Genomic DNA, 57,671 nt, shown 5'->3' with positions numbered 1-57,671 from the left:
GTGCAGGACGACTTGGCGGACCTCGTCGGACAGGGTCTCGAAAGGCGCGTCGACGTCGAAGTCGTAGTGGCTGGCGAGCCCGGCGAGCATCTGGAAGTAGAACTGGTTGCGGCGGTCCCAGCCACGGATCGCGCCGGCCGCGAGCGAGAGTTCGGGGTGGGCGACGACGCGGGCGGGGTCGAAGAATTCGACCTGGCCGAGGCCGTCGCACTTCGGGCAGGCGCCCGAGGGGTTGTTGAACGAGAAGAGGCGCGGTTCGAGTTCGGCGAGCGAATAGCTGCAGATCGGGCAGGCGAAGCGGGCCGAGAAGAGGTGTTCGTGGCCGCTGTCCATCTCGACGGCGATCGCGCGGCCGTCGGCATGGGTGAGTGCGGTCTCGAAGGATTCGGCCAGTCGCCCGCGCTGGTCAGCGCGCACCTTGAGGCGGTCGATCACGACTTCGACGCTGTGGCGGCGGCCCTTTTCGAGGGGAGGCAGGGCGTCGAGCTCGCCGACCTGGCCGTCGACGCGCACGCGCACGAAGCCCTGGGCACGCAGTTCGGCGAAGAGTTCGTGCTGTTCCCCCTTCCTGTACGAGACCACCGGCGCGAGGATCATCAGCCGCGTGTCTTCGGGCAGGGCGAGGATGTGATCGACCATCTGCGAGACGGTCTGCGCTTCGAGCGCCTGCTCGGGGTGGTCCGGGCAGTGCGGCGTGCCGGCGCGCGCGTAGAGCAGGCGCAGGTAGTCGTGGATCTCGGTGACGGTGCCGACGGTCGAGCGCGGGTTGTGGCTGGTGGCCTTCTGTTCGATCGAGATCGCCGGCGACAGGCCTTCGATGAGGTCGACATCGGGCTTTTCCATCAGCTGCAGGAACTGGCGGGCGTAGGCCGACAGCGATTCGACGTAGCGGCGCTGGCCTTCGGCGTAGAGGGTGTCGAAGGCCAGCGATGACTTGCCGGAGCCGGACAGGCCGGTGATCACGGTGAGGCGGTTGCGCGGCAGGTCGAGGTTGATGTTCTTGAGGTTGTGAGTGCGCGCGCCGCGAATGCGGATTTCGTCCATGGACCTGTGCCGCCGAAGGGGAACATGCAACTATACGAGAGAACACGGACCTGGAACAAACCCGGGGATGGCCGATGTTAGAATCTATCTTTTGCCCGGTCCGCCGTCTCCCATGTCCCGACCCCAGCAAGACTCCATGACACCTGCCGAGCGGCGCGCCGGCGCGAGCCTGGCAGCGATCTTTGCGTTGCGTATGCTTGGCTTGTTCCTGATCCTGCCGGTGTTTTCGCTGCATGCGCACAAGCTGCCGGGCGGGGACGACCTGGCACTGGTCGGGCTTGCGATCGGCGCGTACGGGCTGACTCAGGCTTTCCTGCAGATGCCCTACGGGGTGGCGTCTGACCGCTTCGGCCGCAAGCCGGTGATCGTGTTCGGGCTTGTCCTCTTCGCGCTGGGCAGCGTTGTCGCGGCGCTCGCGGCGAGCATCCAGGTCGTTATCGCCGGACGGGTGCTGCAGGGGGCCGGCGCGATTTCGGCGGCGGTGACGGCATTGGCCGCCGATCTGACGCGGGACCAGCATCGCACCAAGATCATGGCGATGATCGGCTCGAGTATCGGCCTGGTATTTGCGTTGTCGATGGTGGCGGCGCCAGTGCTGTATTCGCTGATCGGCATGAGCGGGATCTTCTGGCTGACCGGCGTGCTGGCTCTCGCAGCGATCGGGGTCGTGCTGTATGTCGTGCCGGCGGCGCCGGCCGTGCCGCGCGTCAATGGCGGACGCTTCGCTGACGTGCTGCGCGACGGGCAGCTGATGCGCCTGAACTTCGGGGTCTTCACGCTGCACCTGATCCAGACGGCGATGTGGGTGCTGGTGCCTGCGGCGCTCGTGGCCGGAGGTGGCCTGCCGCTGCCGGAGCACTGGAAGGTCTATCTGCCGGCAGTGTTGCTGTCGTTCGCGCTGATGGTGCCGGCGGTGATCATTGCGGAGAAGGGCGGCCGAATGAAGACCATATTCAGTATGGCGGTCGGGCTGCTGGTGGTGGTACAGGCGGGCCTGTATGCCTTCGGGCGCAGCCTGCCGGCGCTGGCCTTGTGGTTGACGTTGTTCTTCGTTGCGTTCAATGTGCTCGAGGCTATTCTCCCGTCATGGATTTCGCGCGTCGCGCCTCCGCATGCGAAGGGAACGGCGCTGGGGCTTTACAACACGCTGCAGTCCGTCGGGTTGTTCCTGGGCGGCGCGGTCGGCGGCTGGATCGCCGAACACTTCGGCAGCGGCGCAGTCAATCTCGCCTGTGGGGTGCTGGCGGTGGTCTGGCTGGTGCTTGCGGCATCAATGAATCCACCTGTGCGGCGCCCCGTTGCGGGCGCGACCGCACGCTAATTTGAATTTGTATTCGAGGAGAAAGGGATGGCTTCCCTGAACAAAGTGATCCTGATCGGCAACCTGGGTCGGGACCCGGAAACGCGGTATGCGCCAAGTGGCGACGCGATCTGCAACGTCACGATCGCGACGACCGAGACCTGGAAGGACAAGGCGAGCGGCGAGCGCAAGGAAGCGACCGAGTGGCATCGTGTGGTGTTCTTCGGCCGCCTCGCGGAGATCGCGTCGCAATATCTGCGCAAGGGTAGCCAGGTGTACGTGGAAGGCCGCCTGCAGACGCGCAAGTGGCAGGACAAGGACGGCCAGGATCGTTACACGACCGAGATCCGTGCCGACGAGATGAAGATGCTGGGTTCGCGCTCGGGCGGCGACGCGCCGATGCGTCAGTCCGAGGGCGGCTATGACGCGCCGGCTGCGGCACCGGCGCGCCAGGCGCCGCAGGCTGCGCCCGCGCAGCGCGCCCCGAGCCAGCCGAGCAGCGGCGGCGGTTTCGGCGATTTCGACGACGATATCCCGTTCTGAGCGACGCCTCGTAGTACCCGGTTCGGGAAGACCCGGCGCCCCTTGGGGTTGCCGGGTTTTTTTCGTTTACGGGCGGGCCGGGCCGACGCTCGCTCCCCGCGCCTCTGTGAGGAATTACCTAGTCCACGCGTGTAATTGGACGCTCCCGCCCCTCAGGCCGCAGCGCCGATACTGCATTCCATGTTGGCACAAGCGGTCGGCAGCTGGATCGCGGCGATTGCTGCAGACAATGGAGAGGTGCGTGCGATGAACTCCTCGACTTTATCCGATGCCGTGAATGAGCGGCCGACCCGCTTCCGTCCCGAAGGCGAGCTCACGATCTATACCGTTGCGGAACGTCACCGCGAGCTGATGAGCGCGCTGGAGGCGGGCCGGGCTGTGGATCTGGACCTTTCGGCCGTGAATGAGGTGGATTGCGCGGGGCTGCAGCTGCTGATTCTGGCGACGCGCGAGGCAGGGCGTCGCGGAATCGGCTACCGGGTCGCCGCTTGCAGCGATGCGGTGAAGGACGCCCTGGAGACGATCCAGCTTGTGGGCCTTGTGGACGATTGTGCTCGGCATGGTGGGCTGCCGCGGAGCTGAGCTCCGGATCGGGATGATGGTGTCAATCCTTGAGGGACGGACGACGTGAATTTCGATCAGGCTCTGGACACCTTCGTCGCCGAGGCGGGCGAATTGTTGCGCGACATGGAAGAGGCGCTGCTGCGCCTCGAAGGCGCACCTACGAACGAGGCGCTTATCCATGCGATGTTCCGCGCGGCGCATACGATCAAGGGGTCGGCCGGGTTGTTCGGGCTGGAGCCGATCGTCGCGTTCACGCATGTGCTGGAGCACGTCCTCGACAAGCTGCGGACGCGGGAGATCGCGGTCTGCGGCGAGCTGATCGCGGTGCTGCTGCCCTGTGGTGACCACATCGGCAAGCTCGTCGCGCACGTGCCGGCGATGGCGCTGGACGAGGAGACGCGGGCATGCGGCGAGCGCCTGATGGCAAGTCTGAGGGGGTTCTTGGGTAAGCCGGCGATCGCGGCCGCAGCCGTGTCGCGCGAGGGCCTTAAGCCCGGGGTGGGGAGTGCTCCGGAACATGGTCACGGTGAGGCCGTGACGACCGACAATTGGCACATTTCGCTGCGCTTCGACCGCGATGTATTGCGCAACGGCATGGATCCGCTGTCCTTCATTCGTTACCTGGCGACCGTGGGAGAGGTCGTATCGATCACGACGCTGTCGGACGCGATGCCCGAGGGGGCGGCGATGGACCCGGAATCCTGCTACCTAGGTTTCGAGATCGAGCTGCGTTCGGGGGCGAGCAAGGAAACGATCGAGGACGTGTTCGAGTTCGTGCGTGAGGATTCGGAGATCCACGTGCTGCCGCCGCACAGCAAGGTGTCGGAGTACGTGGAGCTGATCCGGCGCGGGCCCGAGGACGATCTGCGGTTGGGGGAGATCCTCGTCGCGAGCGGCGCCTTGACGCGGCGCGAGCTCGAGGCGGGGCTCGACTGGCAGAACGCGCTCGCGGCCGGGCCGGTCACCGGGCCGCTGGGCGAGTTGCTGGTGGAGCAGAAGGTGGTGGCGCCGCAGGTCGTGCAGAGCGCGCTCGACAAGCAGCTGCGCAGCCGGACGAACAAGGTGGCGGAACACAAGCTCGTACGCGTGCCCGCGGACAAACTGGACAGCCTGATCAATCTCGTCGGCGAGCTCGTGATCGCCGGTGCGGGCGCGAATCTGCTCGCGCAGCAGCGGCGCGATGGGGCGATGCTGGAAGCGACGACGCGGATCTCCAGCCTCGTGGAGGAGATCCGCGACGGAGCGCTGCGCCTGCGCATGGTGCAGATCGGCGAGACCTTCAACCGCTTCCAGCGCGTCGTGCGCGACGTCGGCAAGGAGCTCGGCAAGGACATCGAGCTGGTGATCGGCGGCGCCGAAACCGAGCTCGACAAGAGTGTCGTCGAAGGGATCACGGATCCGCTGACGCATCTTGTGCGCAATGCGATCGACCACGGCATCGAATCGGCCGAGATCCGCACCGGTCGTGGCAAGCGGGCACGCGGGACCCTGCGTCTGAACGCTTGCCACGACTCCGGCTGCATCGTGATCGAGGTGAGCGACGACGGGAGCGGGCTGAACAAGGAGCGCATCGTCGCGAAGGCCGTTGGGCGGGGGCTGGTGCAGGCCGGACAAAGCCTCGCCGAGCACGAGATCCACGACCTGATCTTCGAGCCGGGATTCTCGACTGCGGAGCAGTTGAGCAATCTCTCGGGCCGCGGCGTTGGTATGGACGTGGTGCGGCAGAACATCGAGGCCCTGCGCGGCACGGTCGAGCTGGAAAGCACGGAGGGGCAGGGGACGACGGTGCGCATCCGCCTGCCGCTGACGCTCGCGATCATCGACGGTTTCCTCGTCGGCGTCGGGGACGCAGCCTATGTCGTGCCGCTCGACATGGTACTGGAGTGCGTCGAGCTCTCCGACGCGGACCGGCGGGCGGCGACGGGACGGGCCTACATCAACCTGCGCGGCGAGGTCCTGCCTTTCCTGCGGTTGCGCGACCGCTTCGGCCTCAGTGGCTATGGCGGGCATCGCGAGAGCATCGTCGTCGTGCGCTATGGCGTGCATAAGGCGGGGCTCGTCGTCGACGAGCTGATGGGTGAGTTCCAGACCGTGATCAAGCCCTTGGGGAAAGTCTTCAGCCGGGTGCGCGGCATCGGCGGCTCGACGATCCTTGGCAGTGGCCAGGTGGCCTTGATTCTGGATGTGCCGTCGCTGCTGCAGGAGGCAGCGGCGCGGGACGCCGGGGGCGGAGCAGCCGGCCGCCTGCTGACAACAACGGCTTGACTGACGGAAGGGGGGCGGCATGGCAAACAATATGACTCTCGCGCAGCGCCTGTACGCGCTGGTGACGATCATGGCCCTGGGGCTCGCGACGCTCGGCGGCGTCGCCTACTACCAGATCGACAAGGCCTTTGAGCTTGCGGCATTCGGCAACGCTCCGGTCTTGACCGCGCACAGTCAGGCTGGCGCTGCGGATGAAAGCGTGCACGAGGTTCGCATGGATGCGGACGTGCAAGCGCCACAAATCGGCCAGCAGCGAGCGGACGAAGCGGCGGCCCTTCACGACGACGCGCTGCGGTCCCTGCTCATCGTCGGAGCTGCCGTCATCGCGCTGGCGAGCTTGGGGGCGCGTGCGGTGTTGAACGACCTGCGACGCCAGATCGGCGGCGAGCCCCAGTACGCGAAGGCAGTGGTGGACCGGATCGCCGCTGGCGACCTGCGCGCCAGCGTGCGGACCGAGGCCGACGACCGAGTCAGTGTGCTTGCGTCCGTGCGGGTCGAGACGGGAGCGGCGGCGAGGGATCAGGCGGGCGCGCCCGAAAGCGTGGAACCCATCGCGAAGCCGGCGCGGCGAACGGCTGCGACGCCGGCCGGCGCCACCCAGCCGGCCTTCGGCGAGCTGGATCTCGATTTCGTGAATTTCTGAGGAGCCGCGACGATGGGTGCAAGGCTGGAGACCGCAGTGGAGCCGAGGATCGACGCGCCGGCGCAGTACGTGACCTTCATGCTTGGAGGCGAGCTCTTCGCGATTGGCATCCTGCACGTGAAGGAGATCATCGAGTACGGCGACCTGACCGAGGTGCCGACGATGCCGCAGGCGATCCGCGGCGTGATCAACCTGCGTGGATCCGTCGTGCCGGTGGTCGATCTGTCGGCGCGTTTCGGCCGCAGCCGTACCAACATCTCGCGGCGGACCTGCATCCTGATCGTCGAGGTCGCGGACGACGAGCGCAGGTACGACCTCGGGGTGGTCGTCGATGCGGTGTCCGAAGTGCTCGAGATGGCACCGGGCGACATCGAACCCGCGCCGCGCTTCGGTAGCGGCGTGTGCGCCCACTTCATTGCTGGCATCGGCAAGGTGAATGGACGCTTCGCGATCATCCTCAGTGTCAATGACGTGCTTTCCCTGGACGACCTCGCGAGCGCCGCGGGAGGCGCTCTGCAATCCGACTCCGTGCCGCACAACTGATCTGGAGACTCGCCATGCGCGTGAACATGCCCGTGACCAATGTGGAGCGACACCTCGCCGAGGGCGAGTACATCGTCTCGAAGACGGACCTGAAAGGCCGCATCACCTACGTCAATCGCCCCTTCCTGGAGATCAGCGGCTTCTCCGAGGAGGAGGTGCTCGGCAAGGCACACAACGTCATCCGCCACCCCGACATGCCGCCGGAGGCCTTCGCCGACTTGTGGAAGACGCTGCAGGCCGGGCGGCCGTGGCGCGGCATGGTGAAGAACCGCTGCAAGAACGGTGACCACTACTGGGTCGAGGCCAACGCAAACCCGATCTGGGAGGACGGCCGGGTGGTGGGCTACATGTCCTTGCGCTCGCGGCCGACGCGCGCGCGGGTCGAGGAGGCGGAGCGGATCTATCGCCGCTTCCGCGAAGGATCGGCGCGCGGACTGACGGTGAAGGGAGGCGCGGTGGTGAGAAGCGGGCTCCTCGGCCGGATCGGGGCGCTCGCGCGTCTGAACGTCCAGGCGCGCACGAGTCTTGCGTCGGTTGGGCTGGTGGCGATCCTGCTGGTGCTGGCGGCAGGCTTCGGTGACGCGGTGACGCGCGCCGCAATCGCGGGAGCCGGCGTGGTGCTGGCGGGGCTCGTTTGGTGGATGCTCGTCTTCAGGCTGCTGCGGCCGCTCAACGGAGCGATTCGCGGCTGCCAGATCGTCGCCGCGGGCGACTTGCGGATGCAGGGGGTCGGCGACCTGCGGACCGAGATCGGGCAGCTGACACATGCGGTGAACACGATGGCGGGCAATCTCGCCAGCATCGTGACCGACATCCGCAACGCCGCTTCTGTGCTGTCGTCTTCGTCCGAAGGCGTGTCGGCGACCGCGCAGTCGATGTCGGAGGCGACGAGCGAGCAGGCGGCGAGCGTCGAGGAGACGGGTGCGTCGATCGAGCAGATGTCCTCGTCGATCAGCCAGAACGCCGAGAACGCCAAGGTCACGGACGGCATGGCGGCGAAGTCGTCGGCGGAGGCCGTGGAAGGCGGGGCGGCGGTGAAGGAGACGGTCACTGCGATGAAGAGCATCGCCGAGCGGATCAGCATCATCGACGAGATCGCCTACCAGACGAACCTGCTCGCGTTGAACGCCGCGATCGAGGCGGCGCGGGCGGGTGAGCATGGCAAGGGCTTCGCGGTGGTCGCGACCGAGGTGAGGAAGCTCGCCGAGCGCAGCCAAGGGGCGGCGCGCGAGATCGGCGAGGTCGCGAAGGGCAGCGTGAGCCTCGCCGAGAAGGCGGGCGGCTTCCTCGACGCGATGGTGCCGTCGATCCGCAAGACCTCGGATCTGGTGCAGGAGATCGCCGCCGCGTCCGAAGAGCAATCGACGGGCGTTGCGCAGATCAACATTGCGATGAACCAGCTGAACCAGATCACGCAGCAGAACGCCGCCGCTGCCGAGGAACTCGCCTCGACGGCAGACGAGATGAACAGCCAGGCGGAGAAGCTGCAGCGGACGATGGGCTTCTTCGCTCTGCGCTGAGGGGACGATCGGGCGACAAGGCGATGGCGATGATCACGGAGTGTCATATCATCAAACAATAATCGGGGAGACAAGGGGACGGCACGTGATGGAGGGGCAGGGCAGGACGAGCGCGGCGGGCTGCGCGCGGGAGGGGCGAAGTCTTGTCGCGCGGACGTGGCGGCGCATTGTCTGCTTCATGATCCGTCGCCTGCAGCAGCATGCCGACAGTTGGGGGGCTTGCCCCGGGAGCCTCCGCGACGAGCGGCATGACATCGCGGAGCGGACGGCGAGTGCCGAGGCGGCCGAACGCGCAAACAAGCTGCTGCTGGAAGCGGTCGAGCAGGTTGCGAGCGGCTTCACGATCTTCGACGAGCAGGATCGCCTCGTCATCTGCAACAGCGCCTACCGCAACAAGTACGCGCTCTCCAGCGATCTGATCGTGCCGGGCGCGACCTTCGAAGAGATCATCCGCAAGGGGGCGGAGCGCGGCCAATACAAGGACGCGATGGGCGACATCAACGGCTGGGTGCGACAGCGCGTGCAGCAGCATCAGAATCCCACGGGCCAGCCGATCGAGCAGGAACTGGGAGATGGACGCTGGATTCTGATCGTCGAAAACCGCACGCCCAGCGGCTACATCGTCGGCAACCGGATCGATATCACGGAGCGCAAGCGGACCGAGGATCAGCTGCGGAAACTCTCGCGTGCGGTCGAGCAGAGCGTCGAGAGCATCCTGATCACCGACGTCGACGCGAATATCGAATATGTGAACGAAGCCTTCGTCCGCACCACTGGTTACAGCCGGCAGGAGACGATCGGTCGCAACGCGCGTTTCTTGAAATCCGGGCTCACGCCGCCGTCGACCTACGCGAGCTTCTGGGGGACGCTGCGCCGCGGTGAGCATTGGCAAGGGGAGATGATCAACAAGCGGAAGAACGGCGAGACCTACCCGGAATATGTCATTGCGACGCCGATCCGCGACCCCGGCGGGGCGATCACCCATTTCGTCGCCGTGCGCGAGGACATCACCGAGAAACGCCGTAATGCCGACGAGTTGACCCGCCATCGCAAGCATCTGGAGGAGCTGGTGGCGCAACGCACGGCGGAACTCGTCAGCGCGCGCGACGCGGCCCAGGCGGCCGCGCAGGCGAAGAGCGAGTTCCTCGCCAACATGAGCCACGAGATCCGCACGCCGATGAATGCCATCCTCGGCCTGACGAACCTCGCGCTCTACACGGAGCTCACGCCGAAGCAGGGCGACTACCTGCGGAAGATCAAGGGCGCGGCGGACTCGCTGCTCGGCATCATCAACGATATCCTCGACGTGTCGAAGATCGAGGCCGGCAAGGTGGATCTCGAATCGTCCGAGTTCGCCCTCGACGCCGTGCTCGGCGAGGTGGTCGATATCGTCGGGCCGCGTGCCGAGGAGAAGGGCCTGCGTGTCCGGCTCGATGTCGCCGCGGACGTGCCGCCGGTGCTCGTGGGCGATCCGCTGCGCCTGCGTCAGGTATTGATCAATCTTTGTGGCAATGCGGTGAAGTTTGCCGAGCACGGCGAGGTCCTCGTCCTTGTCAGGCCGCAGGCCCTGGCGGAGGGCCACGTGACGCTGCGCTTCGCCGTGCGCGACCACGGCATCGGCATGAGCGCGGAGCAGATGGCGCTGCTCTTCCAGCCCTTCACGCAGGCCGACGCGTCGGTGACGCGGAGGTATGGTGGCACAGGGCTGGGCCTGGCGATCAGCAAGCGCCTCGTCGAGCTGATGGGGGGCGAGATCGGGGTCGCGAGCGAGCCGGGTCAGGGAAGCAACTTCCACTTCACGGCGCGCTTCGGCGTAGGTCATGCCCAAGCGCTGGCGGGCCCTCCTGCTGCCGCGGCCCAACCAGCGCCGCGCGTTCAGCCCAAGCTCGCCGGCCTTCGCGTGCTGCTCGTCGAGGACAACGAAGTGAATCAGCAGCTTGCGCGGGATCTACTGGTCGAGGTCGCGGACGCCCATATCGCTACCGCCGGCAGCGGCGAAGAAGCGCTGGAGCGCGTGCGCCGTGAAACCTTCGACGTCGTGCTGATGGACATCCAGATGCCCGGCATGAGCGGCTACGATGCGACGCGCCTGATCCGGCGTGAGCGGCCGGCCGGCGAGCTTCCAATTATCGCGATGACCGCCCACGCCCTTGCGAGCGACCGGGAGCGGTGTCTCGCGGCCGGTATGAACGATTATGTCAGCAAGCCTTTCGACCCGGTCGATCTGTTCGCGAAGCTGACGACCTGGGGGCGGCGGCGCGAGACGTCGACGGCATCTTCCGCTTCTCGGCGCCCGCTCGCCGGGGTCTCGGTCGAAGTGGGCCTGAAGCACTGCTTCGGCAGGCAGGAGCTCCACGGAAAGCTCCTGCGCATGTTTTATGGGACGCGTGCGGGTTCCAGCAGCGAATTGCGTGAGGCCTTGCGCCGCGGCGACACGGAAGCCGCGTCGTGTCTCGCGCATTCGCTGAAATCGTCTGCGGCCTCGATCGGCGCCGAAGCCTTGTCGTCGGCCGCGGCGCGGCTGGACGCGGTCCTTTGCGGCGGCGAGGATGACGCGCTCGAGTCAGCGCTCGCGGACTTCGACGGGCGGCTGCGTGTCGTCTTGGAGGGGCTCGAGGCTTGGCTCGATCAGGAGACGCTGCCTGTGGTTTGAGGGGCGCTGACTGAGTATTTCCTCTCTTGCGGCGCGGGTTTTGAGCGTGGTCTACTCCCCCGCGTATCCCCGGTAAACCGAATCTTGATGCCTGCGAGGGGCAAGGATGGCTGAACAATCTGCGAGCAGAGAGGACAGTGGCGAAATCCTGCTGGTCGACGATTCGGCCGCCTCCCTGAGACTGCTGTCGCTATGGCTGCACGAGGCGGGCTATGCCGTGCGCCAGGCCCCGAGCGGCGAGCTCGCGCTGCGCTCGATCCAGGCCCGCTGCCCCGACCTCGTGCTGCTCGACGTGCGCATGCCGGGCATGCATGGCTTCGAGGTGTGCCGGCGCATCAAGGCCGACCCGCGCAGCGAGGACCTTCCGATCATCTTCCTGTCCGCTCAGGACGAAACGATGGATCGGGTCGAAGGCTTGCGCGTGGGCGCAGTCGATTTCATCGCGAAGAACTTTGCGCGCGAGGAGGTGCTCGCGCGCGTACGGACCCACGTGACGCTCGCGCGCGTCAAGCAGGCGCTGCGGCAGGAGCAGGAGAGCCTGGAGGCGCGGGTGCGCGAGCGCACTGCCGAGATCGAGCGCAACCGCGCGCTGCTGCAGCACGTCGTCGACGCCTATCCCGGCTCGGTGTACGTGAAAGGCACCGACAACCGCTATCTGCATGTCAATCGGGCGATGGCCGCCGAGCACGGCATGCAGCCCGGCGACATGGTCGGCATGGACTGCGGCTCGGAGCCGGACGACGAACGGATCCTCGCCGGCGAGGCCCTACGCGCCGAGGAGACGCTGTGGTCCGGCCTTCACGGCGGCGAGCGGATCTACGAGACTTACGCGGGGCCGATGCTCGATCACGACGGCAGCGTCTTCGGCATCCTGCGCTCGCGTCACGACATCACCGGGCGGCGTCAGGCCGAGCGCGCACGCAAGGAGCTCGAGGAGCAGCTGTGGCATGCCCAGAAGATGGAGGCCATTGGGCAGCTCGCGAGCGGCATTGCGCATGACTTCAACAACCTGCTGGCGGTGATCCTCGGTTTTGCGGAATTTGCCGAGACGGCCGTCAAGGCGGGGCGCTATGACAAGCTGGGCGGCCACGTCACCGAGATTCTGGAGGCGAGCCGCGTCGGCAAGGACCTCGTCGCGCAGTTGTTGAGCTTCAGCCGCAGCGAGACGGGGGAGGCCGCTCCGATCGACCTCGGGCCGCTGGTGACCGAAGTCGTCCGCCTGCTGCGCGCCACGCTGGGCGACGACCTGCCGGTGCGCCTGCGCCTCGACCGGTCGCTGCCGCCGGTGAGGATTCGGCCCGTGCATCTGCATCAGGTGCTGATGAATCTCGGTATCAACATCCGCGACGCCTGCCGTTCCCGGGGCAACGCCGACATTCGGGTGAGCCTCGAGCGCCTGCCCGCGGCGCGGCGCTGCGCGTCCTGCCATATGGATTTCGAAGGCGAATTCGTGCGCCTGACGGTGGTCGATGACGGACCCGGCATCTCGCCGGAGAACCTGCCGCGCATCTTCGACCCCTTCTTCTCGACGAAGGACGTCGGCAAGGGTACGGGGCTCGGGCTGTCCGTGATGCATGGCATCGTGCACTCCGCGGGCGGCCACATCCAGGTCGAGTCGCATCTCGGCCGGGGCACGCGCTTCGACATCTACCTGCCGGCGTGCGACATACAGAGCGAGCAGCGAGCGCCGGGCGACGAGATTCCGGCGCGGCGTCGCCTGTCCGGCCGTCTTCTCGTCGTCGATGATGAAAAGAGCATTGCCGCGCTGGAAAAGAGCCTCTTCGAGTCGGCTGGCTGCGAGGTTGTCGCGACGACCGATCCCGATGCCGCGCTCGAAATGGTCCGCGCCGACCCGGCCCGCTTCGACCTCGCGTTGATCGATCAGGTCATGCCCGGCCTGAGCGGTGTCGAACTCGCACGGGAACTCCTCTCGCGCCGCCCCGATCTCCCGATCGTCATGTGCTCGGGAAGCGACGTCGAGGCCGACGCGGCGACGGGCATTCGCCGCGTGCTGGTGAAGCCGGTGTCGGGGGATGAACTGCTGCGCATCGTCGGCGAACTGCTGCCCGAAGCCGCACACTGAGGCCTGCCGCCGGAAATGTCTGGTTGCACATGCGTTTTGAAATTATCATTCGTCATCGCAGGTGACGTTTCCCGCTTCGCCACGGTCGGGGTGCTGATCCTTAACCGAGCATGGGGAGGCGATGATGGATTGCCAATTGCTGCAACCGGCCAGCGCTTGCGCAGGGATCGCCGCATGACCCAGGCGGTGCTCGCCGCCGTGTGCGCAGTCGGCCTTGTCGCCCTGTGGCTCGACAATCGACGGCTCCGCCGCGCGTTGTGCGCCGCCCAGGACGAAGCCCCGGACATCGGCACGACCGATGCGCCGGCCGTCGCGATGCCACCTGTCCCGGCCGCAATCCCCGTCGCGCTCGTGGATCCCGCCAAGACCGCTTTCTTCTCGACTGCCAGTCACGAACTGCACGCGCCGCTCAATGCCGTGATCGGATTCTCGCGCCTGATGCTCGACTCGGCGACACTCAACGCGGGGCAGCGGCGTAACCTCGAATGCATCCACGCTTCGGGCCAACGTTTGCTTGCGCTGGTCGACGACCTCGTTGAGCTGGCGCGGATCGAGGCAGGCTGCCTGCCGCTCGCCGACGAGGAGGTCAGCATACAGCGCCTCGTCGACGAGGTGGCGACCGATCTGGGCGCCTTTGCCGAAGGGAGGGGTGTGACACTGGCGGTCGAGGCTGCCGGTCTGCCGAACTGGCTCCTTTGCGATCGGGGGAAGCTTCGGCGGGTGCTGACGGCGCTCACCGTGGATGCGATCGGCAGCGCACCGGTCGACGGGCGGGTGACGCTGATGGCGCACGCCGGACGGGTGTCCGACGGCCGCGTGCCGCTGCAATTGAGCATCATCGACAGCAGCGCCGGGCCGAGGTCCGAAGGGCAGGCACGGTTCGAGCCCTTCGCGCACTCCGATGGCAAGGCGGGCATTCAGGGAACAGGGCTGGCAATGGCGCTGAGCCTCCGCCACGTGCGTCTGATGGGCAGCGAGATCGCCATCGATCAGCGGGCGGGCGCAGGTACTGTAGTCGCGTTCGCCCTCGCGCCGTCCGTTTGTGCCGCCCCCGCAGCTCCAGCCCCGCAAGCCGACGCGGCGCAAGTCGAGCGGTCGGGGGGCGGACGCGGCCCCAAGATCCTCGTGGCGGACGATGCACCGGAAAGCCGCCTGCTGCTGTGCTGCGTGCTGGAGCCGTTCGACGTCGAGGTCGTGGAGGCGGAAAACGGCGCCCTGACGGTTGCGCAATGGCAGCGACACCGCCCGGACCTGATCCTGATGGACGCGCATATGCCCGAGCTCGACGGCTTCGAGGCCGCGCGTCGGATCCGCAGCGCCGATCCTATCGTCCGGATCGTGCTGCTCTCCGGAAGCGGCGGCGACGATGTGCGCGACAAGGCGTATGCCATGGGCGCCGACGGCTTCCTGACGAAACCGCTCGATGAGCAGGCGCTGTATGCCGCGCTGGAAAGGCATCTTGGCATCCTTGCCGGCGAGAAGGGATCGCCGCAGGCGGAAACCGACGTGTGGCTTTCGCCCGAAGTGCCCGTGCCCACGGCGAGTGTGAGGGCGCTCGCCGCCCTGTCCGCTGCGACGCTCGATGCGCTATACGCGGCCGTGCAGGAGGTCAACGGCAGCAAGGTCGAAGCGGTGCTCGCGACGATCGGGTCGGACAAGGCGGGCCTGGCCGAGGCCGTGGCCGCGATGAGCCGGGACTTCCGCTTCCAGGAGCTCTGGACGCTGATCGAGGCCGCCCGCGTGCAGCAGGACCGCGACAGCCGCGCCGCGACTCCAGACGTGCCGGCCGGCCGCTGACGAAGGGGATATCGCACGGGGGACGTGTGTGTTTTTACACTGCCCTTCGCGGTAGAAGCGCCCTAGTCTGCAGGCAACGGGCAAAGGCAAGGAGAATGTCATGGCACTGCAATCGGTTGCCGTTCGCATGGGAGGCGCGCAATGACCGCTCCGTCGCGTCTGGCGTCGGCCGGATGCGTGTTGCCGGGGATGGTGGGCGCCGTTGCGCTGCCCTTCGTCGGGCATGCCTCGGCGACCTCTTTGCTGCTCGGCGGCGCGCTTGCCGTCGCCACCCTCATCGCTGCCGTCCTGCTGCATGCCGAGCTGCGGTCCCGCTCGGCGAGCCGGGCCGACGAAGATCGCAGGCTGGCCGACGAGCAGACGCGGCGCCGACAGCTCGGGGATTACGTGCGCAGCGTCGCGGACGCCGGCGGCGAGATCCTGCCTCGCTGGTCCGCCCATATCGACATCGCCGCGCAGCAGGTCGAGACCGGCATCACCGACTTGGCGCAGCAGTTCACGGTGATCCTCGACGGGATCCAGTCGGCGCTCGCCGCCTCGCGCCAGGCTCAGGACGGCTTGGGCGCCGGGACCGGCCTGGTCGACGTGATCGCCGCCAGCCAGTCCGACCTCGGCGCGCTGCTCGGCGAGATGAAGGCGGGCCTCGACGCCAAGCAGCCCTTGCTCGACCAGATCCGTAACCTGTCCTCGGTCATCGCCGAATTGCGCAAGATGGCGGCCGACGTCGCCGGGATCGCGAGCCAGACGAACCTGCTCGCGCTCAATGCCGCGATCGAGGCGGCCCGGGCCGGCGAGGCCGGGCGAGGCTTCGCCGTCGTCGCCGACGAAGTGCGCAAGCTCTCGACGGCCTCCGGCGACATCGGGCGGCAGATCGGCGCCAGGATCGAAAGCATCACGACGTCCATCGTTTCGACCTCCGAAGCCGTGGCCGGGCTGGAAGAGCAGGACCGGCGGCTGATCGACGCGTCGCGGCAAAAGGTCGCGCAGGTCGTCGAACGCTTCGACATATCGGCGTCGGGAATGCGGTCCGCCGCCGAGGAGCTCGCGGCGAGCAGCGATGCAGTGCGACAACAGGTCGAGAACGTGCTCGTCAGCCTGCAGTTCCAGGACCGCGTGTCGCAGATCCTTGCCCACTCGCGGCAGGACATCGAAAGACTCGCCGCCTGCCTGTCAGGCGCCGAGCAGGGCACCGCGCAGCCGATCGATATCGGCGCATGGATCGCAGAAATGGAGCGCAAGTACGTGACGCTGGAGCAGCGGGACGTGCGCGCCCGCGGCAAAGCCGCTTCATCCGAAGTCCAGTTCTTCTGAGGGCACACGCCATGAGCAAAACGATTATGGTCGTCGATGACTCCGCCTCGCTGCGCCAGGTGGTCAAGCTCGCGCTCACCGGCGCCGGCTACTCGGTGATCGAGGCCTGCGACGGTCGCGATGCGCTGAGCAAGGCGGACGGGCAGCGAATTCATCTTGTCATTTCCGACGTGAATATGCCTAACATGGATGGCATCAGCTTCGTGCGCCAGCTGAAGACTCTTCCGGCCTACAAGTTCACGCCGGTGATCATGCTGACGACCGAATCCGGCGAGGATCGGAAGGCGGCGGGGCAGGCGGCCGGGGCGAAGGCCTGGGTGACCAAGCCTTTCCAGCCGGCACAGATGCTTTCGGCCGTCTCGAAACTGATTTCCTGAATGATTTGCTGAAGTTGCCCGTAGCGGACATGGAAAAGAACGACAAGCGTTGCGTGGTGTATGCGGTCGACGACCAGCCGTCGATGCTGAGGATGTTGGCGGAGCTGCTCGACAGCGTCGGCATCCGCGTGGTGGCCTTCACCTCGGCCGAGGAGTTTTTCGAAGCCTACGTGCCCGGTCCCTGCGAATGCCTCGTGTCGGACATGCGCATGCCGGGCATGGGCGGGCTCGAGTTCCAGCGCGAGTTGAAGGCGCGTGGCCACGTGCTGCCGGTGATCTTCATTTCGGGTTTCGCGGAAGTCGGCTCCGCGGTCGAGGCGATGCGCCAGGGCGCCTTCGATTACCTCGAGAAGCCGTTCTCGCACAACGTCTTCCTCGAGAAGGTGCAGCGGGCGCTCGACAAGAGCCGGGCCATCTACGAGGAAGCGCGCAAATTGAAGACCAACGAGGCGCGCCTGTCGCTGCTGACGCCCACCGAGACGCGCATCCTCAAGCTGCTGACCACCGGCAAGTCGAGCAAGGAGATCGCCGACGTGATGGGGATCAGCCCGCGCACCGTCGATAACCATCGCGGCCGCGTCATGGAGAAGCTCCACGTGCATTCCGCGGTCGAACTGGTGCTCCTGGTCACCCAGGCCCGCAGCCCCTGATGCGCGCTCGATCCCGCGCCGCCTGAAGGACCTCCGCGGCGCCGCGACCGAATCCCATCCAAGGAAGTCATGCGTTGAGCGGCCCGCTGCGGCAGGCCGCACGTCTTCGCGTGTCCCGATTCGCCCGCCGTTCTTGAACAGAGGCATCCTGCATGATCAAGCGACTTGAGCATGACCTCCGGCCGCATCTGTTAGTGGTCGACGACCAGCCGGACAACCTGCTGATCCTCGAGGAGCTCCTCGGTGAACACTACGAGGTGCATACGGCAAGCGGCGGCGCGCGGGCGCTTGAGTACGTCGCCGAAGGCGGCCGCGCCGACCTGATCCTGCTCGATGCCGTGATGCCCGAACTCCACGGCTTCGAGGTCTGCCGCCGGCTCAAGGCTGCGCCACCGACGCGCGACATTCCGGTGCTTTTCCTGACCAGCCTCGACGGTGCTGCGGACGAGGCCGAAGGGCTGGCCGCAGGCGCGGGAGACTTCATCCACAAGCCGTTTTCCTTACCGGTCGTGCTGGCCCGCGTGCGCAACCACCTCGAGTTCGCCCGTGCCGCGCGCCTGCTAAAGAAGCGGAACGAGTACCTGGAACGCATGGTGGCGGAACGGTCCGCGCAGGTCGTGCGCACCAAGCAGGAGATCATCGCCGTGCAGGACGCGACGATCAGCGCCTTTTGCGCGCTGGCCGAAGCGCGCGACAACGAGACCGGCAATCACATCCGTCGCACGCAGAACTACGTCGGTGCGCTGGCGGAGCACTTGCGACACCATCCCCGCTTCCGGGGCGAACTGGATGATGAGGCGATCATGCTGCTGTTCAAGTCGGCACCGCTCCACGACATCGGCAAGGTCGCGATCCCCGAGTCCATCCTCAACAAGCCCGGCAAGCTGACCGACGAGGAGTGGGTGGTCATGAAGCGGCATCCGGAATACGGCCGCGATGCGATCGATCGTGCGGCCGAGGAGTTCGGCGATGCTGAGACATCCTTCCTGCGTTATGCACGCGAAATTGCCTATTGTCATCACGAGCGCTGGGACGGCGCCGGCTATCCTCAGGGACTCGCGGGCGAGGCGATCCCGCTGTCTGCCCGTTTGATGGCGGTGGCCGACGTCTATGACGCTTTGATCTCGAAGCGGGTGTACAAGCCCGAGTTTTCGCATGAAAATGCTTTGAGCATCATCGTCGAAGGGCGCGGAACGCATTTCGACCCGGCGGTGGTCGACGCGCTTTTGGAAATCAGGCTGGAGTTCCGGGCCATCGCCCGGAAGTTCCGCGACTAGCCGATACGGAGAAGCGAATCATGAGAAAACCTCTACTCGCACTCGGCGGAATCCTCGCCCTGGCGCTGTCCCTCACGAATGCCCACGCGGCGAGCACCTCGACCAGCTTCCAGGTCAACGCGACGGTCGGCACCGCCTGTACCGTCTCGGCCGCCAATCTCGACTACGGCACCTACAACCCCCTGGCGGTGCTGCCGACCAGCGTGACGACGACGGTAACGGTGCAGTGCACGCTGCTTGCGACCTATAACGTCGGCCTCAGCGCGGGCTCGGGCAGCGGCGCGACGGTCGCCGTGCGCAAGATGACCAAGGGCGGCGACACGCTCGCCTATTCGCTGTATCAGGATGCGACCCACCTTGCGGTGTGGGGAGACTCGATCGGCACCGACACGATCGCGGGCGTCGGCACCGGGCTCGCCGTGCCGCACGTCGTCTATGGCCAGATCCCCGCGCTGCAGAATGTCAATTCCGGGGCCTATTCGGACACCATCGTGGTCTCGGTCAATTACTGACCGGGGAGGATGCCGTGCTCGCCATGCCCTTCGTCCGCGCCGCGTTCCGCTCTGCGGCCTTCATCGCGCTGCTCGCCTGTGTCCTGCCTGCCGTTGCAGGCAGTCTCGGCGTCAATCCGATCCGGGTCGCGCTCTCCGCCGCGCGGCCGACCGCCGCGATCACGCTGAACAACACCGGGAGCGCTGCGATCGTCGTGCAGATGCAGGTCGTGAAGTGGACCGCGGTCTCGGGCGAAGACCGATACGACCCGAGCGCGGATGTCATCGTCACGCCGCCCATCGTCAGCATCGTGCCGGGCGGCTCGCAGATCGTCCGGGTGGGCCTGAGCACCGATCCCGATCCGGTCCGCGAGTTGGCTTACCGCCTCTTCATCGAAGAAGTCCCGCCGCCGCCGACCGCGGACTACCAGGGCCTGCAGGTCGCGCTGCGGATCGGCCTGCCGCTCTTCGTCGAGCCGCTGCAGGCGGCGCATCCGAAGTTCCAGTGGAGCGCCGTCCGCTCCGGCTCGGACGAAGTTTCCCTGAGCCTCAACAACATCGGGACGGCCCACGCGCAGGTCCTGAGCGTGAAACTGAGCGCGCCCGGCGAGAGCGAGCCGCTCGCGACGCACAGCGCGGCGAGCTACCTCCTTCCGGGGCAATCCCGCGAACTGAGCGTGAAACTCGCCAGGCCGTGGCAGGGCACTCAACTGCGCGTCTCCGCGAACACGGATCAGGGCGTGACCGAGACGGATCTTGAGTTGCAGGTCCCATAGCGCGCGCGTATTGGGGGGCCTGATGAGCAGCGTGATGCTGGCGATGAGTGGTCCTGCGACGGCCGACGACAGCCTCCCGGCTGCGGGCGCTGCCGTGTTGACCGTGCCGCGCTTGCGCGCTCCCTACGTCGAGGCCTGGCTCGCGGTGCGGATCAACGGAAGCTTGCTGGATATGCCAGCGCGCGTGGTGCTCGACGACGGAGGGCGCGCGTTCGTGACCGCCACCGACCTCTCACGTTGGCGCCTGCGCTTGCCGCAGGTGCCGCCGCTTGCGTTCAAGGGCAAGGAGTATTTCCCGCTCGACGCCGTGCCCGGGCTCGACCATCGCATCGACGAACGTGAACAGGCACTGGTGCTCGAGGGGCGCCCGGAAGCCTTCGCGCTCACGACGATCGCGCCGCGCCGCGCCGGCCTCAACGTGAACGATCCCGGTGCCGTCGGGGGCTTCCTGAACTACGACCTGCTCGCGGTCTCGCAGGAGGGCCGTCATACCTTCGACGGTCTGCTGGAGGCCGGGCTGTCGACCCCAGCCGGATTCGGCACGTCGACCTTTCTCGGGCACGCCGGCGAGGGACCGGGCCGCTTCCTGCGGCTGGAGACGGCCTGGACGCGGGACGACACCGAGGCCTATACGACCACGACCTTCGGCGACAGCGTCAGCCGGCCCGGCGCCTGGGGGCGGGCGGTACGCTTCGGCGGCATGCAGTGGGGCACCAACTTCGCGACGCGCCCGGACTTCGTGCCCTTTCCGCTGCCGACGCTCCGCGGCGAGGCGGCGGTGCCCTCGACCGTCGATCTCTACGTCGACAACGCCCTCCGTATGAGCCGCAGCGTCCCCTACGGCCCCTTCGAGATCCCGCGCGCGCCGCTCATCACCGGCGACGGGCAGGTCCGGCTCGTCGTGCGCGACGTGATGGGCAAGGAAGTCGTCGTCACCCAGCCGTACTACGTCAGCTCGAGCCTGCTGCAGCCGGGCCTGCACGACTATACCTACGAGGCGGGATTTCAGCGGCGGCGCTTTGCGGCGCAGAGCAATGACTACGGCGGCTTCTTTCTCGCCGGCACGCATCGCAAGGGCTTGAGCGAACAATTGACGGCCGAATTCCGCGGCGAACTGCTGGAGAAGCAGCAGACGGCCGGCATCGCGGCCACCTACTTGATCCCCTCGCTCGGAGTCATCTCCGCCGCCACGGCAGCGAGCCACAGCGAACTCGGCGAAGGCGGCTTCCTGTCGCTCGGCATCGAGCGCCAGGGGCGGCCGCTGAGTTTCGGCGTGGAGGCGCGCCGGGCGACGCCACGCTTCGCGCAGCTTGGCGGAGCGCCGGACTATCGCGTGCCGACCGGCGTACAGATCGCGCGTGCAAGCTTCGCCGCCGGCCGCGCAGGGTCCTTCTTCGTCAGCTACCTGCGTCAGACCGACCGCGCCCTCGGCGAAACCAAGCTCCTCACGTCAGGGTACGCCGTGAGCCTGCCGGGCAACGTACATCTGTCTCTATTCGGGCTGCGCACGCTCGGCGGCGATCGCAGCTATTCCATCGGGCTCAACGTCACCTACGTGCTCGGGGCGCAGACCACTGCCAGCGCCGGCTGGAACCGCGACGCGTCCGGCAGCGCTTCATCGCTGCAGCTGCAGCAGAGCCTGCCACCGGGCAGCGGCCTCGGCTACCGCGTCGCGGCCGAGAGCGGAGCCAACGCGCGGACCAATGCCGCGCTGCTGCTGCGGAACGAGGTCGGCACCTACAGCCTCGAGGCCGTGCGCTCCGCCGGTTCGACGAGCTACCGCGTCGGCGCGAGCGGCGGCGTCGCCATCGTAGACGGCAAGGCCTACCCGACGCGTCGCATCGACGATGCGTTTGCGCTCGTGCAGGTCGGCGACTACGACGACGTGGATATCTACCTCGACAACCAGCCCGTGGCGCGCACCCGCGAGGGCTATGCGCTCGTCACCGGGCTGCGTCCGTACCAAAGCAACAGCATCACGATCCGGCCCGAGGATCTTCCGCTCGACGCCGAAGTCGGCGCATTGCGCATGAGCCTGTCGCTGTCGCGGCACGGCGCCGGCGTGGTCAGGTTTCCCGTGCGCGCGGTGCGCGGAGCTTTGCTCCGCATCGTGCTCGAAGACGGCTCGCCACTGCCCGCCGGCGCGACACTGACGCCGCAGGGTGGAACCGATACCTTCCCGGTCGGCTTGCGCGGCGAGGCCTACGTCAAGGGGCTCGGCAAGGAGAGCCGCTTCGAGGCACGCTGGAAGGGGCGCAGCTGCATGGTCGAGGTGACGATGCCGAAGAATGCCGGCCCCTTGCCCGTGATCGGGCCGCTGACCTGCAGCGGGACGCGGATATGAGACTGCGCGCGCTCGTGCTGGTCCTGCAGCTGGTCGCCGGCCCGGCCTTCGGCCAGACGAGCAGCTGCACCGCGTCGGCGAGCGCGACCAACTTCGGCACCTACAGCCCGACCAGCCCCTCCGCCCTCGACGGCACGGGCAACGTGCAGGTGAGCTGCAGTCTGCTCGGCATCATCAGCATCCTCGTCAGCTACCAGATCCAGCTCAGCGCCGGCGCGAGTGGCTCGTCGGCGGGCCGGACGCTGGCGGGGCCGGGCGCGTCGCTCAACTACAACCTCTACACCAACGCGAGCCGCACGGCCATCTGGGGAGACGGCAGCGGCGGCAGTTCGACCGTCAGCGACGGCTACCTGCTCGGTTTGCTCACCACCGTGAAGAACTACCCGGTCTTTGGCCGGATCGTCGCGGGGCAGAACGTGCCATCGGGCTCCTACAGCGATACCATCGTCGTAACCGTCAATTACTGAGGCATGGGCGGGCATGAGCGTATTCCGGGCAAACGAAGGCTGCATGAAGCGACGCGCGATGTTGGGCGCGCTCGCCTGCGCCGCCATGCTCGCCGCCATCCCGCCCGCGCGTGCGCAAGGCGCGCAGGACTTCACGGATCTCGGCCTCGAAGCGCTGCTGGGTGTCGAGCTGCCGGCCCGCTCCGCGACCGCGGAGCTCCTGGTCTCCGCGACGGCCGTCGAGTCCTGCATCGTCGGGGCGAGGGGGCTGACCTTCGGGTCCTACGACCCGCTGCTGCTGGCCGCCACCGACGGAGCGTCGGACATCTCCGTCACCTGCACGGCGGGCGCGCATTACGAGCTCGGCCTGAGCGCCGGCATGGGAGCCGGGGCCACGCTCGCGGCGCGGCGCATGAGCCAGGAAGGGCAGATCCTGACCTATTCCATTTACCGGGATGCCGCCCGCTCCCAGGTGTGGGGGGATCAGGTCGGAAGCAATTCGGTGACTGGGGTGGGCACGGGCTTCCCCGTCATCCATCAGGTGTACGGGCGAATTCCGGCGCGTCAGTCGGTCCGCAGCGGCAGGTACGTCGATGTCATTGTCGCGACCGTCTTCTACTGAGCTGCGCTGCTCGCGCGGCATCGCCGGCCTCCGGCGCTGGCTGCGGCTCGCCCTCGTGTTCGTGTTCACGCTGCCGGGGGCGGGGTTCGCAACCTATGGCGCCGAGGCCGACGATGCGCTCGTCGTCGAATACCAGCTCAAGGCGGCCTTCGTTTACAACTTCGCAAAGTTCGTCGAATGGCCGGTCGACGGCGGGGCCGATGCGGGCGCTTTCACGCTCTGCGTCGTCGGCGAACTGCCCTACCGCGTCATGCAGCAGGCGCTCGCGGGCAAGCGCATCCGCGGCCTGCCGCTCGTCATCCGTTCGCTGAATGCTCCGACCGGTGTGGACGGCTGTCAGCTGCTGTTCGTCGGGGCCGGTGCGGGACACCTGTCGTTCGCGCCAGTTGGCGCCGTCCCGGTGCTCACCGTCGGCGAGTCCGGCGATTTCCTGCGCAGCGGCGGAATGATCAACCTCGTCAGGGTCGACAACCGCCTGCGCTTCGAGATCGCCCGGAGCACGGGCGAGCGGGCGGGGCTGAAGTTCAGCTCGCAACTGCTCAAGCTCGCGACCCCGGCCGGCGACGCCCCATAAGGATCCTGATCATGCGCCTCCTTCGCGATGCCCCGATCCAGTGGAAACTCACGCTGATCATCATGCTCACCTGCGGCGTGGCCGTCGTGCTGGGCGTCGCCGCGCTGGCGCTGCGCTACGTCGCGGCCGAGCAGGAGAACCTCACCCGCCACATGGCGATCCTCACGCGCATGGTCGCGACGAACGCGACGTCCGCCCTCGCATTCGGCGACCAGGAGTGGGCGCGCCGCGCGCTGGCGGCGCTGGAAGCGGAGCCGGAAGTGTGCGCGGCCGACGTCTTCGACGCCGATGGCAAGGTGTTCGCGAGTTTTCGTACGCCCTGCGCGCGGCAAGGGGAGACGGCACTCGACCCGACCGCCGAAGAGTCCCGGCCCCCCGGCCTGCTGCTGCTCGCGGACAGCCTACGCGTCGTGCAGCCGATCGTCCTCGACGAGGAGCGCATCGGCACGGTGGTGCTCATGGCCGGCCTCGAGCCCTTGCGTGCGGATTTGCTGGTCGACGCGGTCGGCCTGCTGTGCATCGTGCTTGTGGCGGGGCTCGTCGCCTTCTTCTTCGCTTCGCGACTGCAGAAATTTGTCTCGGAGCCGATCCGCCGTCTTGCCGCGACGATGAAGCACGTGTCCGCCGTCAAGGACTACGCGCGCCATGTGGAGAGCGCGGGCAACGACGAGATCGGCGAGCTGATCCGCGGCTTCAACGAGATGCTCGACCAGATCCGGCTGCGCGACGAGCAGTTGCAGCGCAACGTGACCGAGCGCGCGAAGGCCGCCGAAGTCCTCCGGATCCACGCCAAGGCGCTCGAGAACACGGTCGATTCGGTGATGGTGCTCGATGCCGATCGCCACATCGTGTGGGTCAACAAGGCCTTCACGCTGATGACCGGGTACGAGCGCGAGGCCGTGCTCGGCCAAGCGCCCGAACTCCTCGAATCCGACCGGCACGCCCGTGCCTTCTACGACGACATCTGGAGCCAGGCGGGGCAATGGCAGGGCGAGGTCTGGAGCCGCCGGCGCAACGGCGACATCTTCCCGCAGCGGCTCAGCATCAGCCCGATCCGCGACCAGGGCGGCCAGATTTCGCACTACGTCTCGGTGGGCAACGACATCTCGCCCTACAAGCAGTACGAGGCGCAACTGGAGCATCTCGCCCACCACGACACGCTCACGCAGCTCGCCAACCGCGGTCGCTTCGAGACGCAACTGGACGAAACCCTCGCTCGTGCGCGGCGGCTGGGCGGCTGTGGCGCCGTGATGTTCGTCGATCTCGATCACTTCAAGGCGGTGAACGACACCTGCGGGCATGCGGTCGGCGATCAACTGCTGCGCGCGGCCTCCGAACGCATTCGGCAATGCGTCCGCGAGAGCGACCTCGTCGCGCGTCTCGGCGGGGACGAATTTGCCGTGCTGCTCGACGGCCTGTCCTCGTCGTCGGTCGCGACGAAGATCGCCGGCAACCTCGTCGCCTCGCTGGCGGCGCCCTTCAACATCGCGGGCAAGGAGCTGCACATCTCGTCGAGTATCGGCATCTGCTGCTATCCCGAGCACGGCAGCGATGCGGACGAGCTGGTGCGGAACGCCGATCTGGCGATGTACTGCATCAAGGAAGCGGGCAGAAACGGCTTCCGCTTGTATTCCCCCGAATTGGCGGCCGCGTCCCCGCTCACGGAAGATGCGGCGCCGGTAGCCGGTTGATGCGCATCCAGTAGCTGTCGATGTTGGCGACGAGGTCGACGAACTGCGTGAAATCGACCGGCTTGACGATGTAGCTATTGACGCCCAGCCGGTAGCACTCCGCGAGGTCCCGTTCTTCGGCCGACGAGGTGAGCATGACGACTGGCACCTCCCGCGTGCGGAGATCGCCCTTCAGCTTGCGCAACACCTCGAGACCGTCGACGCGCGGCAGTTTGAGGTCGAGCAGGATCAGCCGCGGCCGCTGACCAGCCGGGCGCTGTACGAACTTTCCGGCGCAGAACATGAAGTCCAGCGCCTCCTCTCCGTCGCGCACCCATTGCACGCGGTGGGCGGTGGCATTGCGGCGAAAGGCGCGCAGCGCGAGCTCGGCGTCGTACTGGTTGTCCTCGACCAGCAGCAGGTCAACCGGTTCGTCCGGTAGTCCCATGCCCGCCTCCTTTGGGTAAGGAAAAATGGAAGGTCGCGCCCTCGCCGGGCCGGCTCTCGGCCCACACGCGCCCGCCGTGCTTGGCGACGATGCGCTGTACGATCGCCAGCCCGATGCCGGTGCCGGGGAATTCGTCGAGGCGGTGCAGGCGCTGGAAGGGGGCGAACAGCTTGTCTGCGTGCGCCATGTCGAAGCCCACGCCGTTGTCGCTCACGCAGTATTCCAGGACGTCGGCGGTCTCGCGGCCGGACACCTCGATGCGTGGCGTCGCGCTGCGGCCGCTGAACTTCGCCGCGTTGCTGAGCAGATTCGTCCACACCTGCCACAGCAGATTGCGGTCGGCCACCGCATCGGGGAGCGGGGCGAGGACGAACTCGGGACGCGGCACGAGACCGGCTGCGAGCTTCTCCCACGCCGCCGAGGCCAGTTCGTCCATGTCGATGACGTCCGTCCGCAAGGCATGCCGGCCGAGGCGCGCGAGCGCGAGCAGATCCTCGATCAGCGTCTCCATGTGGTGCGTGTTGTCGCGCAGGACGTGGAGCAGCCGGATGCCTTCCGCGTCGAGACGCTCGCCGTAGTCCTCCTCGAGGATGCGTGAGAAGCCGTCGATCACGCGCAAGGGCGCCTTGAGGTCGTGCGAGACGCTGTAGCTGAAGCTCTCGAGTTCGCGGTTCGCCGCTTCGAGCTTGCTCGAGTGCTCTTCGAGCTGGCCCATTGCGTCGCGCAGCGCCTCGGTCATCGTCATCGCGAGCGTTTCCGCGCGTGCCCGCGTCGCGCCGACCTGCCACACGATCGCCGACAGCAGCAGGCTCGCCAGCACGCCCGCTCCAAGCGTCAGCAGCGGCTTGCCGCGGTCGCGACGGGCGTCGAAGGCGGGCAGCGTTTCGAAATACGCGGTCCAGACTCGGCCGCGGATTTCGAGTTCCTGCGAGCGGGAGAGCGAGGGCAGATACCCGCGCGGGGCGGAGTTGCTGCGGTAGAGCAGGGAATTCGCGTCGCGTCCGGGGCCGTCGTAGAGCTCGAGCCGGATCGTGTCCGGCGTGCGGCCGAGCACCCCCTGCATCAGGTCGGCCATCCGGAACGGCGAGTAGACGAAGCCGAAGAGCCGCGCTCGGCGCTCCTCGACCGTCGGCGGCACGCCGCCGCCGCGATAGACCGGCACGTACATCAGGGTCCCCGCCTGGACGTCGCCCGGGGTGATCTCCTGCACCAGTTCGACCTTTCCGGACAGCGCGGCCAGGCCCCGGTCGCGCGCCGCATCCATCGCGGCGCGCCGAATCGGTTCCGAATACATGTCGAAGCCGATCGCATGGCGATTGGGGGCAGTCGCCGGTTCGAGATAGGTGATCGGCGCGTAGCCGCGGCGCTCGCCGCCGGGCCAGACGGAGTAAGCCCGCGAGCCGTCCTGGCGCAACTGCCGTTCGTGCATGGTCAGCTCTGGCGCCGAGAGGGAACGTGCAAATCCGAGGCCCAGGATGCCCGGGTAGTTCTCCTGCAGCGCCAGCGCGCTGTAATACTGCTGCCAATCCTTCTGCGAAACGTAGTTCGATGCGTCGAACAGGCCCGCGGCCCCTTGCAGGATCTGGTTGATCGCATGCATACGGTCAAGGATCGCGGCGCCGATGTCGTCGGTTTCGCTGGCGAACTGTTGGCGCGCGATCTCTTCGAGCTGGCTCTGCACCATGCGCGTCGCCGCAAGCGAGGCCGCCAGCGAAATGAGCAGGACCGCCAGCGCGAGGAAGGCGCTGCGCGGCCAAGGTCGCAGCGCATGAGATGGCGGCCCCGCGATCGCGGACGGTGCGACGGGTATTCGCGGCGAGTCCATTCGCCCTCCTGCCGAAAAGCTGACGGTCCTGCGGTAGGCCGTCGCGCGCAGCGCGCGAAGCCGCATCTTCCTCTAGATCCTGTCTGCAGGAGGTGGTTCCAGTGCCACAGGTAGATTCGATTGACCTTACGGTAGTTAAGGTTAATGTTCATGTATTATGGATGACGGGTAGAAACAATAGGCCGACCCGGAGGCGACCATGGCAAGAGGTTGCTCGCCGCAGGTGCTTCTGCCGGGAATCGCGATATTCGCCCTGTATCTCAGCTCCCGGTACAGCTTCCTGCTCTTTCATTCGCTGGTGGAACTTTTCCGCGTCGTCATCCTGTACGGCGTGTTCGTGCTCGCCTGGCACGGACGCCGTTGGTCCGCCAACGGGTATCTCCTCGTGGTCGGCATCGCGAGCCTGTACATCGGCGCGCTGGAGATGCTGCATACCCTCGCGTACAAGGGCGTCGGCATCTTCGACGGCTTCGATGCGAACCTGCCGACCCAACTGTGGATCGCCTTCCGCTATCTCGAAGCGTTCGCGCTGCTGATCGCCGCACTGCTCGTCCCCCGCCGGCCCAATCCCTACGTCCTGCTCGGGCTCTTTGCGGCCTCGACGGTGGCGCTCGCCTACACGATCTTTTCCGGCCGTTTCCCCGACTGCTTCATCGAAGGTCAGGGGCTGACGGCCTTCAAGATCCAAAGCGAGTACGCCCTCATCGGCCTGCTGCTCGCGGGCCTCGGGCTGCTGTGGCAGAGGCGGGCGCACTTCGAGCCAGGCGTGCTGCGGCTGGTCGCGGGATCGATCGTCGCCGGCGCGCTCGCCGAGTTTGCCTTCACGCGCTACGCGAGCGTGTACGGGCGGGCCAACGAGATCGGCCACTACGCCTTGCTGCTGTCGGGGATGCTGCTGTACCGCGCGGTGCTCGTGACCGGCATCACCTGTCCGTTCGACCTGATGTTCCGCGAACTGAAGGCGAAGGAAAGCGAGCTGGAGCAGCGGGTGGCCGAGCGCACGGCTGCGCTGATCGAGAGCGAGGCGCGTGCGCGGGCCTTCGCGGAGAACTCGCCTTCGGTGATCTACCTGAAGGACCTCGCAGGGCGCCACACGCTCGTGAACGAGGCGTTCGAGCGCCTGGTGCACAGGACGCGCTCGGAAATCGACGGCCGTACCGTGTTCGACCTGTTCCCCGCGACGAGCGCGGCTGAATTCGATCGGAACGACCGTGAAATCCTGGGCCAGCGTAAAGCGCAAGTCGTGATCGAAGCGCTCGAGGACAGCGGCGGGCGGCGCATCTTCGAGTCGATCAAGTTCCCCATCGTCGACGAGACCGGCGCGATCACCGGCGTGGGCGGGATCTCGACCGACATCACCGAGAGCTTCATCGCCGAGCAGCGCTACGCGACCATCATCCGCGCCTCGATCGACGCCTTCGTCGTGCTCGATACCGAGGGGCGCTTCGTCGAGGTCAACGACGCCGCTTGCAGTCTGACGGGCTACGAGCGCAGCGCGCTGCTGGCGATGGGCGTGCCCGACGTCGAGGCACAGATGGACCCGGATGCGATCCGTCTGACGATGCAGCGCGTGCAGCAGCGCGGCTCCGCGCGTTTCGAAACGCGCTGGAAGGTCTGCAGCGGTGCCGTGCGCGACGTCGAGGTCAGCATCCAGTGCGTAGGGGAGAACGGGCAGTCGCGTCTCTTCGCCTTCGTGCGCGACGTCACGGAGCGGAAGGCCGCGGTCGCCCGGATCGATTACCTGGCTCATCACGACGTGCTCACCGGCTTGCCGAATCGTCTGCTGTTCGAGCGGATGTTCGCAGCGCATATCGCCCAGGCTGGAGGGAGCCACGCCGCACTGCTGCTGTGCGACCTGGACAACTTCAAGATCATCAACGACACGCTGGGCCACGTGGTCGGCGATGCGCTGCTAGCGGTGGTGGCGCAGCGGCTCAGGCAGTGCGTCGGCAACGAAGGCCTGGTGTGCCGCTCGGGCGGCGACGAATTCCTGATCCTTCCGGCCGCGTCCGGCGCACCGGCTGCTCCCGTCGAGGCGATCGCGCGGATCCTGCGGGAGATGACGGCCCCCTTCCACGTCGAAGAGCACGAGCTCGTCACCACGGTGTCGGTGGGCATCGCACTGTACCCGCGCGACGGGAGCGATTTCGAAACACTCTTCAAGAAGGCCGATACGGCGATGTTCCAGGCGAAGGAGGCGGGGCGGAACACCTATCGCTACTTCGATCCGGCGATGTATGCCGATGCCGGCGAGCGTCTCGAACTGCTGGGCCAACTGCGGGGGGCGATCGAGCGGCAGGAGCTCGTGCTGCACTACCAGCCGCAGATCGACCTGCAGAGCGGGCGCGTGGTGGGCGCCGAGGCACTGATCCGCTGGCAGCATCCGACGCGCGGACTCGTGCCGCCGGGACGCTTCATCCCGCTCGCCGAGGACAGCGGTCTGATCGTGTCGATCGGCGCCTGGGTATTGCGCGAGGCCTGTCGCCAGGCGGTCGCGTGGAAGGACGAGGGGCTGTCGCGGCTCGTCGTCGCGGTGAATCTCTCGGCCGTCCAGTTCCGCGATGGCGACCTGTACGGCACGGTCGTCGATGCCTTGGCGGAATCGGGGCTGGATACGGCCTGCCTCGAGCTGGAACTCACCGAATCGATCCTGATCCGTGACGCGGAAGGGATTCTGGAAATCGTCCGCCGCTTGAAGTCCTTGGGATTGAAACTGTCGATCGACGATTTCGGCACCGGCTATTCGAGCCTCGCGTATCTGAAGCGCTTTGCGGTCGACAAGCTCAAGATCGACCAGTCCTTCGTCCGCGACATGGCGAACGATGCCGAGGACGCGGCGCTGGTGTTCGCGATCATCCAGATGGCCCGCAGCCTGGGCCTGAAGACGATCGCGGAGGGCGTCGAGGACGCGGCAGTGATGGAGCGGCTGAAGGCCTATGCGTGCGACGAGGTGCAGGGCTTCCATTTCGCCCGGCCGCTGCCGGCGCCGGAGTTCCTCGCCTTCGTGCGCCGGACCGAAGGGGCGCCGGCCGCGCAGACGGTGCCGGTGAGCTGAGCGCGCGCGCTGTCAGCTCACGCGCGGGCGGCCGACTGAAGCGCGCGCTGCATGCGTGCGAGCCCTTCCCGCAGCCGGTCGCGCGGGCAACCGAAGTTCAGGCGCACGAAGCCGGGCAGCCCGAACGCGGCGCCGTCCGACAGACCGACTCCGCCCGCTTCGAAGAACGCCGCGGGTTCGGCGACGCCGCTTGCACGGCAGTCGATCCACGCGAGATAGGTCGCTTCGGGGCGCGTCGTCGTCAGGCCCGGCATCGCGGCCACCGCTTCCATCACGATGTCGCGGTTGCCGCGCAGGTAGTCGATCAGCGCTTCCCGCCACGGGCCGCCGTCGCGGTAGGCGGCTTCGGTCGCGACCATGCCGAGCACGTTGGGGTGCGGCACGATGCCGTGCATCACGTGGCGGAACCGGCGGCGCAGCTCGCGGTCGGGAATGATCGCGAAGGAACAATACAGGGCCGGAATGTTCCAGGTCTTCGATGGCGCCATCAGCGTGATCGTGCGACGGGCGACCTGTTCGTCAAGGGCGGCGATCGGCACATGCGGCGTTGCGGCGTCGAGAACCAGGCCGCAGTGGATCTCGTCCGAGCAGATCGTGAGATCATGCCGCTCGGCGAGATTGGCGAGCCAGGCGAGTTCGTCGCGGTCGAAGACGCGGCCGACCGGGTTGTGCGGGTTGCATAGCATCAGCACGCGCGTGCGCGGCGTGATCGCGCCTTCGACCTCCGCGCGGTCCCAGCCCCAACGTCCGTCGGCAAGCACGAGCGGGCGGCGGATGAGGCGACGATCGCTGTTCGCCGGCGCGGTGAGGAAGGGCGGATAGACCGGCGTCGCGGTAAAGACCTCGTCGCCGCTTTCGCCGACCGCCCGGCAGGCGATGTTGAAGCCGGTGACGACGCCGGGCAGCCACACGAGCCAGTCGGGTTCGATGCGCCAGTCGTGATCGCGGGCGATGCCTTCGACGACGGCTTCGACGAGGCTCGGCCAGGCGTCGGTGTAACCGAGCACGCCGTGGTCGATGCGCCGATGCAGGGCGTCGAGGACGGCAGGCGGCGCGGCGAAGTCCATGTCGGCGACCCACATCGGCAGGATGTCGCGGCCGGCGTAGCGGCCCCATTTTTCGCCGGGCACGTTGCGACGGTCGGGCGTGCGGTCGAAGTCGAAGGCGGACGTGTCCTGGCTCATGTCGGTGTTCCGGAGGGTGAAGCCGCAATTGTGCCTCGCCGGCACGTTGCGCGGGTCGAAGGGGGCCGCGCGGGATACAATTGCGGAAAAAGACTACTCGCTTCATGTTGGAGGAAGACGATCGTGCAACACCTCACGGCTCACCCGGACGGCATTCTGGCAGTAGACGCCGGTTATTGCCGTCCCGGCCTGGCGGCCATCCATCTCGTGATCCATCAGGGCCGCGCCGCCGTCGTCGATACCGCGACCAACGCGGCAGCGCCCCGCGTGCTTTCTGCACTGGCCGCGGCGGGAATCGGGCCGGAGCAGGTCGATTGGGTCATCCTGACCCACATTCATCTCGACCATGCGGGCGGAGCGGGCAGCCTCATGTGCGCCTTCCCGAACGCGAAGCTGCTGGTGCATCCGCGCGGCGTGCGTCATATGGTCGACCCGTCCAAGCTGTGGGAGGCCACGTCCGCAGTGTATGGCGCCGAGCGTGCCTTCGCGCTTTACGGCCGGCTCGCGCCGATCGCCGCCGAGCGCATCGTCGAGGCCCATGACGGCCTCGAAGTCGAGCTCGCCGGGCGGCGCCTGCGCGTGCTGGAGACGCCGGGCCATGCGCGCCACCACATCTGCATCTGGGACGAGACCGCACGGGCCTTCTTCACCGGCGACACCTTCGGGCTGTCGTATCGGGAGCTCGATGTCGAAGGCCGGCCCTCCATCTTCCCGACAACGACGCCGACGCAGTTCGATCCGGACGCGCTGCACGCGTCGATCGACCGCATGATGAGCTTCCATCCGGAAGCGATGTACCTCGCCCACTACAGCCGCGTCACCGATGTCGAGCGCCTCGCGGCGGACCTGCATCGGCTGATCGACACCCAGGTCGCCGTTGCCCGCGCTGCGCGCGGCGAGGGCGTGTCGCGCCACGTCGAGATCCTTGCAGGCCTCGAGCAGATCGTGCGCGAGGAGGCAGAGCGCCAGGGCTGGTGCCTGCCCGAAGAGGAACTCTTCGACCTGTTGCGCAACGACCTGGAACTCAATGCGCAAGGGCTGGGCGTGTGGCTCGACGATTGCGCGCTGAAGGAGATGGCGTCGGCCTGATTCAACGGCCCGGCGGTGTCACCGCGTCGCGCGCCGACATCAGCGCCTGGTAGCGCTCGCGGGCGACGATATCGCCCTGCTGGGCAGCCTGCTGAAACCAGTAGGCGGCCTGCTTGGGGTCCGCCGGCAGACCGTCGCCGTGTTCGTACATCGTGGCGATGATGTACTGCGCGCCGACGTGCCCCGCCTGGGCCGCGGCGAGGTACCAGCGCGCCGCGGCGCGGTCGTCCCGCGCAATCCCCTGTCCCACGAAAAGCATCGACGCGAGGCTGACCTGCGCTTCGGTGTGCCCCTGCTCGGCTGCGCGCCGATACCACTCGACCGCGGTGGGCAGCGACTTGACGACGCCTTCGCCGTGGTCGTAGAGCACGGCGAGCGTGAATTGCGCCTGCGGTAGCCCGGCCGTCGCCGCGCGCCGCAACCAGCGCCAAGCCGCGTCCGGATCGGGAGCGGCGGTTTCCTTGCGGTACATCATCATCGCCAGATTGAACTGGGCGAGGCGATTGCCCCTGCGTGCGGCCTGTTCGAAGAGCCTGGCCGCGTCGTTCATGCGGCCCGCCTGGTAGGCCGTGACGCCATTTTCGGCGACGTCGGGCGCGGTCGGGCCTGCGAGCGCGAGGAGCGGCATCGCGCTCGCAAACGCGATGCACAAAACAAGCTTGCAAGCGGGCCGGACTGCCTTGCGGCACATTGTGAATCCTCCATTCGCCCATTGGAGCGGCGGCGTGCCGCCGAGTTCAGGACGGGCGGGCTGCGGTAACATCGGGGCTTCCCGAATCCTTGCCAGAAGCCATGTCCGGTATTTCCCCTGAGTCTGTTCCCGAAGTCGATCGCGAGCGCCGCTTCGGCGGCATGGCGCGCCTGTACGGCCCGGCCGCGCTGCCGCGGCTCCAGTCCGCACACGTCGCCGTGATCGGCGTGGGCGGCGTCGGATCCTGGGTGGGGGAGGCGCTTGCGCGCAGCGGCATCGGACGGATCACGCTGATCGACCTCGACCATGTCGCGGAATCGAACATCAACCGCCAGATCCACGCGCTCGACGCGACGCTTGGCCAGGCCAAGGTCGAGGCGATGGCGGCGCGCATCCGAGGTATCAATCCGGAGGCGAAAGTCGTCACGATCGACGACTTCGTCACGCCGGACAACGCCGAGGCGCTGATCGAGGGTTTCGACGTCGTCGTCGACGCGATCGACAACGTGCGCGCCAAGGTCGCGATCGTGCTCGCCTGCCGCGCGCGGCGCATCCCGCTGATCGTCGCTGGCGGGGCGGGCGGGAAGACCGATCCGCGGGCGATCTGCGTGGCCGACCTGTCGCGCACCGAACAGGACCCGCTGCTCGCGAAGGTTCGCAAGCGCCTGCGTGCCGAACACGGTTTTCCGCGTAATCCGAAACGGCCGTTCGGCATCGAGGCGGTGTATTCCTCCGAGCCGCTGCGCCTCGGCGATCTCGCGTGCGACCTGCCGCACGGCCCGCAGGGGCTCGCGTGTGCGGGCTATGGGTCGAGCATGATGGTGACGGCCTCCGTTGGTCTCTTCGCGGCGGCCCGCGCCGTCGAACGCCTGCTCGCGGAGCCGGTCGATGTCAGCAAGGAAATCATGGAGAGCGTGGTATGAGCGGCAAGGATGCGGTGATCCTCTTCGGCCACGGTGCGCGCGATCCCGAATGGGCGCGGCCGCTGAGACGCACGCGCGAGCATCTGCTGGCACTGTCGCCCGGCTTGCAGGTGGAACTGGCCTTCCTCGAACTGATGCGCCCGACGCTCGCCGAGGCGATCGACGAGGTCATCGCTCGCGGTGCCACCCGGGTTGTCGTGGTGCCGATGTTCATTGCCCAGGGCGGACACGTGAAGAGCGACGTGCCGGTGCTGATCGAGGCCGCGCGTATCCGCCATCCCGCATGCGAGCTGCGGCTCGCGCTACCCGTAGGTGAGGACGACAGCGTGATCGCGGCGATGGCCGCCTACGCCGGACGCTGCCTGAGCTGATCCCCGCCTGAGCCGGCACAATTCCCTTGAGAGGATCGAGGGTATTCTTGACATGCGTGCATATTAGAGTATGCTAATACGCATGCGTGCAGTCCTTCGTATTCCTTTCCTGCTGGCTTTGTTCGTGTCGATCGGTGCCGGCCCGGCGCTTGCCGAAGTCCCGACCATAAAGGTCGAGGCGCGGACCCTTGCATCGAGCCGGCCGGCGGAGGCGACGATCGAGGCCGTGCGTCAGGCAACGTTGGCGGCACAGGTGCCGGGACGCATCGTTGCGCTCAATGTCGACGCGGGCGACCGCGTCGCGAAGGGGCAGGTGCTGCTGCGGATCGACTCTGCCGAGGCCTCGCAGGCCGTCTCCGGGGCGGAGGCGGGTGTCGCGCAGGCTCAGGCCAATCAGATCAATGCGAAGGCGGCGTACGAGCGCACGAAGAGCCTCGTCGAGCGCCGCTTCGTCAGTCAGGCGGCGCTCGACCAGGCGCGCGCCGCTTATGACGCGGCGGAGGCGCAATTGCGGGCGGCGCAAGCGGGCCGCGGGCAGGCGTCGACGGCCCAGGGCTACGCCGCGGTCGCCTCGCCGATGACAGGTCTCGTCGCGGCGCGTCACGTGGAAGCGGGCGAGATGGCGCAGCCGGGCCGCCAGCTGGTGACCGTCTACGATCCGACCGCGATGCGTGCGGTCGCCGATGTGCCGCAGCAACGTGTCGCCGCGCTTGCCGGGACGAAGCTCGCGGCGCGGGTCGAGCTGCCGGAGTCGGGACGCTGGCTGGATGCAGCGAGCGTGACCGTGCTGCCGGCGGCGGACCCTCGCACGCACACCGTGCAGGTACGCGTGGATCTGCCGCCGAACACCGAGGGACTGGTCCCCGGCATGTTCGCACGCGTTCATTTCATGGCAGGTGAGGGCGCACGCGTGACGGTCCCGGCGACGGCGATCCTGCGCCGGGGCGAACTGACGGGTGTTTACGTCGCTGACGGGAAGGGTGGTTTCGCGCTGCGCCAGATTCGCGCCGGCGAGCCGCAGGCAGACGGTAGCATCGAAGTGCTCGCGGGTGTCACCGGCGGCGAGACGATCGCCCTCGATCCGGTGCAGGCCGCGATCGTCGGACGGGCCGCACGGCCACCGCGCGCCGTTGCGGAACGCTGAGGGACGGCCATGGACCTCCCGCTCGGCATCGCCGGCCGCATCGCCGCCGCCTTCCAGCGCAATGCGCTGACGCCGCTCCTCGCGCTCGTCCTGCTGCTGGCGGGGGTGTTCGCGACGCTCGTCACGCCCAAGGAGGAAGAGCCGCAGATCGACGTGACGATGGCGAACGTGCTGGTGCCCTTCCCGGGCGCATCGGCGCGCGACGTCGAGGCGCTCGTCGCGCGGCCCGGCGAACAGGTGCTGTCACGGATGGCGGGGGTCGATCACGTCTATTCGGTCTCGCGCCCCGGCATGGCGGTGATCACGGTGCAGTTCAAGGTCGGCGTACCGAACCAGACGGCGCTCGTGCGCCTCTACGACACCGTCCATTCGAACAAGGACTGGTTGAGCCCGCAGCTCGGGGTCGGGGAGCCGATCGTCAAGCCGAAAGGCATCGACGACGTGCCGATCGTCAGCCTGACTTTCTGGACCGCCGACCCGACACGCAGCGGCTTCGAGCTGCAGCAGGTGTCGCGTGCGGTCGAACTGGAACTCAAGCGCATTGCCGGCACGCGCGACGTCACGACGATCGGCGGACCCGGCCATGTCGTGCGCGTGCTGCTCGACACCGAGCGGATGAACGCGCACGGCATCACCGCTCAGGACGTGCGCGGCGCGCTGCAACTCGCGAACGCCTCGCAGCCCGCCGGCACGCTCGTCGCCGGCAACCGCGAAGTGCTGGTGCAGACCGGCACCTACCTCGAATCGGCCGAGGACGTGCGCAGCCTCGTCGTCGGCGTCGTCGAGCGCAAGCCGGTGTTCATGCGCGATGTCGCACGCATCGAAGACGGCCCCGATCAGGCGACGCAATATGTATGGTTCGGCACCGGCGCGGCCGCGACGCAGAAGGCCATCGCGGAGCAGGGCACTTTCCCGGCCGTGACGCTTGCGATCTCGAAGAAACCCGGCGCGAACGCGGCCGACGTCGCCGAAACGGTGATCGCTCGCGCGGAAAGCCTGCGCGGCGAGCTGATCCCCGAGGGCGTCGATTTCACCGTCACGCGCAACTACGGCCAGACCGCGAACGACAAGGCCAACACGCTGATCGGCAAGCTCGTGTTCGCGACCTCGGCCGTCGTGCTGCTCGTCTTCTTCGCGCTCGGCCGGCGCGAGGCGCTGATCGTCGGCGTCGCGGTCGGCCTCACACTCGCGGCGACGCTCTTCGCATCCTGGGCCTGGGGCTTCACGCTCAACCGCGTGAGCCTCTTCGCGCTGATCTTCTCGATCGGCATCCTCGTCGATGACGCGATCGTCGTCGTCGAGAACATCCACCGCTGGCACACGCTGGAGCCCGATACGCCGCTGTGGCAACTCGTGCCGCGCGCCGTGGACGAGGTCGGCGGGCCGACGATCCTCGCGACCTTCACGGTGATCGCGGCGCTCTTGCCGATGGCCTTCGTCACCGGCCTGATGGGCCCGTACATGAGCCCGATCCCGATCAACGCGTCGATGGGCATGTTCATCTCGCTCGCCGTCGCCTTCGTTGTCACGCCCTGGCTCGCGCAGCGGCTGTTGAAGTCGGTCGATGGCCACCACCACGAGGGCGAGGACAAGCTGACCGCACGGCTCGATCGCTTCTTCCGCGCGACGATGACGCCGATGCTCGATCCCGTGAAAGGCGCGCGTGCGCGGGCGAAGCTCTGGCTTGGTGTGCTCGCGCTGATCCTCGTGTCGGTCGCGCTGCCCGCGGCGAAACTCGTCGTGCTGAAAATGCTGCCCTTCGACAACAAGAGCGAATTCCAGGTCGTGCTCGACATGCCTGTTGGTACTCCGGTCGAGGAGACGGCGCGCGTGCTGCGCGAGATCGGCGATCATCTCGCCACGGTCGAGGAGGTGACGGACTGGCAGGCGTACGCCGGCACGGCGAGCCCGATCAACTTCAACGGTCTCGTGCGTCAGTACTACCTGCGCAGTGCTCCCGAGATGGGCGACTTGCAGGTGAACCTCGTCGACAAGAAACATCGCCATCGCAGCAGCCATCAGATCGCGATTTCGGTGCGCGAGGAGCTCACGCGCATCGCGCGCGCGGCCGGCGGCAACGCGAAAGTCGTCGAAGTGCCCCCGGGCCCGCCGGTGCTGTCGCCCATCGTCGCCGAAGTGTACGGACCGGACTACGCGGGACAGACTGCGGTCGCGGGCAAGGTCCGCGCGGCTTTCGAAGGCACGACCGACGTCGTCGGCGTCGACGATACCGTCGACGAGGCCGCACCCAAGCAGGTGCTGCGCGTCGACCAGGCGAAGGCGGCACGCATGGGCGTCGCGCAGGCCGACGTCGTCGAGGTCGTCCGGCTCGGTCTTGCCGGTGAAAACGTCACGCCGATCCACGGCGGCGACAACAAGTACGAGATCCCGGTGCGCATCCAATTGCCGTCCGAGCGCCAGTCGAACGTCGATGCGCTGCTCGCGCTGAAGGTCCGCGCGCGCGACGGCACGCTGGTGTCGGTGTCGGAACTCGTCACCGTCGAGGACACGGCGCGCGAGCAGGTGATCTACCGCAAAGACCTGCTGCCGGTTGTCTACGTCACTGGCGACATGGGCGGAAAGCTGGATTCGCCGCTCTACGGCATGTTCGACGTGCGCTCCCAGATTCGCGAGCTGCCCCTGGCCGGCAGCCCCGGCCTCGCCGGCACGCTCGGCGAATGGTTCATTCGCGCGCCACAGGACGCCTACGCTGGCTACAGCGTCAAGTGGGACGGCGAGTGGCAGGTCACCTACGAGACCTTCCGCGACATGGGCGCCGCCTACGGGGTCGGCCTGATCCTGATCTACCTGCTCGTCGTCGCGCAGTTTCGCAGCTACCTCGTGCCGCTCATCATCATGGCGCCGATTCCGCTGACGATCATCGGCGTGATGCCCGGCCACGCATTGCTGGACGCGCAGTTCACCGCGACCTCGATGATCGGCATGATCGCGCTCGCCGGCATCATCGTGCGCAACTCCATCCTGCTCGTCGACTTCGTCAACCAGCAGGTGCGCGCGGGCGTCGAACTCGGCGAGGCGGTGATCCGCGCCGCCGCCGTGCGCGCAAAACCGATCGGACTCACCGCGCTCGCCGCGATGATCGGCGCGCTCTTCATCCTCGACGACCCGATCTTCAACGGGCTCGCGATCGGCCTGATCTTCGGGATTCTGGTGTCCACCGTGCTGACGTTGGTGGTCATTCCGGTGCTGTACTTCGCCGCGATGCGGGGCCGCGTCGCGCAACTCAAGGGAGAAACGCCATGACGCTGACCGTCAACCAATTCGTCCGCATCTTCGCCGGCGCCTTCGTGCTGATCTCGCTCGCGCTGGGCGTCGACGGTTCGCCGTTGTTCGTGAACAAGAACTTCCTGTGGTTCACGGCCTTCGTCGGCGCAAACCTCTTCCAGAGCGGCTTCACGCGCTTCTGTCCGCTGGAGATTTTCCTGCGAAAGGCCGGCGTGCCCGACGGCTCGGCCTGCCGCTGAGGGGGCGACCGGGACGCAATTATTTGCGTTCGTGTGTCCGCAAAGGATGCGGCATTCGGCAGCGGGGAGGGCTACAATCCGCCTGTCAGAAATCCGACCTGCATCCGCCATCATGAACGATCGCGTATCCCAAATCGAACGGCGGCTCGACCGGCGCATCCCTCTCGGCTGCCAGGCGACGATCCGCCTGAAGAGCGGCGAGTCGATCCCGGCGGAATGCGTCGAAATCAGCGTCGGCGGCATGACGCTTCGCTCGAGCTATGTGCCCGGGCAGGCCGAGGTGCTGGAGGTGATCATCGCCTCGCCGGGCGGTGGAATCGCCCGCCCGCCGCTCGTGACGCGCCTCGAAGTGAAGCGCTGCCACGCCGTGGGGCAGGGACTGTACGAGATCGGCGGCACGACAGTACGCGTGGTCGGCTGACGCCGCCGACCCTTCTCAGGGGCGGGCTTTGCCGCGCAGGAACATCGCGATCGCGAACAGCACGACCAGCGTGAAGGTCACCAGCGACCAGTTGGCGATCGACAATCCCAGGAAGGTCCAGTCGACGAGCGAGCAGTCGCCCGCCCCGCGGAAGATCATCGGCAAGGCGTCGGCGAGCGGGAAACTGCCGAGCATGAACTCGAGATCCGGTCCGCATTCCGACACCTGCGGCGGATAGATCTGGATCCAGGTCTGCCGCGCGGCCACCCCGCCGCCCGCGAGCGCGAACAGCAGCACGAGCACGGCGTACGCACGCGTGCCCGTCCGTCCCGGGTTATGCAGTCCGGCGACCAGCGCCGTCAGGCCCACAGCCATGAAGGCATAGCGCTGCATGATGCACATCGGGCAAGGCTCAATGCCCTTCGTGTGCTGCAGGTAGAGACCGAAACCGAGCAAGGCGAAACAGGCTGCGAACAGCACGAGGAAGAGAAAGCGGGGGGACGGTGAAGATTGATTCATCATGGAAGAGGGGCTTGAGTGCCAGAGGCGATTGAGACGCGATTGTAGGATAGTCAGCTGACTTCGTCGTTGCGGCGTCGCAAAAGTTCTCGGCACCGTATCCAAGATTTTGTCATTACCCAGCGGGAATTGATGCAATACACGAAACGGTGTAGTGCAAAGTTCGGTCTATTTCCGCAACAATGCTTCCCTTAGAGTTGCCTCCACTGACTCGCACATTTAACGGAGAGCGACATGAACATTCTGCAGATCAACTCCAGCGCCCGTAGTGAAGGCTCCCAATCGACGCGTCTGGCGAATTCCATCGTCGAGCGTCTCCAGAGCGAAAACCCGGGCGCCACGCTGGTCGTGCGCGATCTGGCGCGCAATCCGCATCCCGTGCTCGACGAAGCCACGCTTGGCGCGCTCTTCACGCCGGCCGAGCAGCGCACGCCGGAGCAGGCGGCCCGCGTCGCGCTGGATGACGCGCTGATCGCCGAAATCCAGGCCGCCGACGCCGTGGTGCTGGGTGTGCCGATGTACAACTTCGGCGTGCCGGCCCAACTGAAGAACTGGATCGACGCGATCGCCCGCGCGAAGGTGACCTTCGAATACACCGCGAACGGTCCCCAAGGCCGGCTGAAGGGCAAGACCGTCTATGTCGCGCTGACCCGCGGCGGCCGTTACCGCAACAGCCCGCTCGACTCGCAAGTCCCCTACCTGAAGGCCGTGCTCGGTTTCCTCGGCATGAGCGACGTTCGCTTCGCCTTCGCCGAAGGTCTGGCAATGGGCCCGGAAGCGGAACAGCAGGCTTTCGTCGAAGCGCAACGCGACATCGAGGCGGCGTTCGCCTGATCAACTCATAACCCACCGATGGAGGAAGCTTCCATGTCCGAAAAGTCCCAGACCCTGCAAACCGAACGCGTCGCGAAGCCGCGGGCCGTCGAGTGTCTGGTGGCGGGGCAGGCCACCTCCGACGGTGCGGGTGTCAAGCTCACGAGGGTGCTGACCCAGCCGCTGCAGCGCCGGCTCGATCCCTTCCTGATGCTCGATGCCTTCCGCAGCGACGATCCGGGCGACTACCTCGCAGGCTTTCCCGATCACCCGCACCGCGGCTTCGAGACCGTCACCTACATGATCGCCGGCCGCATGCGCCACCGCGACAACGCCGGCCACGAAGGCCTGCTCGAGAACGGCGGCGTGCAATGGATGACCGCTGGCCGCGGCCTCATCCATTCGGAGATGCCCGAGCAGGAAGATGGCGTGATGGAAGGCTTCCAACTATGGCTGAACCTGCCGGGGCAGGACAAGATGTGCGCACCGTGGTATCGCGATTTCAGCGCCGCCGATCTGCCGGGCTTCGTGACCGAAGCGGGAGTCGAGGTGACGGTCATCGCCGGGCGAAGCCATGGCGTTTCCGGGGCTGTCACGCGCGACGCTACGGCACCCTTGTATCTGGACATCCATCTGCCGGCGGGTGCGCGCTTTTCGCAGTCGCTGCCGTCCGGCCATAACGCGTTCGCCTATGTCTATCGGGGCGAAGTGACGATCTCCGGCAAGGCCGCGCCGGAAAAGCGCATGGCAATTCTCGTCAACGCGGCGGACGCCGACGGCGTTGTGATCGAAGGCGGGGCCGAGCCGTCGCGCGTGCTGCTCATCGCCGGCCGTCCGCTCGGCGAGCCGATTGCCCAGTACGGCCCTTTCGTGATGAACACGCAGGAGGAACTTTTGCAGGCCGTTGCGGACTATCGTGACGGACGCTTTGCTCCAAATGTATCCTGACGTGGCGCCGTCCCGGCAGGAGAGGCTTCAACTACGCGTAGAGTATTTCTCCCCCAACTCCACATCCAACCGTGGTTGAAGCTTCTCCTGCCGGGATGCCCCCGACAGGTTCGTTTTCAGGGCTCCGTCGCGAGCCGAACGAGTGCTGCGACCTGATCCAGGATCGGTTGCGGCACGGCAACCTCGCCTTCGAGCATCGCGCGGATCAGTGCCGCGTTCTCGGCGACGGCCGGTGCTTCCGGCAATCCTTCCAGGGGCGGCGCGCCGCCTTCCTCCGCCGGCCAGGCGATGTCGGCAATCCCATCCCTGAACACCTGCATCGCCGGACGCCTGCGCGGATTCGCGTAGGCCTCGCCTTCGGTGCCGCGCATCAGCAGCGCGCGTCCGCCGTCGGAGACGAGGAATTCGTGCATGCGTTCCAGATACTCCGGGTGGGTCACCGCGACGACGCGTACGCTACGTCCGACGCAGGGATCGACGAGCTTCGCCATCGTGTGGCCGCTGCCGCGCACGCCCATCCTCAGCCGCAAGCTCAGCAGGCGGTCGAGCCCCGGCAGCAGTTCGTCGAGGCGTAGGCAGGTAATGCGGCGTTCCGTCAGCTCGCGATGCGCTTCGCCGACACCGAGCGCCGGATGGATGTCGAGTGCGGCGAGCAGCTCGAAGGGGCTCACGCGCGACTCGAAGTCATGTCGTCCCTGGATCAGCACGGGCACCCTTTCGCGCGCGAGCAGCAGCGCGACGAGCGGCATCAGATTCGCTTGGCGGCGGGCGCCGTTGTAGGTCGGCAGGATCACGCAGCGCGGACCCGGCGGCACCGCGACCTGCGCGCAGCGGGCGTCCATCGCGCGCTTGAAGTTCAGCAGTTCGTCACGCGATTCGCTCTTGATGCGCATCGCGATGACGATTGCGCCCAACTCGAGGTCCGGCACTTTCCCGTCCAGCATGTCGCCGAAGAGTTGTTCCGCGTGGGACGCGTCCATGTCGCGCGCACCCTTGGCGCCGCGGCCGATTTCCTTGATGATGGGAGCGTAGGTCATGGCGCGATTATGCGTCGCCGTGCATGTTCCAGCCACAGGAGATTGCAAGAATGGAAGTCGGATTCGTCGGACTCGGCCTGATGGGCCGTCCCATGGCGCTGAACCTCATGAAAGCGGGACACAAGGTGCACGTATGGAGTCGCCGCCGCGAGTCGATGCAGCCGCTGCTGGATGCAGGCGCCGGTGATTGCGCGAGCGCCGCCGAGGTCGCGTCGCGCGTCGAGGCCGTCATCAGCATGGTCGCCGATGCGCCTGACGTCGAGCAGGTCGCGCTGGGGCCGAAGGGCGTCGCCGAGGGTGCGCGCCCGGGCCTGATCTTCGTCGACATGAGCACGATCGCACCGGCCGCGGCGCAGTCGATTGCGGCGAAGCTCAAGGCGCGCGGCATCGAGATGCTCGACGCGCCGGTGTCCGGCGGGGAGATCGGCGCGATCAACGCGACGCTGACGATCATGGTCGGCGGCGACGCGGCCGCCTTCGAGCGCGTGAAGCCGGCGTTCGAGGCGATCGGCAAGACCGTGTCGCTGATCGGCGCGAGCGGCGCGGGCCAGGTCGCCAAGGCCTGCAACCAGATCCTCACCGGCGTCGGCGTCGCGGCGGTCGCCGAGGCGATGAACTTCGCGAAGAAGAGCGGCGTTGACGCGGCGAAGGTGCGCGAAGCGCTGCTCGGCGGCTTCGCTTACTCGCGCGTGCTGGAGAACCACGGCCAGCGCATGCTCGACCGCAACTTCAAGCCGGGCTTCAAGGCCTGGATGCATCAGAAGGACCTGCGCATCGTGATGGAAGAGGCGCATCGCCTCGGACTCGCGCTACCCACGTCTGCCGCCACCGCGCAGATGCTCAACGCGATGGTCGGCAGCGGCCTCGGGGAGAACGACTCGATCGCGATGCTCAAGCTCCTGGAACGCATGAGCGGCGGCGAGGAGGAGCAGGGCTGATGGAGGTCGGTTTCGTCGGATTGGGCGCGATGGGTCGTCCGATGGCCCAGCACCTGCAACGCGCCGGCCATCGACTGCATCTGTGGGCGCGGCGCCCCGAAAGCCTCGCGCCCTTCGCCGACAGCGGGGCCGTCGTGCATGACACGCCCGCCGCGCTGGCAGCGGCAACCGACGTCGCCTTCACGATCATCACGACCAGCGCCGACGTCGAGCAGGTCGCGCTCGGGGCCGGCGGCTTCGTCGAAGGTGCGCGACCTGGCTGGGTGCATGTCGACATGAGCACGATCGCGCCGGGCACGACGCGTCGTATCGCGGCGGCGCTTGCGGAGCGGGGCGCCGCGATGCTCGATGCGCCGGTTTCCGGTGGCGCGGTCGCGGCCGAGGCGGGCAGCGTCGCCATGATGGTCGGCGGCGATGCGGACGTGCTGGAGCGCGTGCGGCCGCTCCTCGAATGCTTTTCGCGCGTGATCGTGCACGTCGGCGACAACGGCGCCGGCGAGGTCGCGAAGGCCTGCAATCAGATGATCATGGTCTCGACGATCCAGGCCTGCGCCGAGGCGATGCTGCTCGCCAAAGCGCACGGCGTCGATCTCGCGGCGATGCGCAGCGCGCTGATGGGCGGCTCGGCATCATCGCGCATGCTCGAGGTGATGGGGGAGCGCATGATCCGGCGTGACTTCGCCGCCGGCATCGAGGCGCGGCTGCATCACAAGGACTTCGGCATTCTGATGGACGAAGCGACCCGCCTCGGCGCTCCGTTGCCGATCGCCGCGCAGGTGTGGCAGCAGCTCAACGCGTTGATGGCGCAGGGCGGGGCGCACGACGACACATCAAGCTTGCTGCGCGTGCTGGAGGCGAGCAGCGGAAGGCGCGATTAACCCGGTTGCGGCTTGCCGTACCAGCGGAAGCGCTCCACGACCTCGGCCATCTCGGCGTCCGATAGCAGCACCGGATCGCCGAGCTGGCGGCTGCGCCAGTACTGCTCGCACAGCGTCTCGAACTCGATTGCAAGTGCCAGCGCATTCGACAGGCTGCGGCCGAACACCAGCATGCCGTGGTTCGCCATCAGGCAGGCCGAACGTCCGTCCAGCGCGTCGAGAATGTTGTCCGAGAGGTCCTGAGTGCCGAAGGTCGCGTAGCGCGCACAGCGCACCGTATTGCCGCCGAAGCGCGCAATCATGTAGTGGAAGGGCGGGATCTCGATCCGCTGGCACGCGAGCGAAGTCGCGAAGGGTGCGTGTGCATGCAACACCGCGCCCGCCTCGGGGCGCTTCGCGTAAATGTCGTGATGGAAGCGCCACTCGCTCGACGGCGCGAGGCGGCCGGTCGCCGTGCCGTCCTCGGCGACAAATGCCATGTCTTCGACGCAACACGCCTCCGATGGCATCCCGCTCGGCGTGATCAGCATCCCCCCCGCCATCCGCACGCTGACGTTGCCAGCCGTCCCCGTGTTGAGTCCGGCGGCAGTCATCGCCCGCGCAGTTGCGAGCAATTCCTCCCTCAATGAAGCGTCGTAATGGCTGCCCTGTGTCATGCCTTCGCCTCCGGATAAAGCTCGCGCAGTCGCCCCGGCTCGCAGACGCCGCGTTCGGTGATGATGCCGGTGATGCAGCGAGCCGGCGTTACATCGAAAGCCGGGTTTGCCGCAGCGGTCGTTTCGGGGGCGAGGCGCAGCGTGCGCACCGCACCGTCCTCGGAGAGACCGAGCACCGTGCACACTTCGCCCGGCCCGCGGTCCTCGATCGGAATTGCCGCGCCGTCGGCGCAGCCGAAATCGACGGTCGAGAACGGCGCCGCGATGAAGAAGGGAACGCCGTGCTCGCGCGCGGCCAGGGCCTTCAGATACGTGCCCACCTTGTTCGCCGAGTCGCCGTTCGCCGCGACGCGATCCGCGCCGGTGATCACGACATCAACGTCGCCGCGCGTGAGAAGAATCCCCGCCGCGTTGTCGGCGATCAGACGCAGCGGCACGCCCGCTTCGCGCAGCTCCCACGCGGTGAGCAGCCCCTGATTGCGCGGCCGCGTTTCGCTGACCCACACCTCGACCGCGAGCCCGCGCGCCTGCGCCTCATACACCGGCGCGAGCGCCGTGCCGGCACCGCAGGTCGCGAGCCAGCCGGCGTTGCAATGGGTCATCACGCGCAGCGGACGGTCCAGCCCGGCGGCGAGTCCTTTGAGGATCTCGTAGCCATGGCCGCCGATCGCCGCACACATCCGGGCATCGCCCTCGCGGATCGCTTCGGCCTCGCGCCACGCGGCTTCGACGCGTTCGCCGGCTGCGAGCGGGCGCAGGCGTTCTGCCATCCGACCGAGCGCCCAATGCAGATTGACCGCGGTGGGACGTGTCGCAGCGAGGAGCTTCAAGGCGTGTTCGAGGTGTGGATCGCTCGTGTCTGCTATCAGGGTGATCGCAACTCCGTAAGCGGCAGTGGCGCCGATCAGCGGCGCACCGCGCACCTGCATGGCATGGATTGCGACCGCAATCTCGTCGAGCGTCGTCAGCCGACGCACCTCGCAGCGATGCGGCAGCAGGGTCTGGTCAAGAATGACGACGGCGTCACCGTCGCGGCGAATCGTGGGAATGGGCTGAGTAAACATGAGCGTATTTTAGCCTTGTGACGCAAGACAAATAACCCGCCGAGGCCCTTCGACGGCTGGCGACCCGTTTACGCGCCAGCCGGGCATTCCGCGCTCGATGCCAAATCTGAGAGGGAGCAACAGAACGATCAGTATGCAAGTGCCGTGGCCTTCCTCTTCCGGGCTTTCCGTGAGCGCCGGAGCGGGGCGAGGCGCGGGGGAAACAAGGTGACGCATGTTTGAGCCCGCAGGGCGAGTTTGCGTCGCCGCCCCCGCGCCTCGCCCTGCTCCGGGAAGCCGAAGGCCGCGAGCGCCTGCCCGGGAGAGGAAGGCCGCGGCACAAGGCGTGGAGCGACGGCTCCGATAACGGATGCCGGAGCACGCCGCATCGTCTTGAAATATCGACGGCATTGGAGATCGATCGACCGCTCTGCGAGAATACTTCGATCGACTCAAAAAAAGCCACGGCGACGCCATGCCCCAATTCCCCGCCCCGATTGAATCCCGACTGCCCAACGTCGGCACCACGATCTTCACCGTGATGTCCCGCCTCGCGCAGGAATGCGGCGCGATCAACCTGTCGCAGGGCTTCCCGGATTTCAACGCCGAGGACGTCCTCTTTGAACGCGTCTCGCACTGGATGCGCAGCGGCCACAACCAGTACGCCCCGATGGGCGGTGTCGCACCGCTACGCGAAGCGATAGCACGCAAGGTGTCCAGCCTCTACGGCACCGAGTACGACCCCGAAACCGAAATCACCGTCACTGCCGGCGCCACCCAGGCGCTGCTCACCGCCGTCGCGGCGCTCGTGCATCCCGGCGACGAAGTCATCGTGTTCGAACCGGTGTACGACTCCTACGCCCCAGCCGTCGAACTGCAGGGCGGACGTGTTGTCCGCATGCAACTCGCAGCGCCGGACTACCGCCCCGACTGGAATGCGGTCGCCGCCGCGATCACGCCCCGCACACGCATGATCATGATCAACAGCCCGCACAACCCGACGGCGACGGTCTGGACAGCAGAGGACATGGCCCGGCTCGCAGCACTTACGCGCGGCACCGGCATCGTCATCGTCTCCGACGAAGTCTACGAACACATCGTCTTCGACGGCCTGCGCCACGAAAGCTGCGCGCGTCACCCGGAGCTCGCCGCCCGCAGCATCATCGTCTCGAGCTTCGGCAAGACCTATCACATCACCGGCTGGAAAGTCGGCTACATCGTCGCGCCGCGCGAACTGATGGCCGAATTCCGCAAAGTGCATCAGTTCAACGTGTTCACCGTGAATACCCCGGTCCAGTACGCGCTCGCCGACTACATGGCGGATTCATCGCGCCACGAAAAACTCGCCGCGTTCTATCAGGAAAAGCGCGACTTCTTCCGAGACGCGCTGGCCGGCTCCCGCTTCGAACTGCTGCCCTCGCGCGGCACCTATTTCCAGCTCGCGCGCTATGGTGCGATCTCCGACGAGCCCGATACCGCCTTCGTGCAGCGCCTCACCTGCGACACCGGCGTCGCCGCGATTCCCGTGTCGGCCTTCTTCGCCGACGGCCGCGACGAACGCGTCATCCGCTTCTGCTTCGCCAAGAACGAAGCGACGCTGGAGGCCGCCTGCGAACGCCTGCGCCGGGTGTAAGAGGGTGCATGCTAAACTCGCTGCGCCGATATTCCTGCCGAATCCCGTGCCGTGCGTAATCTGCTGATTTTCATTCTGGTTCTCGTTGCCATCTGGTGGGTCCGCCGTATCGTCAACCGATCCGACGATTCTCCGCGCGGAGGCGAAGAAGGCGCTCGACGGTCCGGGTCCGACGCCGCCGAGCGGATGGTCGGCTGCGCCCACTGCGGCCTGCATGTGCCCGAGAGCGAAAGCGTGCGCGACGGCGAGGCCTACTATTGCAGCGAGGAACATCGCCGCCTCGGCGCGCGGCGATAGCCGATGGACCTGCTCGTCGACGACTTCGACGCGGCGCGCTGGGTACCGCTGCGCTACCTGAACTTCTTCCGGCTGATCATTGCCGGCCTCTTCCTCGTCGCCGGGATCGAACTCAACCTCGGCGCCGACGCACCGCGGGTCTTCAAAGGCGCGGCGATCGCCTATATCGCCGCCGTCCTCACCCTCGGTTTCCCCGACGCCGCCCGGCGACTCGGCCTCGATCGCCTGATCACGCTGCAGGTCGTCATCGACATCGTGCTGCTCGGCCTGATCATGTGGGCGAGCGGCGGCTACGCGAGCGGAATGCCGGTGCTGATGATGGTGATCCTCGCCGGGGCGGGCCTGGTCGCGAAGGAAAGGATGGTGCTGTTCTACGCCGCGCTGGCGACCGTGACGGTGCTCACCGAAAACGTCTGGCGCCTGCTCTCGAACGGCAAACCCGCCGACTTCCTGCAGGTCGGCATCCTCTGTACCGGCTTCTTCGGCATCGCCATCACCGCCCGGCTGCTCGCCCGGCGGGCCAAGGCGAACGAGTCGCTGGCGGTACAGCGCGGCGAGGCGCTGGCGAAGCAGCAGGCGGTCAACGAGCGCATCATCCGCGACATGCAGGACGGCGTCGTGGTGCTCGACGGTGAGGGGCGCGTCCTGCAGGCCAATCCGCGCGCGGCTGAACTGCTCGGCGTGTTGTCGCTGGAGGGGCTGCGACTGTCCGATCTGGACGAGAACCTCGCCGACCTGCGCAACGCCTGCGGGGCCGAAGGCAGACTCCTGCGAGCCGGGGCCGCAGGCAAGCTCTTGCGCTGCCGCGCGCTCGGCGCCCACGACGACGAGCGCGACGACGAGCGCGACGACGGCACGGAAACCCTCGTCTATCTCACCGATTACGAGGAAATCCAGACCCAGATCCAGCAACTGAAGCTCGCCGCCTTGGGGCGCCTGACGGCCAGCATGGCTCACGAGATCCGCAACCCGCTGTCGGCCGTCACCCAGGCCGCGGAACTGCTGACTGAGGAAAAGCGCGGCGAAGTGCAGGTGCGCCTCATCCGCATCATCAACGACAACGCGCGCCGCATCGAACGCATGATCCGCGACGTCCTCGCGCTCGGGCGTCGCGAAGACATGCTGCCGGAAGCGCTGCCGCTCGACGTGTTCGCGTCCGGCCTGGTCGACGAACGCGCGCTCGGCGGCGGGAGCGAGCGGGAGATCTACCGGTTCGACCTGCCCCACGGGGCAACGCTTGCAATCGACCGCGCGCACTTGCACCAGATCCTGGACAACCTGCTCGCCAACGCGAGACGCTACTGTTCGGGTCAGCCCGGCTCAGTGCGCGTCTTCGCGGCCAATGAGACCGGCGGACGGACAGCCCTTCACGTGGTCGACGACGGGCCGGGCATTCCCGAGACGGATCGGTCGCGCATCTTCGAACCCTTCTTCACCACCCACCCGAAGGGGACGGGGCTCGGGCTCTACATCGCCCGCGAACTCGCCGACGCCAACGGCGCCACCCTCGAATTGCTGGACAATTCCCCCGGCGCCCATTTCGTGCTGACCGGACGGAGCCTGCCATGACGCAACCCGAACGACGCAATCGCCCAGCGGGCATCGACGTCCTTGTCGTCGACGATGAGGAAGATATCCGCGAAGTGCTCGAACTCTCGTTCCTGCGCATGGGGCTCGCGTGCGACACCGCCGGCACCGTCGCCGACGCCCGCCGCCTGCTTGACGAGAAGACCTACCGCTTGTGCCTGACCGACATGCGGCTGCCCGACGGCGACGGCCTGGAGCTCGTCGCCCACATCCAAGCGCACATTCCGGGGCTCCCGGTTGCTGTGATCACCGCTTTCGGCAGCATCGAGACGGCGATTCGCGCCCTCAAATCCGGCGCTTTCGACTTCGTGACCAAGCCGGTCGAGCTCAAGGCGCTGCGTGAGATCGTCAGTCACGCGCTCAAGGTAAGCAATGCGCCGGCACAGCCTCCCCACGAAGGCAGCCGCGCCCTGATCGGCAAGTCGCCAGTCATGGAGCAACTCCGCGCCCAGATCGCCAAACTCGCACGCAACCAGGCGCCTGTGTTCATCCAGGGCGAATCGGGCACTGGCAAGGAAGTCACCGCCCGGCTGATTCACGAGATGGGCCCGCGGGCGGCGGCTCCCTTAGTGCCGGTCAATTGCGGTGCCATTGCGCCAGAGCTGATGGAAAGCGAATTCTTCGGCCACCGCAAGGGCAGCTTTACCGGCGCAGGCTCGGACAAGGATGGTCTCTTCCAGGCCGCGCGAGGCGGCACCCTGTTTCTCGACGAAGTCGCGGACTTGCCGCTGGCGATGCAGGTGAAGCTCCTGCGCGCGATCCAGGAACGGGCCGTGCGGCCGGTGGGCGCCCACGCCGAAGAGCCGGTCGATGTTCGTATCCTCTCGGCCTCACATCGCGATCTTGCGCAACTCGTGGCCGAAGGGAAGTTCCGGCAGGATCTGTACTTCCGGATCAACGTGATTACCTTGCTCGTGCCACCGCTGCGCGACCGGCCGGAGGACATTCCCGAACTCGCGGCACATATCCTGGCGCGGCTCGCCGAGCGGGACGGGGTTCCGCCTCACCGGCTAGCGCCGGACGCCGTCGCCGAACTGCAGCGTCACCGGTTCCCCGGCAACGTGCGCGAGCTCGAGAATCTGCTCGAACGCGCGTGCGCACTGTGTGATGGCGACGAAATCCGGGCGATGGACTTGAGCTTGAATCCGACCGAAGGGATATTCCAGCCGATGCCGACGTTCAACGTTACGGGCGACCCCCATGATCTCGACCATGACAACGTGCCGGACGATGAAGACGAGCGGCTGCAGGTGCTGCGCATGCTCGACGAGACACGGTGGAACCGTTCGGAAGCGGCACGGCGACTAGGGATGACGCTGAGGCAGCTGAGGTATCGGTTGCAGAAGTGGGGGATGGAGTAGTGCGTGTCCGCTGCCCGTTTCAGACGGACTGACGTCTCTGCCTCGGCCGAAGTGACAGAGCGACCACAGCAGTCTGCCCCCAAACCCCTGTTCGATACTTATTCCTCCGCTTCGGCGCGGAGGAATATGAGGTCGGTTTCGTGGAAGCCCGGTTTGCCGCGGTCGGTTTCAAGTTCGGCAATCAGTGCCTCTGCGCCCTTTCGATCGCCGGCGCGAATGTGCAGCATCGTCTCGTAGACCAGTAGCTGCAAATCCGCCGGGTTCAGGCGGCGGGCGAGACGCAGCGTCCGAATCGCCTCGTCAAGGTCGCCCCGGTTCCCTAGCAGACGGCCTTTTTCATAGAGCAGTGAGGCTCGCCTCCCTCCGGGGCGAGTCGACAGCAGATCGATCCATTCGAGCGCCTTATCCCGCAACCCGACGCAGGACGGGTCGGGGCGGCGGTCGATGCAGTCTCCCAGATGGGCGACTGCGATCAGCGTCGTTGCGTTCACCGCGTTGGCTCCAATGCGGGTGCGGATTTCGAGATCGAGCAGGCGGATCAGAGTGGCCAGACCGTTCGGGTCCAGGGTCAGATCGGCTTCCCAGGATGTAGGGGAAAGGGCGTCGGATTGCGCTGAAGGATGTGCAATTGCGCTGATTTGTAGCGCGATCCGGCTCATTTCGATCAGTGCGGAGACGTTCGTATTGTCCAACTGGGCCGCGTTGCGGAAATGATGATATGCGACTGCTGGCTGGAGTTGGTTCCACATGTGTTCGCCGTAAGCGAGGTTCACCCGTGCGGAGTCCGGATGGTGCCTGAGTTCCGATTCAATCCACGTGCTCGAGTCGGCCCAGGATTGTGCCCGCAGTTGCGTCAGCACCGCTAGCAGTAGCAGTGTGAGTCCCGCCGCCGTGCAGAAGTGGCGGCATGCACCGGCGTTCGTTGAAAAATAGCGGCCTGCGTACCAAGTCAGCATAAAGAGTGGGCCGAATAGCGGCAGGTAGTTGCGATGTTCGTACGCGATTTCGAGCGGTAGAACGGTCGATTCGAGGAGATGGCCGATGACAAACCACCCAGTTCCAAATACGAACACGCGATGGTTGCGCCGCCACGCGAATGCTGCGCCGGCCGCGACCGCGAGCCATCCGGCGAGGGCGACAATCGTCGTCCATGGCGCTAGCAAGTCATGACTGATGAGGATGTCGTCATGGAATAGGCTGAACGCGTCGAGCCGGGGGGCAAACAACAGCCCAAGGTAGAAAAATACGACCCGGGCTTCCGTGAGTACACGCTCGTCCAGCGAAAACGGTCGGAGGGCATAGGTTTGCAGCACGAACCCTGGGTGCATGGCCACGTAGCTGAGAACCGCCACCGCGGGTAGGGCGACAATGCAGATCCAGAACGTCGCAAGGTACCGCTGCGCGTGTGGGTCGAGGGTGGCGCGTTCGAATGCGGTCAACTCGATGAGCAAGGCCAGCAGCGGAAGCAGCGCCGCGTTTTCCTTACACGCGAGGCCGAGCCCGGTCCCGCCGAGCACGCCGACCAACATCAGGAGCATACCCCCTCGACGGTTCGCATGTAGCCCTTGCCGACCGTAGGTAAACAGCCACAGCCCGCCGAACACGAATAGGGCGGAAAGGCTCGTCATCCGCTGCACCACGTAGAGGACGCTCGTGAGCTGTAACGGGTGCAGCAGCCACAGCCCTGCGACGGTGAGCGGCAGCAGCTGTGTCAGAGGTGTCTCCGGAAAATCGCGGCCCCCCTGGAAACGCTGTGTCAGTGCGCGGGCCAGACCGAAGACCACCAGTCCGCATAGAAGATGGATCCCGAGATTGGTCGCCTTGAATGCGAGAGGCGTAAATGCTTTCCCCGCAAGTAGGTAATTCACGGCAAAACTCGTTGTCGAGAGCGGACGCCCCAGCAAGCCGCTCTGATTGGTAAGGGCCGCATCGCGCAGGATTTCCCAGCCGGCATGCGCTTGCGCGACAAACGGCGCTTCAATGATGTTCGGGAAATCGTCGAACAGGAAAGGGCCCCAGAGGCCGGGCCAGTAGGCGTATGTCGTCGCAAGAAGAACTGCGACCAGCGCAACCGGGATGAAGCGGGCGGCGCTGTTTGCATCGAGATGGGGCAGAATCTTGGTCCTCTCCATTTTTATGCAGTCGGGCCGCCCCACCATGGCGGAAAAAAAAGAGGAGACCGTGGTCTCCTCTTTCCCTACGCTGGCACTAAGTGCTAGTTAGCTCTTCGGCAGGTACTTGGACGGAGTCGAACCGCTGATGGTCCAGCGCACACCGCCGGCATCGCAGGCAGCCGTGTAGATGACGGTCTTGCCTTGCAGTTCGACCGGAACCGGGGCCGCGCTCTTGAATGTGATCGTCACCTTCGCACCATTCGCAGCGGCTGTGCCGGTACCAGTTGCAGGCAAGAGAAGGGTAGCGTCGTTAATGTAGGCGTTCTGGTAGCTCGCTGCGTTGGCGATGCCCAGACCCGCACCGGCGGTATCGGTTGCCGTGTCGACCCCGCTGCAGACGTTCGCGACAGAGGTCAGCACCGGGGCACCGACGGAGGGAGCGTTGGTGGCGCGGGCGCGGATCGTGTAGTCCTGATAGGCCGGAATCGCAACTGCAGCCAGGATGCCGATAATCGCGACGACGATCATCAGTTCGATCAGGGTGAAGCCTTGTTGAACCTTCTTCATGTTGTTTCTCCTTGGGAGGACCGCGGACAACCCGCTTGACGTAGTTAGAGCAACCACTGTGCCAAGTTCGTGTATTTCGCCCTGTTCTGATGAAACTGATAAAAATCAGAGGTATGCAGAGTGATGGTCCGGGAGGCGGAGAAGAGCCAAGAGTGTCTGTGTGAGAATTGTCATCAATTACGTCAACTGGCGACAGCGGGGCCGGTGACAATGTCAATTTTTGACATTGTCACGTGCTTGTTCGGTCCGTGCGCGGCCTCTGACACGGCCACGCTTTCGGGGCGATGCGCGGCCGCAGCGCAGGATCCGCTCTGGTTGGCTAGCACCGCATCGAGAACAATTGCCTTACTAGTATATGCCTGCCGCCCGCGCGATCAGGAGGCGATCCGGGCCTGCATTGACCGGCGTGACGGGATTTTCCCGGCTTGCCCAGCAAAGAAAGAGGAGACCGTAGTCTCCTCTTTCCCAACGCTGGCACTGGGCGCTTGTCAGCTCTTCGGCAGGTACTTGGCCGGAGTCGAACCGCTGATGGTCCAGCGCACACCGCCGGCATCGCAGGCAGCCGTGTAGATGACGGTCTTGCCTTGCAGTTCGGCCGGAACCGGGGCCGCGCTCTTGAATGTGATCGTCACCTTTGCACCATTCGCGGGGGCCGTGCCGGTACCCGTTGCAGCGAGGAGAAGGGTAGCGTCGTTAATGTAGTCGTTCTGGTAGCTCGCTGCGTTGGCCATGCCAAGACCCGCGCCGGCGGTATCGGTTGCCGTGTCGACGCCGCTGCAGACGTTCGCGACGGCAGTCAGTACCGGGGCGCCGACGGAGGGGGCGTTGGTGGCGCGTGCGCGGATCGTGTAGTCCTGATAGGCGGGAATCGCAACTGCGGCCAGGATGCCGATGATCGCGACGACGATCATCAGTTCGATCAGCGTAAAGCCTTGTTGAACCTTTTTCATGATCTTCTCCTTGGAAGAAACGGCGGACGACCCGCTTGCCTTTCCTTCCGCAACCCGTGTGCCAGTTGTTGCGTGTCATTGGGATTGGTTTGTGGTTTTGTTAAAAATCTTGTGAAATCAAAGAAATACAGCGCATGCGTGGCGAATTTCATGCGCGTCATCACAGAGTCCGACATCTTGTTGGCGTGACAAATGTGACGAACCTTCGTCAACCCGCGACAAGAGCGGGTGATGGTCGTCGCATGTTGACAATGCTTGCGTCAAGAGAAGGCCTTCAGACTCAGCATCGGTGCTCTTGGCGGCGCGTTCGTGCCCCCTGCCGCCACTCTTTCGCCAGCGCATAAATCGCCGGAATCACCCCAGGCGTCAGCACCGTCGATGACACTATTCTGCGACCATTCGCCGCGCGATGTGGTTGATAACATCGCTGCCGGTGTCACCGTCCCACGTGATCGCCAGCAGGCGAGCGCGGTCGATTTTTTGATTGAGTTCCAGGTCTCGCGACGTTCCTGAAGCCGGAAAGGGCGCCAAGGCGTAGTCGGCTCTGTACCCTTGATCGAGTCGGAGAGGCGCCGGTCGAGTCGGCAAGGGTCTGAGATTTCGTACGAAGTCGTCCTGAACGAGCCGTGACAAATGGAAATGTGCTTCATCTCCGCCGACGTAGTCGGTGATGCGTGAGATGCATTCCTACATGTGGGTAAAGTAGACGCGGTCGGCGTCGGGGCCCGGCTTTATTTTGCCTGCTTCACAATGCGCGCACCTCTTGCAGTACGCGTGCTCGCATAGCGGGGTGAAGTGCCTCCTGTGTAACGATATCGACGCGTCGGCCCGCAAGTGTGGGCGTCCATCAACAGTGCCCGCAGCGCAAATCCGGAAGTCTCAACGAGCAGGTCCGCGTCGCCGTCCTCGTTCACTTTGTGCCTCGCGATGGAGCCGAACACTTGATAGAACGAATTGCATATCGCCGCGCTAGTGCTCGTGATTCTTAGCCGGTGCATGTACAGCCTGCTCGTGACATTTTAGGAATGCTTAAGAGCAAGTCCAGCAGTAGCAGGCGCTGACAGGGGGAAATTTGGCTCAGGTCGCGGTCGGTTCTACTGCCCGTCCGGGCGCTGCGCCGCGGCCTTCCATCCCGCACCCCAACCGCCATTCCTTCACAAGCGCATAAATCGCCGGAATCACCCCCAACGTCAGCACCGTCGACGACAGCATCCCCCCGACCATCGGCGCGGCAATGCGGCTCATGACCTCGCTGCCGGTGCCGCTGCCCCACATGATCGGCAGCAGGCCGGCGATGATCGCGACCACCGTCATCATCTTCGGACGGACGCGCTCGACGGCGCCTTCCATGATGGCGTGGTAGAGGTCGGTCGCGTTCGGCTGGTGGCCTTCGGCGAGGCGCTGCGCCTTGATCGCTTCCCACGCGTGATCGAGGTAGATCAGCATGACGACCCCCGTTTCGGCGGCCACCCCTGCGAGCGCAATGAACCCGACCGCAACCGCGACGCTCATGTTGTAGCCGAGCCACCACATCAGCCAGATGCCGCCGACGAGCGCGAAGGGGACGGACAGCATGACGATCAGCGTTTCGGTGAGGCGGCGGAAGTTCAGATACAGCAGCAGGAAGATGATCGCGAGCGTCAGCGGCACGACGACCACGAGTTTCTGCTTCGCGCGCTCCATGTACTCGAACTGGCCGGACCAAGTGGCGTAGTAGCCGGGCGGGAAGGCGACTTTTTCGGCGACGGCGCGGCGGGCGTCGGCGACGTAGGAGCCGATGTCGCGGTCGCGGATGTCGACGTACACATAAGCGGTGAGCAGCGCGTTCTCGGTGCGGATGGCGGGGGCACCCTTGGCGAGGGTGACTTTCGCAAGCTGGCCGAGGGGGAGGTTGCCGCCACCGGGCAGCGGGACGAAGACTTCGGATGCGATGCGGCGCGGGTCGTCGCGCAGGTCGCGCGGGTAGCGGACGGCAACGTTGTAGCGTTCGAGGCCTTCGACGGTGGTCGTGACCGGGTCGCCGCCCAGCGCGGTCGCGACGACCATCTGGAAGTCGTCGATAGTGATGCCGTAGCGTGCGAGCTGCACGCGGTCGGGCGTGATGTCGAGGTAGAAGCCGCCGGTGACGCGCTCGGCGTAGGCGCTCGTCGTGCCGGGGACGTCGCGCACAGCCGCTTCGACTTCGCGCGCGAGGCGTTCGA

The 57,671-nt window shown here is 66.5% G+C and carries 50 protein-coding genes (2 of these 50 cut by a window edge); 37 read left to right on the top strand and 13 right to left on the bottom strand.

The annotated features are described in order from the left end of the window. Positions 1-1,044, bottom strand: the 5' portion of a protein-coding gene (gene uvrA / locus VJ673_RS04945; protein ID WP_324124930.1) for an excinuclease ABC subunit UvrA. It extends 1,791 nt beyond the left edge of the window; 1,044 of the gene's 2,835 nt are visible here — the first part of the coding sequence; its start codon is at positions 1,042-1,044; its stop codon lies off the left edge, out of view. Between the two features lie 136 nt (positions 1,045-1,180). On the opposite strand from uvrA, the gene VJ673_RS04940 reads away from it, so the two are divergent. The 21 genes from VJ673_RS04940 (at position 1,181) to VJ673_RS04840 (ending at position 25,514) form a co-directional block, all read left to right on the top strand. Beyond that, positions 1,181-2,365 (top strand): MFS transporter, encoded by a 1,185-nt coding sequence (locus VJ673_RS04940; RefSeq protein WP_324124929.1) that lies wholly within the window; start codon positions 1,181-1,183, stop codon positions 2,363-2,365. Between the two features lie 27 nt (positions 2,366-2,392). Beyond that, positions 2,393-2,887, top strand: a complete 495-nt coding sequence (ssb, locus tag VJ673_RS04935) for a single-stranded DNA-binding protein (RefSeq protein ID WP_324124928.1) — start codon at positions 2,393-2,395, stop codon at positions 2,885-2,887. Positions 2,888-3,067: 180 nt separating this feature from the next. Continuing rightward, positions 3,068-3,469, top strand: a complete 402-nt coding sequence (locus tag VJ673_RS04930) for an STAS domain-containing protein (protein ID WP_324124927.1) — start codon at positions 3,068-3,070, stop codon at positions 3,467-3,469. Between the two features lie 45 nt (positions 3,470-3,514). Beyond that, on the top strand, positions 3,515-5,716 hold the full coding sequence (locus VJ673_RS04925) for a chemotaxis protein CheA (RefSeq protein ID WP_324124926.1): 2,202 nt from the start codon (positions 3,515-3,517) through the stop codon (positions 5,714-5,716). 31 nt (positions 5,717-5,747) lie between these two features. Continuing rightward, positions 5,748-6,359, top strand: a complete 612-nt coding sequence (locus VJ673_RS04920) for a hypothetical protein (RefSeq protein WP_324124925.1) — start codon at positions 5,748-5,750, stop codon at positions 6,357-6,359. Positions 6,360-6,371: 12 nt separating this feature from the next. Next, positions 6,372-6,902, top strand: coding sequence for a chemotaxis protein CheW (locus VJ673_RS04915; protein ID WP_324124924.1), 531 nt, complete (start codon positions 6,372-6,374; stop codon positions 6,900-6,902). A gap of 14 nt (positions 6,903-6,916) precedes the next feature. Further along, complete coding sequence (locus VJ673_RS04910; protein ID WP_324124923.1) at positions 6,917-8,422, top strand: methyl-accepting chemotaxis protein; 1,506 nt, start codon at positions 6,917-6,919, stop codon at positions 8,420-8,422. Positions 8,423-8,600: 178 nt separating this feature from the next. Beyond that, positions 8,601-11,075, top strand: coding sequence for a hybrid sensor histidine kinase/response regulator (locus VJ673_RS04905; RefSeq protein WP_324124922.1), 2,475 nt, complete (start codon positions 8,601-8,603; stop codon positions 11,073-11,075). 106 nt (positions 11,076-11,181) lie between these two features. Beyond that, positions 11,182-13,158 carry a response regulator gene (locus VJ673_RS04900; protein WP_324124921.1) on the top strand — a complete coding sequence of 659 codons (1,977 nt, stop codon included), beginning with the start codon at positions 11,182-11,184 and terminating at the stop codon, positions 13,156-13,158. A gap of 174 nt (positions 13,159-13,332) precedes the next feature. Then, the gene (locus VJ673_RS04895; RefSeq protein ID WP_324124920.1) at positions 13,333-14,955 is read left to right on the top strand and encodes an ATP-binding response regulator; all 1,623 of its coding nucleotides are present in this window, start codon (positions 13,333-13,335) and stop codon (positions 14,953-14,955) included. A gap of 141 nt (positions 14,956-15,096) precedes the next feature. Beyond that, complete coding sequence (locus VJ673_RS04890) at positions 15,097-16,266, top strand: methyl-accepting chemotaxis protein (RefSeq protein ID WP_324124919.1); 1,170 nt, start codon at positions 15,097-15,099, stop codon at positions 16,264-16,266. A gap of 11 nt (positions 16,267-16,277) precedes the next feature. Further along, positions 16,278-16,643: a response regulator gene (locus tag VJ673_RS04885; RefSeq protein ID WP_324124918.1), complete on the top strand. Its 366-nt coding sequence runs from the start codon at positions 16,278-16,280 to the stop codon at positions 16,641-16,643. A 29-nt stretch (positions 16,644-16,672) separates the two neighbouring features. Continuing rightward, entirely contained in the window at positions 16,673-17,293 is a 621-nt protein-coding gene (locus VJ673_RS04880) for a response regulator transcription factor (RefSeq protein WP_324124917.1), read from the top strand. Between the two features lie 152 nt (positions 17,294-17,445). Continuing rightward, positions 17,446-18,570, top strand: coding sequence for an HD domain-containing phosphohydrolase (locus VJ673_RS04875; protein ID WP_324124916.1), 1,125 nt, complete (start codon positions 17,446-17,448; stop codon positions 18,568-18,570). A 20-nt stretch (positions 18,571-18,590) separates the two neighbouring features. Further along, positions 18,591-19,082, top strand: coding sequence for a Csu type fimbrial protein (locus tag VJ673_RS04870; protein ID WP_324124915.1), 492 nt, complete (start codon positions 18,591-18,593; stop codon positions 19,080-19,082). A gap of 23 nt (positions 19,083-19,105) precedes the next feature. Beyond that, positions 19,106-19,837: a fimbrial biogenesis chaperone gene (locus VJ673_RS04865; RefSeq protein ID WP_324124932.1), complete on the top strand. Its 732-nt coding sequence runs from the start codon at positions 19,106-19,108 to the stop codon at positions 19,835-19,837. A gap of 22 nt (positions 19,838-19,859) precedes the next feature. Then, positions 19,860-22,181: a fimbria/pilus outer membrane usher protein gene (locus VJ673_RS04860; protein WP_324124914.1), complete on the top strand. Its 2,322-nt coding sequence runs from the start codon at positions 19,860-19,862 to the stop codon at positions 22,179-22,181. Then, positions 22,178-22,648: a Csu type fimbrial protein gene (locus tag VJ673_RS04855; RefSeq protein ID WP_324124913.1), complete on the top strand. Its 471-nt coding sequence runs from the start codon at positions 22,178-22,180 to the stop codon at positions 22,646-22,648. The genes VJ673_RS04860 and VJ673_RS04855 overlap by 4 nt, the downstream gene beginning before the upstream one ends. Before the next feature lie 13 nt (positions 22,649-22,661). Next, entirely contained in the window at positions 22,662-23,249 is a 588-nt protein-coding gene (locus VJ673_RS04850) for a Csu type fimbrial protein (protein ID WP_324124912.1), read from the top strand. Next, positions 23,221-23,823 carry a YfiR family protein gene (locus VJ673_RS04845; RefSeq protein WP_324124911.1) on the top strand — a complete coding sequence of 201 codons (603 nt, stop codon included), beginning with the start codon at positions 23,221-23,223 and terminating at the stop codon, positions 23,821-23,823. Before VJ673_RS04850 ends, VJ673_RS04845 begins: the two co-directional genes overlap by 29 nt. Before the next feature lie 11 nt (positions 23,824-23,834). Beyond that, a complete protein-coding gene (locus tag VJ673_RS04840; protein ID WP_324124910.1) occupies positions 23,835-25,514 on the top strand; it encodes a sensor domain-containing diguanylate cyclase in 1,680 nt (559 codons plus the stop codon). On the opposite strand, the gene VJ673_RS04835 is transcribed toward VJ673_RS04840, so the two are convergent. After that, positions 25,483-25,941 carry a response regulator gene (locus VJ673_RS04835; protein ID WP_324124909.1) on the bottom strand — a complete coding sequence of 153 codons (459 nt, stop codon included), beginning with the start codon at positions 25,939-25,941 and terminating at the stop codon, positions 25,483-25,485. The genes VJ673_RS04840 and VJ673_RS04835 overlap by 32 nt on opposite strands. After that, complete coding sequence (locus VJ673_RS04830; protein WP_324124908.1) at positions 25,916-27,766, bottom strand: CHASE domain-containing protein; 1,851 nt, start codon at positions 27,764-27,766, stop codon at positions 25,916-25,918. The genes VJ673_RS04835 and VJ673_RS04830 overlap by 26 nt, the downstream gene beginning before the upstream one ends. 199 nt (positions 27,767-27,965) lie before the next feature. On the opposite strand from VJ673_RS04830, the gene VJ673_RS04825 reads away from it, so the two are divergent. Further along, positions 27,966-30,821: a bifunctional diguanylate cyclase/phosphodiesterase gene (locus tag VJ673_RS04825; RefSeq protein ID WP_324124907.1), complete on the top strand. Its 2,856-nt coding sequence runs from the start codon at positions 27,966-27,968 to the stop codon at positions 30,819-30,821. 17 nt (positions 30,822-30,838) lie between these two features. Here VJ673_RS04825 and VJ673_RS04820 read toward each other — a convergent pair whose 3' ends face one another. Further along, positions 30,839-32,005, bottom strand: a complete 1,167-nt coding sequence (locus tag VJ673_RS04820) for a MalY/PatB family protein (protein WP_324124906.1) — start codon at positions 32,003-32,005, stop codon at positions 30,839-30,841. A gap of 123 nt (positions 32,006-32,128) precedes the next feature. Between VJ673_RS04820 and VJ673_RS04815 the strand changes: the two genes are divergently transcribed. Beyond that, positions 32,129-33,094, top strand: coding sequence for an MBL fold metallo-hydrolase (locus tag VJ673_RS04815; RefSeq protein WP_324124905.1), 966 nt, complete (start codon positions 32,129-32,131; stop codon positions 33,092-33,094). Between the two features lies 1 nt (position 33,095). Here VJ673_RS04815 and VJ673_RS04810 read toward each other — a convergent pair whose 3' ends face one another. Further along, on the bottom strand, positions 33,096-33,722 hold the full coding sequence (locus VJ673_RS04810; protein ID WP_324124904.1) for a tetratricopeptide repeat protein: 627 nt from the start codon (positions 33,720-33,722) through the stop codon (positions 33,096-33,098). A 164-nt stretch (positions 33,723-33,886) separates the two neighbouring features. Here VJ673_RS04810 and VJ673_RS04805 point away from each other — a divergent pair, with 164 nt between their 5' ends. From VJ673_RS04805 to VJ673_RS04780, 6 genes are all read left to right on the top strand, one after another. Next, positions 33,887-34,708: a tRNA threonylcarbamoyladenosine dehydratase gene (locus VJ673_RS04805; RefSeq protein ID WP_324124903.1), complete on the top strand. Its 822-nt coding sequence runs from the start codon at positions 33,887-33,889 to the stop codon at positions 34,706-34,708. Continuing rightward, positions 34,705-35,079: a sirohydrochlorin chelatase gene (locus tag VJ673_RS04800; RefSeq protein ID WP_324124902.1), complete on the top strand. Its 375-nt coding sequence runs from the start codon at positions 34,705-34,707 to the stop codon at positions 35,077-35,079. The genes VJ673_RS04805 and VJ673_RS04800 overlap by 4 nt, the downstream gene beginning before the upstream one ends. Before the next feature lie 82 nt (positions 35,080-35,161). Continuing rightward, positions 35,162-36,223, top strand: a complete 1,062-nt coding sequence (locus VJ673_RS04795) for an efflux RND transporter periplasmic adaptor subunit (protein WP_324124901.1) — start codon at positions 35,162-35,164, stop codon at positions 36,221-36,223. 9 nt (positions 36,224-36,232) lie between these two features. Further along, positions 36,233-39,487, top strand: a complete 3,255-nt coding sequence (locus tag VJ673_RS04790; protein ID WP_324124900.1) for an efflux RND transporter permease subunit — start codon at positions 36,233-36,235, stop codon at positions 39,485-39,487. Then, on the top strand, positions 39,484-39,708 hold the full coding sequence (locus VJ673_RS04785; RefSeq protein WP_324124899.1) for a YgaP family membrane protein: 225 nt from the start codon (positions 39,484-39,486) through the stop codon (positions 39,706-39,708). Before VJ673_RS04790 ends, VJ673_RS04785 begins: the two co-directional genes overlap by 4 nt. A gap of 112 nt (positions 39,709-39,820) precedes the next feature. After that, positions 39,821-40,129, top strand: coding sequence for a PilZ domain-containing protein (locus tag VJ673_RS04780; RefSeq protein ID WP_324124898.1), 309 nt, complete (start codon positions 39,821-39,823; stop codon positions 40,127-40,129). Between the two features lie 15 nt (positions 40,130-40,144). Here VJ673_RS04780 and VJ673_RS04775 read toward each other — a convergent pair whose 3' ends face one another. Beyond that, positions 40,145-40,651, bottom strand: a complete 507-nt coding sequence (locus VJ673_RS04775) for a disulfide bond formation protein B (protein ID WP_324124897.1) — start codon at positions 40,649-40,651, stop codon at positions 40,145-40,147. Between the two features lie 231 nt (positions 40,652-40,882). Between VJ673_RS04775 and VJ673_RS04770 the strand changes: the two genes are divergently transcribed. After that, positions 40,883-41,482: an FMN-dependent NADH-azoreductase gene (locus tag VJ673_RS04770; RefSeq protein ID WP_324124896.1), complete on the top strand. Its 600-nt coding sequence runs from the start codon at positions 40,883-40,885 to the stop codon at positions 41,480-41,482. Between the two features lie 33 nt (positions 41,483-41,515). After that, a complete protein-coding gene (locus VJ673_RS04765; RefSeq protein ID WP_324124895.1) occupies positions 41,516-42,409 on the top strand; it encodes a pirin family protein in 894 nt (297 codons plus the stop codon). A 116-nt stretch (positions 42,410-42,525) separates the two neighbouring features. Here the strand turns inward: VJ673_RS04765 and ybiB are convergent, their stop codons facing one another. Next, positions 42,526-43,446, bottom strand: a complete 921-nt coding sequence (gene ybiB, locus VJ673_RS04760; protein WP_324124894.1) for a DNA-binding protein YbiB — start codon at positions 43,444-43,446, stop codon at positions 42,526-42,528. Between the two features lie 50 nt (positions 43,447-43,496). Between ybiB and VJ673_RS04755 the strand changes: the two genes are divergently transcribed. Both VJ673_RS04755 and VJ673_RS04750 read left to right on the top strand, forming a co-directional pair. Then, entirely contained in the window at positions 43,497-44,384 is an 888-nt protein-coding gene (locus tag VJ673_RS04755; RefSeq protein WP_324124893.1) for a 2-hydroxy-3-oxopropionate reductase, read from the top strand. After that, positions 44,384-45,262, top strand: coding sequence for an NAD(P)-dependent oxidoreductase (locus VJ673_RS04750; protein WP_324124892.1), 879 nt, complete (start codon positions 44,384-44,386; stop codon positions 45,260-45,262). Before VJ673_RS04755 ends, VJ673_RS04750 begins: the two co-directional genes overlap by 1 nt. Here VJ673_RS04750 and VJ673_RS04745 read toward each other — a convergent pair. Further along, entirely contained in the window at positions 45,259-45,918 is a 660-nt protein-coding gene (locus VJ673_RS04745) for a class II aldolase/adducin family protein (protein ID WP_324124891.1), read from the bottom strand. The two genes, VJ673_RS04750 and VJ673_RS04745, sit on opposite strands and share 4 nt — an antisense overlap. Further along, entirely contained in the window at positions 45,915-46,982 is a 1,068-nt protein-coding gene (gene mtnA / locus VJ673_RS04740; RefSeq protein WP_324124890.1) for an S-methyl-5-thioribose-1-phosphate isomerase, read from the bottom strand. The genes VJ673_RS04745 and mtnA overlap by 4 nt, the downstream gene beginning before the upstream one ends. Positions 46,983-47,436: 454 nt before the next feature. Between mtnA and VJ673_RS04735 the strand changes: the two genes are divergently transcribed. The 4 genes from VJ673_RS04735 to VJ673_RS04720 are packed head-to-tail and all read left to right on the top strand — an operon-like array spanning position 47,437 to position 51,839. Further along, positions 47,437-48,594, top strand: a complete 1,158-nt coding sequence (locus tag VJ673_RS04735) for a pyridoxal phosphate-dependent aminotransferase (protein ID WP_324124889.1) — start codon at positions 47,437-47,439, stop codon at positions 48,592-48,594. Positions 48,595-48,645: 51 nt separating this feature from the next. Continuing rightward, positions 48,646-48,891 (top strand): PP0621 family protein, encoded by a 246-nt coding sequence (locus VJ673_RS04730; RefSeq protein WP_324124888.1) that lies wholly within the window; start codon positions 48,646-48,648, stop codon positions 48,889-48,891. 3 nt (positions 48,892-48,894) lie between these two features. Beyond that, entirely contained in the window at positions 48,895-50,460 is a 1,566-nt protein-coding gene (locus VJ673_RS04725; protein WP_324124887.1) for a sensor histidine kinase, read from the top strand. Next, a complete protein-coding gene (locus VJ673_RS04720; protein WP_324124886.1) occupies positions 50,457-51,839 on the top strand; it encodes a sigma-54-dependent transcriptional regulator in 1,383 nt (460 codons plus the stop codon). The genes VJ673_RS04725 and VJ673_RS04720 overlap by 4 nt, the downstream gene beginning before the upstream one ends. Positions 51,840-51,937: 98 nt before the next feature. Here the strand turns inward: VJ673_RS04720 and VJ673_RS04715 are convergent, their stop codons facing one another. The 4 genes from VJ673_RS04715 to VJ673_RS04700 all read right to left on the bottom strand — a co-directional run. Continuing rightward, entirely contained in the window at positions 51,938-53,971 is a 2,034-nt protein-coding gene (locus VJ673_RS04715) for a tetratricopeptide repeat protein (protein WP_324124885.1), read from the bottom strand. 87 nt (positions 53,972-54,058) lie between these two features. After that, the gene (locus VJ673_RS04710) at positions 54,059-54,520 is read right to left on the bottom strand and encodes a pilin (RefSeq protein WP_324124884.1); all 462 of its coding nucleotides are present in this window, start codon (positions 54,518-54,520) and stop codon (positions 54,059-54,061) included. 488 nt (positions 54,521-55,008) lie between these two features. After that, positions 55,009-55,470, bottom strand: a complete 462-nt coding sequence (locus tag VJ673_RS04705; RefSeq protein ID WP_324124883.1) for a pilin — start codon at positions 55,468-55,470, stop codon at positions 55,009-55,011. Between the two features lie 1,077 nt (positions 55,471-56,547). Beyond that, positions 56,548-57,671 carry the end of an efflux RND transporter permease subunit gene (locus tag VJ673_RS04700; protein ID WP_324124882.1) on the bottom strand. The gene runs 2,053 nt beyond the window's last position, so 1,124 of the gene's 3,177 nt are visible here — the last part of the coding sequence; its start codon lies beyond the right edge, outside the window; it ends in the stop codon at positions 56,548-56,550.

The sequence above is a fragment of the Aromatoleum sp. genome (genome assembly GCF_035254505.1).
Classification (GTDB): domain Bacteria; phylum Pseudomonadota; class Gammaproteobacteria; order Burkholderiales; family Rhodocyclaceae; genus Aromatoleum.
Note: the sequence above shows the minus strand (reverse complement) of the source record. Positions and strands in the feature narration are given on the sequence as shown.

Bases quoted from the DNA above. Each gene is read 5' to 3' on its own strand.
- VJ673_RS04890 (WP_324124919.1), top strand. From the start codon at position 15,097: ATGACCGCTCCGTCGCGTCTGGCGTCGGCCGGATGCGTGTTGCCGGGG.
- VJ673_RS04710 (WP_324124884.1), bottom strand. From the start codon at position 54,520: ATGAAGAAGGTTCAACAAGGCTTCACCCTGATCGAACTGATGATCGTC.
- VJ673_RS04800 (WP_324124902.1), top strand. From the start codon at position 34,705: ATGAGCGGCAAGGATGCGGTGATCCTCTTCGGCCACGGTGCGCGCGAT.
- VJ673_RS04820 (WP_324124906.1), bottom strand. From the start codon at position 32,005: ATGAGCCAGGACACGTCCGCCTTCGACTTCGACCGCACGCCCGACCGT.
- VJ673_RS04840 (WP_324124910.1), top strand. From the start codon at position 23,835: ATGCGCCTCCTTCGCGATGCCCCGATCCAGTGGAAACTCACGCTGATC.
- VJ673_RS04875 (WP_324124916.1), top strand. From the start codon at position 17,446: ATGATCAAGCGACTTGAGCATGACCTCCGGCCGCATCTGTTAGTGGTC.
- VJ673_RS04920 (WP_324124925.1), top strand. From the start codon at position 5,748: ATGACTCTCGCGCAGCGCCTGTACGCGCTGGTGACGATCATGGCCCTG.
- VJ673_RS04860 (WP_324124914.1), top strand. From the start codon at position 19,860: ATGAGCAGCGTGATGCTGGCGATGAGTGGTCCTGCGACGGCCGACGAC.
- VJ673_RS04825 (WP_324124907.1), top strand. From the start codon at position 27,966: ATGGCAAGAGGTTGCTCGCCGCAGGTGCTTCTGCCGGGAATCGCGATA.
- ybiB (WP_324124894.1), bottom strand. From the start codon at position 43,446: ATGACCTACGCTCCCATCATCAAGGAAATCGGCCGCGGCGCCAAGGGT.
- VJ673_RS04845 (WP_324124911.1), top strand. From the start codon at position 23,221: ATGTCATTGTCGCGACCGTCTTCTACTGAGCTGCGCTGCTCGCGCGGC.
- VJ673_RS04795 (WP_324124901.1), top strand. From the start codon at position 35,162: ATGCGTGCAGTCCTTCGTATTCCTTTCCTGCTGGCTTTGTTCGTGTCG.
- VJ673_RS04750 (WP_324124892.1), top strand. From the start codon at position 44,384: ATGGAGGTCGGTTTCGTCGGATTGGGCGCGATGGGTCGTCCGATGGCC.
- VJ673_RS04705 (WP_324124883.1), bottom strand. From the start codon at position 55,470: ATGAAAAAGGTTCAACAAGGCTTTACGCTGATCGAACTGATGATCGTC.
- VJ673_RS04780 (WP_324124898.1), top strand. From the start codon at position 39,821: ATGAACGATCGCGTATCCCAAATCGAACGGCGGCTCGACCGGCGCATC.
- VJ673_RS04850 (WP_324124912.1), top strand. From the start codon at position 22,662: ATGAGCGTATTCCGGGCAAACGAAGGCTGCATGAAGCGACGCGCGATG.
- VJ673_RS04835 (WP_324124909.1), bottom strand. From the start codon at position 25,941: ATGGGACTACCGGACGAACCGGTTGACCTGCTGCTGGTCGAGGACAAC.
- VJ673_RS04720 (WP_324124886.1), top strand. From the start codon at position 50,457: ATGACGCAACCCGAACGACGCAATCGCCCAGCGGGCATCGACGTCCTT.
- mtnA (WP_324124890.1), bottom strand. From the start codon at position 46,982: ATGTTTACTCAGCCCATTCCCACGATTCGCCGCGACGGTGACGCCGTC.
- VJ673_RS04770 (WP_324124896.1), top strand. From the start codon at position 40,883: ATGAACATTCTGCAGATCAACTCCAGCGCCCGTAGTGAAGGCTCCCAA.
- VJ673_RS04805 (WP_324124903.1), top strand. From the start codon at position 33,887: ATGTCCGGTATTTCCCCTGAGTCTGTTCCCGAAGTCGATCGCGAGCGC.
- VJ673_RS04885 (WP_324124918.1), top strand. From the start codon at position 16,278: ATGAGCAAAACGATTATGGTCGTCGATGACTCCGCCTCGCTGCGCCAG.
- VJ673_RS04915 (WP_324124924.1), top strand. From the start codon at position 6,372: ATGGGTGCAAGGCTGGAGACCGCAGTGGAGCCGAGGATCGACGCGCCG.
- VJ673_RS04775 (WP_324124897.1), bottom strand. From the start codon at position 40,651: ATGATGAATCAATCTTCACCGTCCCCCCGCTTTCTCTTCCTCGTGCTG.
- VJ673_RS04865 (WP_324124932.1), top strand. From the start codon at position 19,106: ATGCCCTTCGTCCGCGCCGCGTTCCGCTCTGCGGCCTTCATCGCGCTG.
- VJ673_RS04900 (WP_324124921.1), top strand. From the start codon at position 11,182: ATGGCTGAACAATCTGCGAGCAGAGAGGACAGTGGCGAAATCCTGCTG.
- VJ673_RS04940 (WP_324124929.1), top strand. From the start codon at position 1,181: ATGACACCTGCCGAGCGGCGCGCCGGCGCGAGCCTGGCAGCGATCTTT.
- VJ673_RS04830 (WP_324124908.1), bottom strand. From the start codon at position 27,766: ATGGACTCGCCGCGAATACCCGTCGCACCGTCCGCGATCGCGGGGCCG.
- VJ673_RS04905 (WP_324124922.1), top strand. From the start codon at position 8,601: ATGATCCGTCGCCTGCAGCAGCATGCCGACAGTTGGGGGGCTTGCCCC.
- VJ673_RS04910 (WP_324124923.1), top strand. From the start codon at position 6,917: ATGCGCGTGAACATGCCCGTGACCAATGTGGAGCGACACCTCGCCGAG.
- VJ673_RS04735 (WP_324124889.1), top strand. From the start codon at position 47,437: ATGCCCCAATTCCCCGCCCCGATTGAATCCCGACTGCCCAACGTCGGC.
- VJ673_RS04855 (WP_324124913.1), top strand. From the start codon at position 22,178: ATGAGACTGCGCGCGCTCGTGCTGGTCCTGCAGCTGGTCGCCGGCCCG.
- VJ673_RS04745 (WP_324124891.1), bottom strand. From the start codon at position 45,918: ATGACACAGGGCAGCCATTACGACGCTTCATTGAGGGAGGAATTGCTC.
- VJ673_RS04895 (WP_324124920.1), top strand. From the start codon at position 13,333: ATGACCCAGGCGGTGCTCGCCGCCGTGTGCGCAGTCGGCCTTGTCGCC.
- VJ673_RS04790 (WP_324124900.1), top strand. From the start codon at position 36,233: ATGGACCTCCCGCTCGGCATCGCCGGCCGCATCGCCGCCGCCTTCCAG.
- VJ673_RS04715 (WP_324124885.1), bottom strand. From the start codon at position 53,971: ATGGAGAGGACCAAGATTCTGCCCCATCTCGATGCAAACAGCGCCGCC.
- VJ673_RS04870 (WP_324124915.1), top strand. From the start codon at position 18,591: ATGAGAAAACCTCTACTCGCACTCGGCGGAATCCTCGCCCTGGCGCTG.
- VJ673_RS04930 (WP_324124927.1), top strand. From the start codon at position 3,068: ATGTTGGCACAAGCGGTCGGCAGCTGGATCGCGGCGATTGCTGCAGAC.
- VJ673_RS04765 (WP_324124895.1), top strand. From the start codon at position 41,516: ATGTCCGAAAAGTCCCAGACCCTGCAAACCGAACGCGTCGCGAAGCCG.
- VJ673_RS04755 (WP_324124893.1), top strand. From the start codon at position 43,497: ATGGAAGTCGGATTCGTCGGACTCGGCCTGATGGGCCGTCCCATGGCG.
- ssb (WP_324124928.1), top strand. From the start codon at position 2,393: ATGGCTTCCCTGAACAAAGTGATCCTGATCGGCAACCTGGGTCGGGAC.
- VJ673_RS04810 (WP_324124904.1), bottom strand. From the start codon at position 33,722: ATGCCGCTCCTCGCGCTCGCAGGCCCGACCGCGCCCGACGTCGCCGAA.
- VJ673_RS04725 (WP_324124887.1), top strand. From the start codon at position 48,895: ATGGACCTGCTCGTCGACGACTTCGACGCGGCGCGCTGGGTACCGCTG.
- VJ673_RS04785 (WP_324124899.1), top strand. From the start codon at position 39,484: ATGACGCTGACCGTCAACCAATTCGTCCGCATCTTCGCCGGCGCCTTC.
- VJ673_RS04880 (WP_324124917.1), top strand. From the start codon at position 16,673: ATGGAAAAGAACGACAAGCGTTGCGTGGTGTATGCGGTCGACGACCAG.